46 protein-coding genes and 1 tRNA gene (1 of these 47 running past the window's edge) are annotated in these 57,671 nt (G+C 43.4%); 12 read left to right on the top strand and 35 right to left on the bottom strand.

Annotation, left to right across the window (positions count from 1 at the left end):
- Positions 1-744, bottom strand: partial view of an ATP-dependent nuclease gene (locus ASV53_RS02240; protein ID WP_094955924.1) — the 5' end (the start) only. 1,260 nt of this gene lie to the left of the window's left edge; only the first 744 of its 2,004 coding nucleotides appear in the window; its start codon is at positions 742-744; the stop codon falls past the left edge of the window.
- A gap of 1,863 nt (positions 745-2,607) precedes the next feature.
- Between ASV53_RS02240 and ASV53_RS02230 the strand changes: the two genes are divergently transcribed.
- Positions 2,608-3,135, top strand: a complete 528-nt coding sequence (locus ASV53_RS02230; RefSeq protein ID WP_094955922.1) for a hypothetical protein — start codon at positions 2,608-2,610, stop codon at positions 3,133-3,135.
- A gap of 259 nt (positions 3,136-3,394) precedes the next feature.
- Here the strand turns inward: ASV53_RS02230 and ASV53_RS02225 are convergent, their stop codons facing one another.
- On the bottom strand, positions 3,395-5,005 hold the full coding sequence (locus ASV53_RS02225) for an AAA family ATPase (protein WP_094955921.1): 1,611 nt from the start codon (positions 5,003-5,005) through the stop codon (positions 3,395-3,397).
- Between the two features lie 517 nt (positions 5,006-5,522).
- Between ASV53_RS02225 and ASV53_RS02220 the strand changes: the two genes are divergently transcribed.
- Positions 5,523-5,735 (top strand): DUF3892 domain-containing protein, encoded by a 213-nt coding sequence (locus tag ASV53_RS02220; protein ID WP_094955920.1) that lies wholly within the window; start codon positions 5,523-5,525, stop codon positions 5,733-5,735.
- A 342-nt stretch (positions 5,736-6,077) separates the two neighbouring features.
- Here the strand turns inward: ASV53_RS02220 and ASV53_RS02215 are convergent, their stop codons facing one another.
- A complete protein-coding gene (locus ASV53_RS02215; RefSeq protein ID WP_094955919.1) occupies positions 6,078-6,815 on the bottom strand; it encodes a phospholipase D-like domain-containing protein in 738 nt (245 codons plus the stop codon).
- A 470-nt stretch (positions 6,816-7,285) separates the two neighbouring features.
- On the opposite strand from ASV53_RS02215, the gene yfbR reads away from it, so the two are divergent.
- A complete protein-coding gene (gene yfbR, locus ASV53_RS02210) occupies positions 7,286-7,720 on the top strand; it encodes a 5'-deoxynucleotidase (protein ID WP_338091400.1) in 435 nt (144 codons plus the stop codon).
- Positions 7,720-9,087: an anti-phage deoxyguanosine triphosphatase gene (locus tag ASV53_RS02205; RefSeq protein ID WP_094955917.1), complete on the top strand. Its 1,368-nt coding sequence runs from the start codon at positions 7,720-7,722 to the stop codon at positions 9,085-9,087. Before yfbR ends, ASV53_RS02205 begins: the two co-directional genes overlap by 1 nt.
- A gap of 48 nt (positions 9,088-9,135) precedes the next feature.
- Here the strand turns inward: ASV53_RS02205 and ASV53_RS02200 are convergent, their stop codons facing one another.
- Positions 9,136-9,756 (bottom strand): tRNA-uridine aminocarboxypropyltransferase, encoded by a 621-nt coding sequence (locus ASV53_RS02200; protein ID WP_094955916.1) that lies wholly within the window; start codon positions 9,754-9,756, stop codon positions 9,136-9,138.
- Positions 9,757-9,765: 9 nt separating this feature from the next.
- On the opposite strand from ASV53_RS02200, the gene rrtA reads away from it, so the two are divergent.
- The 3 genes from rrtA (at position 9,766) to ASV53_RS02185 (ending at position 11,114) form a co-directional block, all read left to right on the top strand.
- On the top strand, positions 9,766-10,332 hold the full coding sequence (rrtA, locus tag ASV53_RS02195) for a rhombosortase (protein ID WP_094955915.1): 567 nt from the start codon (positions 9,766-9,768) through the stop codon (positions 10,330-10,332).
- Between the two features lie 111 nt (positions 10,333-10,443).
- The gene (locus ASV53_RS02190; protein ID WP_094955914.1) at positions 10,444-10,782 is read left to right on the top strand and encodes a TehB family protein; all 339 of its coding nucleotides are present in this window, start codon (positions 10,444-10,446) and stop codon (positions 10,780-10,782) included.
- Positions 10,783-10,868: 86 nt separating this feature from the next.
- Complete coding sequence (locus ASV53_RS02185; RefSeq protein ID WP_094955913.1) at positions 10,869-11,114, top strand: hypothetical protein; 246 nt, start codon at positions 10,869-10,871, stop codon at positions 11,112-11,114.
- A gap of 109 nt (positions 11,115-11,223) precedes the next feature.
- On the opposite strand, the gene ASV53_RS02180 is transcribed toward ASV53_RS02185, so the two are convergent.
- The 8 genes from ASV53_RS02180 to ASV53_RS02145 form a co-directional block, all read right to left on the bottom strand.
- A complete protein-coding gene (locus ASV53_RS02180; RefSeq protein WP_094955912.1) occupies positions 11,224-11,508 on the bottom strand; it encodes a ComEA family DNA-binding protein in 285 nt (94 codons plus the stop codon).
- A gap of 136 nt (positions 11,509-11,644) precedes the next feature.
- On the bottom strand, positions 11,645-13,537 hold the full coding sequence (ppiD, locus tag ASV53_RS02175; RefSeq protein ID WP_094955911.1) for a peptidylprolyl isomerase: 1,893 nt from the start codon (positions 13,535-13,537) through the stop codon (positions 11,645-11,647).
- A 193-nt stretch (positions 13,538-13,730) separates the two neighbouring features.
- Positions 13,731-14,003, bottom strand: a complete 273-nt coding sequence (hupB, locus tag ASV53_RS02170) for a nucleoid-associated protein HU-beta (RefSeq protein WP_048899106.1) — start codon at positions 14,001-14,003, stop codon at positions 13,731-13,733.
- A gap of 208 nt (positions 14,004-14,211) precedes the next feature.
- On the bottom strand, positions 14,212-16,584 hold the full coding sequence (lon, locus tag ASV53_RS02165; protein WP_094955910.1) for an endopeptidase La: 2,373 nt from the start codon (positions 16,582-16,584) through the stop codon (positions 14,212-14,214).
- A gap of 137 nt (positions 16,585-16,721) precedes the next feature.
- Positions 16,722-18,002 carry an ATP-dependent protease ATP-binding subunit ClpX gene (clpX, locus tag ASV53_RS02160; protein WP_062690955.1) on the bottom strand — a complete coding sequence of 427 codons (1,281 nt, stop codon included), beginning with the start codon at positions 18,000-18,002 and terminating at the stop codon, positions 16,722-16,724.
- Between the two features lie 113 nt (positions 18,003-18,115).
- Positions 18,116-18,739, bottom strand: coding sequence for an ATP-dependent Clp endopeptidase proteolytic subunit ClpP (gene clpP / locus ASV53_RS02155; protein WP_048899103.1), 624 nt, complete (start codon positions 18,737-18,739; stop codon positions 18,116-18,118).
- Between the two features lie 105 nt (positions 18,740-18,844).
- Entirely contained in the window at positions 18,845-20,146 is a 1,302-nt protein-coding gene (tig, locus tag ASV53_RS02150; RefSeq protein WP_062690954.1) for a trigger factor, read from the bottom strand.
- Between the two features lie 458 nt (positions 20,147-20,604).
- A tRNA-Arg gene (locus tag ASV53_RS02145) sits at positions 20,605-20,681 on the bottom strand.
- 396 nt (positions 20,682-21,077) lie between these two features.
- On the opposite strand from ASV53_RS02145, the gene folD reads away from it, so the two are divergent.
- On the top strand, positions 21,078-21,932 hold the full coding sequence (gene folD / locus ASV53_RS02140; RefSeq protein ID WP_094955909.1) for a bifunctional methylenetetrahydrofolate dehydrogenase/methenyltetrahydrofolate cyclohydrolase FolD: 855 nt from the start codon (positions 21,078-21,080) through the stop codon (positions 21,930-21,932).
- A 75-nt stretch (positions 21,933-22,007) separates the two neighbouring features.
- On the opposite strand, the gene galU is transcribed toward folD, so the two are convergent.
- Together galU and rfaH are read right to left on the bottom strand one after the other, a co-directional pair.
- The gene (gene galU, locus ASV53_RS02135) at positions 22,008-22,916 is read right to left on the bottom strand and encodes a UTP--glucose-1-phosphate uridylyltransferase GalU (RefSeq protein WP_094955908.1); all 909 of its coding nucleotides are present in this window, start codon (positions 22,914-22,916) and stop codon (positions 22,008-22,010) included.
- A 120-nt stretch (positions 22,917-23,036) separates the two neighbouring features.
- The gene (gene rfaH / locus ASV53_RS02130; protein WP_062690952.1) at positions 23,037-23,534 is read right to left on the bottom strand and encodes a transcription/translation regulatory transformer protein RfaH; all 498 of its coding nucleotides are present in this window, start codon (positions 23,532-23,534) and stop codon (positions 23,037-23,039) included.
- A gap of 400 nt (positions 23,535-23,934) precedes the next feature.
- On the opposite strand from rfaH, the gene ASV53_RS02125 reads away from it, so the two are divergent.
- Positions 23,935-25,329 carry a peptide MFS transporter gene (locus ASV53_RS02125; RefSeq protein WP_094955907.1) on the top strand — a complete coding sequence of 465 codons (1,395 nt, stop codon included), beginning with the start codon at positions 23,935-23,937 and terminating at the stop codon, positions 25,327-25,329.
- 89 nt (positions 25,330-25,418) lie between these two features.
- Here ASV53_RS02125 and ASV53_RS02120 read toward each other — a convergent pair whose 3' ends face one another.
- Entirely contained in the window at positions 25,419-26,465 is a 1,047-nt protein-coding gene (locus tag ASV53_RS02120) for a response regulator (protein ID WP_094955927.1), read from the bottom strand.
- Between the two features lie 352 nt (positions 26,466-26,817).
- Here ASV53_RS02120 and ASV53_RS02115 point away from each other — a divergent pair, with 352 nt between their 5' ends.
- Together ASV53_RS02115 and ASV53_RS02110 are read left to right on the top strand one after the other, a co-directional pair.
- A complete protein-coding gene (locus ASV53_RS02115; protein ID WP_062690950.1) occupies positions 26,818-27,696 on the top strand; it encodes a LysR family transcriptional regulator in 879 nt (292 codons plus the stop codon).
- Between the two features lie 411 nt (positions 27,697-28,107).
- Complete coding sequence (locus tag ASV53_RS02110) at positions 28,108-28,707, top strand: Yip1 family protein (RefSeq protein ID WP_094955906.1); 600 nt, start codon at positions 28,108-28,110, stop codon at positions 28,705-28,707.
- Positions 28,708-28,831: 124 nt separating this feature from the next.
- On the opposite strand, the gene purF is transcribed toward ASV53_RS02110, so the two are convergent.
- The 10 genes from purF to fabB form a co-directional block, all read right to left on the bottom strand.
- On the bottom strand, positions 28,832-30,349 hold the full coding sequence (gene purF / locus ASV53_RS02105) for an amidophosphoribosyltransferase (RefSeq protein ID WP_094955905.1): 1,518 nt from the start codon (positions 30,347-30,349) through the stop codon (positions 28,832-28,834).
- 34 nt (positions 30,350-30,383) lie between these two features.
- Positions 30,384-30,875: a colicin V production protein gene (gene cvpA, locus ASV53_RS02100; RefSeq protein WP_062691016.1), complete on the bottom strand. Its 492-nt coding sequence runs from the start codon at positions 30,873-30,875 to the stop codon at positions 30,384-30,386.
- Positions 30,876-30,939: 64 nt separating this feature from the next.
- Complete coding sequence (locus ASV53_RS02095; protein ID WP_094955904.1) at positions 30,940-31,545, bottom strand: SPOR domain-containing protein; 606 nt, start codon at positions 31,543-31,545, stop codon at positions 30,940-30,942.
- 2 nt (positions 31,546-31,547) lie between these two features.
- Positions 31,548-32,819 carry a bifunctional tetrahydrofolate synthase/dihydrofolate synthase gene (folC, locus tag ASV53_RS02090; protein WP_094955903.1) on the bottom strand — a complete coding sequence of 424 codons (1,272 nt, stop codon included), beginning with the start codon at positions 32,817-32,819 and terminating at the stop codon, positions 31,548-31,550.
- Between the two features lie 130 nt (positions 32,820-32,949).
- Positions 32,950-33,873 (bottom strand): acetyl-CoA carboxylase, carboxyltransferase subunit beta, encoded by a 924-nt coding sequence (gene accD, locus ASV53_RS02085; protein WP_062690947.1) that lies wholly within the window; start codon positions 33,871-33,873, stop codon positions 32,950-32,952.
- 192 nt (positions 33,874-34,065) lie between these two features.
- On the bottom strand, positions 34,066-34,851 hold the full coding sequence (truA, locus tag ASV53_RS02080) for a tRNA pseudouridine(38-40) synthase TruA (RefSeq protein WP_062690946.1): 786 nt from the start codon (positions 34,849-34,851) through the stop codon (positions 34,066-34,068).
- Positions 34,852-35,053: 202 nt separating this feature from the next.
- Positions 35,054-40,120 carry a FimV/HubP family polar landmark protein gene (locus ASV53_RS02075; RefSeq protein ID WP_094955902.1) on the bottom strand — a complete coding sequence of 1,689 codons (5,067 nt, stop codon included), beginning with the start codon at positions 40,118-40,120 and terminating at the stop codon, positions 35,054-35,056.
- Between the two features lie 217 nt (positions 40,121-40,337).
- Entirely contained in the window at positions 40,338-41,351 is a 1,014-nt protein-coding gene (locus tag ASV53_RS02070; RefSeq protein WP_094955901.1) for an aspartate-semialdehyde dehydrogenase, read from the bottom strand.
- Positions 41,348-42,535 (bottom strand): 4-phosphoerythronate dehydrogenase, encoded by a 1,188-nt coding sequence (locus ASV53_RS02065; protein WP_094955900.1) that lies wholly within the window; start codon positions 42,533-42,535, stop codon positions 41,348-41,350. The genes ASV53_RS02070 and ASV53_RS02065 overlap by 4 nt, the downstream gene beginning before the upstream one ends.
- A 470-nt stretch (positions 42,536-43,005) precedes the next feature.
- Entirely contained in the window at positions 43,006-44,220 is a 1,215-nt protein-coding gene (gene fabB, locus ASV53_RS02060; protein WP_062690941.1) for a beta-ketoacyl-ACP synthase I, read from the bottom strand.
- Between the two features lie 165 nt (positions 44,221-44,385).
- On the opposite strand from fabB, the gene mnmC reads away from it, so the two are divergent.
- Positions 44,386-46,449 carry a bifunctional tRNA (5-methylaminomethyl-2-thiouridine)(34)-methyltransferase MnmC2/FAD-dependent 5-carboxymethylaminomethyl-2-thiouridine(34) oxidoreductase MnmC1 gene (mnmC, locus tag ASV53_RS02055; protein ID WP_094955899.1) on the top strand — a complete coding sequence of 688 codons (2,064 nt, stop codon included), beginning with the start codon at positions 44,386-44,388 and terminating at the stop codon, positions 46,447-46,449.
- Between the two features lie 10 nt (positions 46,450-46,459).
- On the opposite strand, the gene ASV53_RS02050 is transcribed toward mnmC, so the two are convergent.
- The 10 genes from ASV53_RS02050 to ASV53_RS02005 all read right to left on the bottom strand — a co-directional run.
- Entirely contained in the window at positions 46,460-46,825 is a 366-nt protein-coding gene (locus ASV53_RS02050) for a hypothetical protein (RefSeq protein ID WP_094955898.1), read from the bottom strand.
- A 189-nt stretch (positions 46,826-47,014) separates the two neighbouring features.
- Positions 47,015-48,367, bottom strand: coding sequence for an MBL fold metallo-hydrolase (locus tag ASV53_RS02045; RefSeq protein WP_094955897.1), 1,353 nt, complete (start codon positions 48,365-48,367; stop codon positions 47,015-47,017).
- Between the two features lie 97 nt (positions 48,368-48,464).
- Entirely contained in the window at positions 48,465-49,187 is a 723-nt protein-coding gene (locus ASV53_RS02040; protein WP_094955896.1) for an acylneuraminate cytidylyltransferase family protein, read from the bottom strand.
- Complete coding sequence (locus ASV53_RS02035; RefSeq protein WP_094955895.1) at positions 49,187-50,257, bottom strand: nucleotidyltransferase family protein; 1,071 nt, start codon at positions 50,255-50,257, stop codon at positions 49,187-49,189. Before ASV53_RS02035 ends, ASV53_RS02040 begins: the two co-directional genes overlap by 1 nt.
- A complete protein-coding gene (locus tag ASV53_RS02030; RefSeq protein WP_205049173.1) occupies positions 50,254-50,916 on the bottom strand; it encodes an acetyltransferase in 663 nt (220 codons plus the stop codon). Before ASV53_RS02030 ends, ASV53_RS02035 begins: the two co-directional genes overlap by 4 nt.
- Entirely contained in the window at positions 50,897-51,982 is a 1,086-nt protein-coding gene (gene neuB, locus ASV53_RS02025) for an N-acetylneuraminate synthase (protein WP_094955893.1), read from the bottom strand. The genes ASV53_RS02030 and neuB overlap by 20 nt, the downstream gene beginning before the upstream one ends.
- 114 nt (positions 51,983-52,096) lie before the next feature.
- Entirely contained in the window at positions 52,097-53,266 is a 1,170-nt protein-coding gene (gene neuC, locus ASV53_RS02020; protein WP_094955892.1) for a UDP-N-acetylglucosamine 2-epimerase, read from the bottom strand.
- Between the two features lie 155 nt (positions 53,267-53,421).
- Positions 53,422-54,618 (bottom strand): LegC family aminotransferase, encoded by a 1,197-nt coding sequence (locus tag ASV53_RS02015; RefSeq protein ID WP_094955891.1) that lies wholly within the window; start codon positions 54,616-54,618, stop codon positions 53,422-53,424.
- 78 nt (positions 54,619-54,696) lie between these two features.
- On the bottom strand, positions 54,697-55,887 hold the full coding sequence (locus ASV53_RS02010; protein WP_094955890.1) for a UDP-N-acetylglucosamine 4,6-dehydratase: 1,191 nt from the start codon (positions 55,885-55,887) through the stop codon (positions 54,697-54,699).
- 130 nt (positions 55,888-56,017) lie between these two features.
- On the bottom strand, positions 56,018-57,671 hold a 1,654-nt coding region (locus ASV53_RS02005; RefSeq protein WP_141226219.1), incomplete at its 5' end, for a polysaccharide biosynthesis protein.

The following is a 57,671-nucleotide window of genomic DNA, read 5'->3' as shown; positions in this document are numbered from 1 at the left end:
AAAGAAGGCTTTGTAGTTACTGCTAAGTTGGCTATCTGCTTCAATAATTGATGAATTGATCCCGTCTAGCTCATCATGAGAAACCTTGACTTTGCTGTTGTAGAACTGTGTTGTTAGATATGAAAGAATCTTTCGATCTTGAGGCTTTGCATCCGAACTCGTTACATTTCTATTGGCTTGAATTATCTTCAAATTGATTAGGTTATTAACATCAGATGCATCTTTGGGGATTAGATTAGAACGATGTTTCGGCTCAAAATCACTAAAGTTATCAAAGATGTAGTATCTAACTTGAATGTAATCAGAAAGGTTCTTTTTGATGAACTCATCTTTTCTTTTGGTAACAGCATCAAGATCCTTTAGTAGTTTTGATTTGTTGATCGTTGCTTCAAAGGAAATTCGTGCTGTGTTGGATTTCGGGTCAAGATCTACAATGAATTCAGAAAGGTTCTGTAGATTATCTTCTTCGCCATACTTAATACTAAGGGATAGTCTTATTGCCAGTGAATACTCATCTGTCTTTTCACTGAGCTTAAGAATGTCTTCACGCAGACTCAATGGGAAGTCATCGTAGTAGAACTTCCTTGACTTCAGGAATTTTTCAAACACTACGATAAAAGATGTCTTGCCAGAATTATTTTTTCCTATCAGAAGAGATAGTTCGTTATTTAACTCATCTTCCAGATCTAATGTTGTATCTTTAAGTTGCCTGAAATTCTGTATTCGTACATTGCTTATGTGCATCTTTTTTCCTTGTGATAAAGGGACGCAGGAATTCCCTCTTCCAGAACGCATCAATCATTAATTTATCGCTAAAACTTACTTGTTAAATTAAATAATTTCAATGAATTAAGTCAAATTAAATAACAACAAATAAATCTCCGACTCGTTCACGATTCGAAATTCAGTGCAGTAAGTATGATTAAGCATATCGGCCCAACTAACTATACATACCGAGCCGCTTTTCAACAGAAAGGCTTTGCATTAGGTAGGTTAAGGGAAAAGTCGAGGCGCTGAAGCACATGAAGATGTGGCCCAAAACGATTTTGGTGCAAAAGTTAGTTACTCGACCAATAAGCAGACAGTGCCTCCCCCGACCACGCATAGAGATTACCCCAACGTGACCAAGAAGAACGGATTGCACCTAAATGCGCACCAAAGTGCTCATATGTTAAGATATGATCAATTAGAGCCTCTCCTCTAACTCATTACACCTAATATTCAGGGAAAGAGCTTTTATGGAATTGAAACATAACGACCGAACAAATACGGCCTAAAACGTTACATTGGGTCATCAATAGAGCAACAAATCAGAAAAGATGCAGGTTGTGGTTGCGTCATCTGTTGTTCACTTTTCTGTGACTACGATCAATAAAATGTGGCTACTAAAGAACGTAAGATACTACTTAATTACAGGAAACTTGGTCAAAAAACACTCATTCAGAAATTAAAACTAACTCATTTTATGTGCCGGTAGCATATTAGAGCTAGCGCAGTTAAAGAATTGACAGATTGCATGTCAACCAAGCCACATAATATTCCGAGCAATTAGTACCCGCCCTCCTCCTTCCACAAAAACAATCGTTACAAGCATATTTAAACTTAATCCTTGAAAATCAGTGCTATAGCTTCAGATTTTATTCATTTATTTACAGTCCCAAAGCCGAATCAAAACAAACAGTCAATCCATTAGTTATTTCACCTACCTATGTAGGAGGATATGCTAAAAGGCGAATAAAATAGAGCTCATTACGCATAAACAACAACAGTTGACTTGGCATAGCAACACCAACTAAAACGCTGATTTAAAAGGAGTTTAACTCACCCCACCCCTTGCTAAATCGTATCTCTTCCTTTATAAACATGCATAAATTCAGTCGTGGTAAGGAAGAGTGATGTGTTACAGGTGTTATGATCCTGAAGAAGTCAATTGGATTCTTCAGCTCTCAAAAAAACTAAATTCGGCGATGAGTATAAATTGCAATGAAGATTATTATCCAATACGGGGAGTTAGAGCCTACATAACATTAAATAAAAAATCCGGGTTACTTGATGTTTCTTATCACACGAGTCAACCACATGATTCAAACCTTTTATCATTTCCTGTTCGCGATATAGGGCACCTTAGAGATATTGTTTTTCAAATCATAAAACTGGGTTATCGAAGTCTTTACTGGACTAACTCAGAAGAAGTTGAAGAGGTGTGTCCACTACCACCACTAGGGCTTGCACGCTTAAATTATTATTTGGCTTCTATGAGCTATTGGGACGGAAAATGTTGCACTTATAGATATCTTCAATCTGAAATCAGCTCTCTCGCAGATCGGGGCACAACCTCAACTGATGCTAGTACGGCAATGCTATTGGCGAAAATTCCAGTAGCTGGCGATTAACTCTAAATAAGGAGATCATTAATGGAAAAGATATTACTTATTAATACTTATGTCGTTGTGCCTGTTTTGATAGGAATCATCATCGGTATATTTGTCGGTATGTTTGCTACAGTGAAATACATTAAGCGACGCAAATGATTATCACTCCGTCACTTTATCTATCACAGCTGAAGTGACGTTTTTGTTTTGTAATTGCTATAAGCGATTTAAGAAAATGAATAAACCGAAAAACTCAAAAAGTCACACCGGATTGCAGGTTCTATATTTTGATGTTGTGAGCTTACTTCTCTCTACAGATTACCTCAATAAACATCCCCAAATGCGCTCTGTAACAGAGATAGAAAATTATTTCTCCATGAACCATGCTTCATTTTTAGAACAAGTTACACTCGATCCTGAAGGGGCTAAGTTACTAAACGTCTTTTGTATGAACTCCAACGTGCTTTTATACCCTCTGAGCACTTTGTTTCCTAGGGAATTTTTGATAATACAAGGAATTAAACAAGAGTACATAGCTTCAGACGAGAGGTTAACGCTCAGATTAAATGACTCCAATCCTATTCGAAGAATGTTAGCCCATTCCTATAAAATGAGTGCTGATTGGCGGGTTGTAGGTAACCTAGACCTATATGATAGGCAGCTCTCCAGTTTTTCAGGTAGGTACATTAAAGTAAGCAGTGCTTCAGGAGTCACAGAGAATCTCATCCGAGAAATAGCAGATTCATTTCAAAATGAATTGTAGTGATTCGTACTCAAATGAATAAATAAGTAAATGGATCACTACCAAAATATACAGCCAATATTCTGGAAAATATCTTATATTTGGACAGAACAGGAATGAGTTAGAGTAATAGCTTTACTGGGCATCGTTCTGATGAAGTAAGGTATGGAAATATGCTTCGGGCTTGTCCAGCACCCAGAATAGGTGTCGGCTGAGCAACACCTATTCTGTTATTCATGTTCAAAGCAAATTGACAGCTCACATCCAACCTAATCCATTTTTAGTCACAATAAGCTACTGGTTCATTGTCAATTAATAACTCAAGCTCAACTACTTTTCTATCAAGCCATTCACTAACTTCCTGAATGTACTCTTGCCATTCCTCATTAGCTTGCAAAAACTCTAACACTCGCGCTCTAGCTTGTCGCTGACCAGAAATGCCTGTCATTTTGTCAAAGTAAATGTGCCAATCGTTAAGTCCTTGAATGGAACGAGATGTGGCTTGTAGCTCTCTGAGTCGAGGGTCATCAATATGCGCTTGCTCAAAGAGCTTCTTGATATTAAATTCAGGGCTCCCTTTCTGACCCTCCGGTGCAAAGTATTTAATTTTAAATTCTTTTATTTGACCAACAACTTCACACCTATCATTATAGCGGTCGTTACCATTCAAATGTCGCTGACACTCAGAGAGTTTTTCATCTTCCTGTCTACATACATCACCATCCAGCACACATACGGTATTCTGGATGTCTTGATTCATTAACTTTTTGCCTGCTAATAAAGCGAAAGCGTTTGACCATGCACCAAATTTAGTCACATCAACGTGAGCGTGCAGATGCTTGCTGTAAACAAGGTTAAGCACTATGTCTTCAGCTAATTCATCTTCGACGTATATGTGAAGAGGTTTCGTCATAACCCCAGTGAGTTGGCTCATAACTTGAGGGTTTGTGTGCGGCATTGGCAACACTCCATTGCCAGTATTGAAAACACCGATGATGTTAATCTGTTCACTGAATTCCGAAATTGTCTCGCGGTGTGTAGAAAACACCACTTCAATTCTATTCTCTTTAGAACGCTGAATGATCTTCTCAATTAAACGCTTGAAAGCTGCACCGTGAAGTAGAACATCTATCTCATCAACTAGCAGCAACCCTCCTTTAGCAAGCATTGGGCTGTGTAGCGTATAAAGAATATTGAGAACTCGCTTTTCACCCGCCCCCATAGAGTGTTCGCTGTAAGTTATACCGTTAAACTCTAGCCCGAACATTGTGTGAACTTTGTCGCCTTTCTTTATCGTACAGCTATTGAGTGACTCATATTCTCTACCAAGCACATAAATCATGTCTTGCTTTATTTTGTCTGCCGCAACGTGAGCTAATTCTTCAGTTTCGTATTCTTTATAGCGACTTGCGTTCTTATCTTCGTTTAACGTTGCAAGATCATGTAGTCCGATATAAGCGGACTCTCTCTCATGCCTACGACCATAGATTGGAAGCCATCGACTTTGTTTCTTTCCGGGCTTTTTGTAATAAACTTCATGATCATCTTTAGTGACTGGTTGAGGAGATTTGGCTGGGTTTAACTCGTCAAACTCAAAGTCGATTTTGAACTCGCTACCATCCCAACTTGCATCTTTGTTTGGAGTAAAGAAGTGAGAAAGACGGTTGAAATCTTTTGATGTCTGTTTGCCTTTGGGTTTAAACGCACAAGCTAAAGCATGTATGATAGTCGACTTACCTGATCCATTCACACCAACAACAGCTGTGATATTCTTGACAGAGTCAAAGGTCAAAGGAAAGTTTTTGATACCTTTCAAGTTTTTAATGTGAAGTTTTTTCAGACGATAGTTATATCGACTGATTTTGGATTTGCTACCCTTTGCTTTACCCATGTGAAGAACTCACTCCTAGCGACTAGGTCTTATGACATGCGCAAATAGTATCATGACTAGACTAACTGGAAGCAAGTTTTCATACAAAACAACCATATGGGCTTGTGAGTGTGACTGGATAGTCATGAGATTTTAGGACACATTAAGGCTAACAGAATATGTATGGGCCCTTGTTCCAAATGATTTGGGGCATTTTTGATTAATACTGATTTGTGCAGCAGCTGAACTTTTTCATCGCTCATGCAAATATTACAAATTATGCAACAGTTCAACTGTCGAGGAATACTCAGTAGTTGATGGACTAGAAAATCAAAAAAGGCGATACAAAAGCACTGAGAGTAAAAATTAGATACTGACTTCACGCCATTATATTTATCCATTTTTTAATTAGCATCTCTTGAATTAGACATTGTATACCTATACATAATAATTAGTGCTTTAGGAGGTGAAACAGCAAGTTGCATTGTTGTTCTTGAATGCACGACAAACGAAATTCATTTGACTATAGGAGTCATTTATGGCGAAAGGTTCGAGTATTAACGGTAACGGTGGTAATGGTAGTGGCAACGACAGCTATACGATTACTGGGCGCGGAGAGGTCAGTAGAGCGCAGCTAATCCGAGAGGTCAAGCAAGGTAAGCATCCTGATACCCACATCTACAAACGCAATGGTATTGAGTACGCTAGGAACAACCCTAATCACGATAGACCAGATAACATTAACGAATAACCACTCTCCAAAGGGCTATGCTCAGTATAGCCCTTTAATTCTATCACCAATCATTAATGAACAATTTTTCTGTTGACCATGATCCGCATGCAGCTATTGTATATGTAGTTAGTTGCAATATGTCTGCATAAGTATTATTTGTTCAAATGAGAGTGTTCAGAAATATTATGAGTAACAACTCTAGGCCGGAATGAGGCAAAGATGAGTCAGCATTCACTTTAATGACTCGATACTGGACATAAGCGAGTAAGTTATTTTACTAATTTAATAAATGACGAATTAAATCTCAGAAAGATCAATTAACTCTAAATGATAAAAGTATCTTGATGCCTTAAGTTCTTGTTATTCGAATTTACACTGGTGGACTAACCTGACAAATTCCTGTGAAAATTCTTCAGCTAACTTTGTGCTATACGAAACAGTTAGTGTCTCATTATTAATATTTGCCGCTTTATTTGTCCAATTGAAAGAACCATGTGCGACAACCTTAAAATCAAAGACACAGAACTTATGATGCATCAACTTTTTTAGTGGGTCAGCAGTAATCAGTTCCACTTTACCATCTAAGTAATGACCAATATTGTTATTGATATCATCTTTATTCATAACAACGCGAACACTAAGCCCCTGCTGAACTTTGTTAATCAAAGCGTCGGCAAGGTCTTTATCTGTGAACCATGCAACTGCAACCCAAATAGAAAAACGAGAAGAGTTTATTGTTTCTAATAACTTATCTTTTTGACTTTCGAAGTACTGCTCAAAAGTCGGCTCTTCACTACGATAAAATCCTGAGTCAGGATTTCCAGCCAACTCGTTCAAGTGATCGATTAACGTTAGTACCTGTGTTCTAAGTTCCTTAGCTTGCCACATATGGCGTACATTGGTATTTACCTTAGAAACATCACAGAGAAAAGACTCACTTTGAAGGCGCTTTGCGCTATTAACGAACCGATTAACAACTTGCACATACGACCTTACGTGATCTTCCTGTTTATCTAAAAAATCGTGTTCGCTACACTCATCAAACGGAAAATTAAGTACGTCATTTGCTAAATTAAACACTTGCTGATTTATTTTCATACTCACTGTTCTTATAGTCTTATAACACCAATTAATTAGCTAACAACGCATTGCCCCCAAGCCTCGGCAAACCACTTAAAAGAGCAAAACCAAATTGGGAGCTTCGAGCGCTATCTACCCACCGAATTACTCTTCGTAAAAATAGATCTATGCAGTCATGGTGGAGCGTCAGTCAACCTCGATTATGATAACGTCACCAAGCATTAAATTCGCCTACAGGGGCTTCTACATGATCAGCAGTAGGAGAATTAAATACGATTTGACCGACTCTCCTTTAACTTATGGCGTCTTAACTATACTAGAGCTAGTGTTCTAAGCCCAGATGCACTAGTTATGACTAGTGTTGATTTCTTGACTAGACACTAGTTTACATTTTCTCTGATTTTGTTAGATATTGATGTAGACATTGGTTTACGTTTTTGACACAGGTTACGCTTGTCAATTAATGTGCGATTCGGAGCGGTAGTAGTATGATACAATGCCAGATGTGGCAAGGGTTTGTTACCCACTCACTCATGCATGGGCAAATCAAAATCAAAAATAAAGAGGATATGCCAACCCCAATAAAATACTTCAATCCCGCTATCGCAGAAGAATATAAAAAAATCGAATTAGCAGCAGAAAAGAAATTGCTGTCGATGCTGCCTGAAGAATTTCACGATGATTACGCGCCACTGGTTGATAGTGAAAAAATCAACCAAGAAGAATACGCCATTGTTAAGCAAGCCGATTCATTGTGTGCGTATCTAAAATGCTTGGAAGAATTAAACGTTGGCAACCATGAATTTGCCAAGGCGAAATCTAATATCGAGCAAAATTTAGCAAATCGCTCAACACCAGAGATGGAATATTTTCTCGCCACGTTTGTCGACAGCTTTAACTTAACGTTGGATGAGATCAGTTAATGGATAACTTAACCCTTTCCCAAGAATGGGAAAACCGCACCAGCAACGAACAAAAAACACGTCGCAACGATCATCGCTCGGTTTACCAGCGAGATCGCGCACGCATCCTTCATTCAGCCGCATTTCGTCGCCTTCAAGCCAAAACACAAGTGCATGGCGCTGGGCATCATGACTTTTACCGTACTCGCCTTACCCACTCGCTTGAAGCCTCGCAAATCGGTACCGGCATTGTCGCGCAACTCAAAATCAAACAACCCGAATTTCGTACAATTTTGCCATCAACCAGTTTAATGGAGAGCATTTGTTTAGCTCACGACATTGGTCACCCGCCATATGGGCATGGTGGTGAAGTCGCTTTAAACTACATGATGCGCAATCACGGTGGCTTTGAAGGTAACGCACAAACGTTTCGTATCGTGACCTTATTAGAACCTTATACCGAGCATTTCGGTATGAACCTGTGCCGCCGAACACTATTAGGCTTGCTAAAGTATCCCGCTTTTATCAACCAAACTCGTGCTGCTATCATACCGCCAGATGTGACCAATTATCGCCACTTAAAAGCCAAAGACTGGCATCCAGCCAAAGGCATATACAGCGATGACCAAGCGACTTTTGATTGGGTACTCAATAGCCTAAGTGATAACGATCGCGCTTTATTCAGCGCAATGCGAGATGAAAAAACAAACGAGCACTCTCATCAAAAAACACGATTTAAATCATTAGACTGCTCCATCATGGAGCTCGCTGATGATATTGCTTATGGTGTTCACGATTTAGAAGATGCCATTGTGATGGGTATTGTCACGCGAGAGCAATGGCAGGAAGTCGCCGCTAGCCAGTTAGCGGAATGTGGCGAGCTCTGGCTAGAAGAGCGAATAAGCACCTTGAGTGAGCAGCTGTTTGATTCACACCACAAACGTAAAGATGCCATCGGTGCGATGGTGAATGCCCTACTCACGTCCATCCATATCGCCCCAAGTATTCAGGATGGCTTACATAGCTTTGACGAACCTTTGCTGCAATGGAATGCGTTTCTTTCTGAACCAATGGAGCGTGTTTTGAATATACTCAAACACTTCGTGAGTGAGTATGTGGTCAAGAAACCTGAGATTCAGCTATTGGAATACAAAGGACAGCAATTGGTCATGGAGTTGTTTGACGCTTTTGCCTCTGATCCTGAACGCCTGCTGCCTGAAAACACGCGAATTCGATGGCAACATGCTGTAGACAATAACGAAAATGAAATGCGGATAATCGCTGATTATATCTCAGGGATGACAGATGGGTTTGCGCAGCGTTTATATAGCACCCTGTTCCATCCAACAACAGCGATGAGTGTTGGTAGCGAAGGACACGGATTCTAAACAACCCTCCCCTCTTATCCCAATATCAATAAGAGGGGAGACATACTACTAGCCGTAATTTTTCTCAAATATGCCGACAGGCATTTGCTGTATTTGGAACTCAATCATGCGATTGAAAGTCGCTAATAACGGCGTAAAATCAGTTTTATTCCCCTCTAATGCGGTTAATGCTAAATAGCCCGCCTCAACCGTCGATACACCCGCTTCCCGTGGCGATTTACGAATTCTGTAATTACCGCTGCTCACATTATCTAAATTCACCGTCGGTAACGTATGTAAGTTGGTCGATAATTGCCACATCTTATAGGCTTTTTTCCACGTTCCATCGAGCAATATTAATGTCAGGGATTTCTCTGTTTGAGTGACATTTTGCTCACGCGCAGCAAGTTCAGTAATCGCTGTAGATGTATCACTTGGGTACACTAACCATACATCACGTGTAGGATCATCGAGCAATGCGTTAAGCGCCTCATGCTGACTAAAATCTTCTCCAACAAACATTGCACTATTTGCCAACGATAATGACAATATCCGCGCAGTACCAATTGCACGATTAACTTCAGAGGGGTGTTGTAAAATACACAATTGCGTTTTAGCATCAATCGTTTGTATCCATTTGCAGATACAAGCTTTCTTCGCTTTTCCACATTGTTCGCAATATCGACTCATGAGGTTGCCTTGTCTACTCGTCATTACTTAGTGTTTGCTGTTCTACTCGCGACCATTGCGCAGTTACCCTCAATTCAACCAATATTGGTATGGGATCGTAGCCTGATCATCAATGGTGAAGTGTGGCGCATACTAACAGGAAACCTCACGCATACCAATTGGCCTCACCTTTTGATGAATGCCTTTGCTTTTATCATTATTACTTTCATTTTTAGAAAACACATTGCGGTTAAGCAGTACACCCTGCTCATCATTTCAATATCGCTTGTTATTGGGATCGGTATTTTTGCCACAAACATGGGCTGGTACGCTGGCTTTTCTGGCGTATTGCATGGCCTATTTGGTTGGGGATCTGTACGGGATATTAAAACGAAAACGAAAGGCGGCTGGCTAATACTGCTCGGACTGATTGCTAAAATTAGCTGGGAGCAAATATTTGGCGGCTCTATGAGCTCAGAAGCTCTCATCGGTGCACGTGTAGCAACAGAAGCACACTTAATCGGCGCTATATCTGGGATAATCTGGGGGTTGTTGCCTTTATTTTCAACAACTAAAATATTGAATAAGAAAGAATAAATCTTACATTTGGCATTGTGACAAAGCTGTTAATGATAATTATTCTTGAAAATACAGCCATAAAGTTGCATTATAAATACCACTTTAAAGCAAGCAAAAAAGGTTGTGATTATGAGCCATCTCCGTATTCCAACACATTGGACAATTCAACGCTCTACCCCTTTCTTTACTAAAGAAACCGTGCCAGCCGCTCTCCTATCCCACCATAATACTGCAGAAGGTGTTTTTGGTCAGTTATGCGTCATGGAAGGCACTGTGACCTACTACGGCTTTGCCAATGAAGAAGCAAAAGATCCTGAAGCAAAAATTGTCATCCATGCTGGCCAGTTTGCCACAAGTCCACCGCAGTATTGGCACCGAATCGAGTTATCAGACAACGCGCAATTTAATATCAATTTCTGGTCAGAAAAAGATAAAACCAATCAACCTCTGTTTCACGCAAAAAAGTAACCCATGCTAATCGGTGTTAGTAGGCTGGAGTCTAGATCACGCAAGGACGCGCACTATTTTAACGACGGTATATTGGAGTCTTCACATTGAAGCTAAACATTAATGCAAACAAAGCAGAAGATGCATTCCTGCAATGTGACGTAAAACTCACAGAGCAACAACCTCTATACCGTATAAATATTGAGGTCGAGCAGCAAATTGTTCGCGTGGGATCTGGTGGTAGGTATAAATTCTTGTATCAAGATGCACGACGCATAATGCAAAACTATAAAGAGTTTGGTTATACAATGTTTCTTACTGAAGCGCGTAAACGTCAAAGGCATAAGTTATGAGCTAGGGGGCGATGGCAAATATAATAACTAGGAGTACTACTGGTTCTCCTGGTCGTATATCACTTTATCTCTCGGCTTGTAGCCGCTTTATGTAAAGCATCGCTAGCAACTACAGTTTTATTCGCTCACGATTTTTCTCAACAGTCGCTAAACCAATACCTTTCACGCCTGCCAGTTCATCTGCCGTTTGAAACTCACCATGCTCATTTCGGTAAAGGATTATACTCTCGGCTTTTTCAGGGCCGATACCAATCAATAACTTATCCAACTCTTCAGCATTTGCATCATTTATGTTGATGGTAATTTCGATGCCATCATGACTATCGTTAGCGCTTGCTGGTGATGCAACTAAAGCAGCACCGCAGAGAAATATACTTATCAGCAATCGTTTCATTCTTCATTCACTCCATATTAATTGAGTATCATATGGTAGTGGGAATTCACGATAGCGAAAGTAATACCCTCATTATTTTGCTGAAAAAACAACGGGCCGCACAATGGCGGCCCGCTAAGCAATCAATAAATTGCAATTAGTTTGTAGCTGTATCCAAAGCTGGGTAAGCAACTTCAGAGGTATCGCGTAACACTTGAAGTGTTGCCATTACATCTTGCTGAGCGTGCATTTGCTCAAGTTGTTGTGCCATTTGGCTATCAGTCGCAATAGCTTCAACGTCATTTTCTACAACCTTATCAAGCGCAACAATAACAACATTGCCAGATGCATCACGCGTCATACCGTACACAGCTTTACCGTCAACAGGTTTTGCTAATGTAAATACAACTCGCGCGATAGTTGGCTCACCGCCATTACGAGCGATAGTTTGAGCTTCACCAAAGCTCAAGCTTTCAGTTGCTAGAATAGCATAATTACCTTCACGCAACGCTGCAATTACTTCGTCAGCTTTTTGCTGTGCTTGTTGCTCACCTTTTTGTGCCGCTAATCTGCCTTTAACAGATGATGCAACTTCATCGAACGGTAATACCGACTCAGGGCGAGATTCTTCAACACGAACAACAATGACATGCTCAGGTGCAAGTTCAATCACATCTGAGTTAAGGCCATCCTCAAGCACTTCAGGGCTTAATAGCGCACGGAAAACAGCTGGATTCTTCAATATTTCAGGTGCATCCGCTTCTGAAATAAAGTCTGTTGTGTGTACATCAGCACTCACAGCAGCCGCTGCATCTTCTAGTGAATCTGGCATTTCATACGCCGTTTTCGCTAGTGTTTCTTGCATTTCGTAGAACACTTCAGCCGCTTTTTGATCGCGAAGGTCAGCAAGGATGCTGTCTTTAACGTCAGCTAAAGGTTTAACTACTGACGCTTTAACCGCATCAAGTTTAATGATGTGGAAACCAAACGCAGATTGAACAACACCTGAGATATCACCAGCATTTGCTAATGCAAAAGCAGCCTTATCGAATTCAGGGTCCATCACGCCAGCTTCCATCCAGTCAAGCTTACCGCCATCTTTCGCACTGAATGTATCATCAGAATCTGTTGCAGCGAGTGCACCAAAATCTGCACCTTCATTTAGCTTCACTAATACCGCTTCTGCTTTTGCTTTCGCTTCGTCGCTGTCACCTTGAATAAGGATATGGCTAACTTGGCGCTGCTCTGCACTGCTGTATTTCGCGTGATGATCGTCATAGTAGGCTTCTACTTCGCCATCAGAAATAGCGATAGTGTCTTTCAGGCCTTTACCTGAAAGCTCGATGTAAGCCACTTTAACTTGCTCTGGGCGTGTAAACTGCTGAGGATTTTGATCGTAATATGCTTGGATTTCTTCGTCAGTAATTTCCGCTTTCTGCGTAAATTCATCTAAAGAAAGTGTTAGCGTGCGTACTTCACGCTGCTGAACTTCTAACTTACGCAGTGCTACTAGCTCATTGCTTAATGCGAAGTCACTGCCCTGAATAGCAGCAAGGAACTGTTGACGAAGCATGTCGCCACGCATGTATTCAGCAAATTGATCTGGGGTGAAGTTAGAACGACGCAACAACATGTTGTATGTATCGTTATCAAACTTACCGTCACGTTGGAATTCAGGCATAATCACAATCGTTTGACGAACTTGCTCATCACTAATGCGTAAGCCTAGCGCATGAGCGCGTTGTTCGATCAGAACATCGTTAACCATACGATCAAGCACACTACGACGGAACTGTTTTACATACTCTGGATCGCCTAATAGCGTTGCAAAGTAATCACCCAGTTGTGACTGCATGCGGTTACGTTCGTTTTGGTAGGCTTGTTCAAATTGACGTTGACCAATTTCTTGATCACCTACTTTTGCAGCTGCTTGTTCACTGCCGCCTGCAAGGTAGCTACCTACACCTGCGAAGACAAAAGAGAAAATGATAAGGCTAAGAATAATCTTAACCCAAATGCTGCTAGCGCCTTCGCGCAATCGCTCCATCATAACTTGCCGTATCTCCTAATTGTTCGAGCTGGCAGGGTTGTGTTAGCTGCTTCATGGATGAAATTAAAGCTAACAAAGACACCGGTATAAAATGTAAAAAAGCGCATCTTGATGATGCGCCCTTTCTGTCGGTTATTTCACCAAGTTAGACTTAGTCAATGCGTAATGCAAATAACCTAAGGGCAAAGCCCTCTTAGTTTACAGAATCTTTTAAAGCTTTACCTGGTTTAAAACCTGGAACTTTAGCTGCTGCGATTTGGATCTCAGCACCAGTCTGTGGGTTACGACCCGTACGCGCTGCACGCTCACGTACAGAGAAGGTACCGAAACCGACAAGAGCAACTTGATCACCATCTTTTAGGGTGTCAGAAACAGCATCGATAAATGCATCAAGTGCACGACCTGCTGATGCTTTAGAAATATCTGCGCCTTCGGCAATCTTATCTACTAACTGAGTTTTGTTCACGATTTCATCCCCTCTATGAACATTGTCCGTAATATCCACAATGGCACGGACAATCAAATTAACTTAGACCTAATTATACCAGTACTATCAACCGATGAAGTGTGTAAGCCTTGATTTTGTTAGGCTTACAGCAAAATTAGACCTATCTTATAGCTAGAGGAAAAAACGCTGACAAGCCTTTTCGTGCTTGATAGCGTCTTTTCTTCACTTAACTTTGCTGCATGTCACTCTTTTGAGTTTCAACCAGCTCAATACCTGATGGGTTGTTTTGCAGTGCAATTGTAAGCACTTCATCAATCCACTGGACTGGGCAGACTTTAAGATCAGCAATTACGTTGTCTGGAATCTCTTCCAAATCACGCTCATTCTCTTTCGGAATCAGTACTGTCTTAATGCCACCACGGTGCGCGGCAAGCAATTTCTCTTTCAAGCCACCAATCGGTAATACTTCACCACGTAGCGTAATTTCGCCCGTCATTGCAACATCAGCACGTACCGGGTTACCCGTTAAGCTAGAGACCAATGCTGTGCACATTGCGATACCGGCGCTTGGGCCATCTTTCGGTGTTGCACCTTCAGGCACGTGAACGTGAATATCACGTTTCTCGTAAAAATCAGGGTTCACACCAAGATGTTCAGCACGGCTACGTACAACCGTCATTGCTGCTTGAATCGACTCTTGCATCACATCGCCAAGTGAACCTGTGTAGGTTAGTTTACCTTTACCAGGCATAGATTCAGTTTCAATCGTTAATAGATCGCCACCTACTTCTGTCCACGCAAGGCCTGTCACTTGTCCAATGCTATTGCTTTCGTCTGCTTTACCGTAATCAAAGCGTTGAACACCAAGGTAATCTTTCAGATTTTCCATGGAAATAGACACTTGCTTAATGTCTTTGTTCAATAAGATTTCTTTCACCGCTTTACGGCACAATTTAGAAATTTCACGCTCAAGGCTACGTACACCCGCTTCACGCGTGTAGTAACGAATGATACCCGTTAGTGCAGAGTCGTCGACGTTAATCTCAGCAGGCTTCAAACCATTGCGCTGAATTTGCTTATCTAACAGGTGACGCTTAGCAATGTTAAGCTTCTCATCTTCGGTATAACCCGACAGACGAATCACTTCCATACGGTCAAGTAGCGGTCCTGGAATATTCATAGAGTTAGACGTTGCCACAAACATAACGTCTGACAAGTCGTAGTCTACTTCAAGGTAATGATCGTTAAACGCGCTGTTTTGCTCTGGGTCTAGCACTTCTAGTAATGCCGATGATGGGTCACCACGCATATCAGAAGACATCTTGTCGATTTCATCCAGTAGGAATAGTGGGTTTTTCACTTCCACTTTTGCCATTTTCTGAATTAACTTGCCCGGCATTGAGCCAATATAGGTACGACGGTGTCCACGGATTTCCGCTTCATCACGTACGCCACCTAGCGCCATACGGGTGTACTTACGACCCGTCGCAGCTGCAATCGACTGACCCAGCGACGTTTTACCGACGCCAGGAGGACCAACCAAACATAGGATTGGGCCTTTTAGTTTGTTGACACGGCTTTGTACTGCGAGATATTCAAGAATACGCTCTTTAACGCGCTCTAGACCATAGTGGTCAGCGTTAAGGACTTCTTCGGCTTTAGCCAAGTTCTTCTTCACTTTTGAACGCTTGTACCATGGAACACTCAGCATCCAATCAATGTAGCCACGAACAACCGTTGCTTCGGCTGACATTGGCGACATCATTTTGAGTTTTTGAAGCTCTTGCTCTGTTTTTTCTTTTGCTTCAGCAGGCATTTTCGACTCTTCGATTTTAAGCTTCAAAGATTCGAACTCATCTGGCGCATCATCAAGCTCACCCAATTCTTTTTGGATCGCTTTCATTTGCTCGTTGAGGTAATACTCACGCTGGCTTTTTTCCATCTGCTTCTTCACGCGACCGCGAATACGTTTTTCAACTTGAAGCAAATCGATTTCAGATTCCATCATTGCCATCAAGAACTCAAGGCGTTCTACGATATCAATGATCTCTAGTACTTTTTGCTTATCGGCCAATTTAAGCGGCATATGCGCGGCAATCGTATCGGCAAGGCGTGCAGCCTCATCGATGCCATTAAGCGATGTCAGTACTTCAGGTGGGATCTTTTTATTCAGCTTGATAAAGCCTTCAAACTGACTGATCGCAGTACGTACAAGTACTTCCTGCTCACGCTCGTCCATTTCTGGCGTAACCAGAAACTCAGCTTGCGCTGTAAAGAAATCATCGTCAGAGAGGTTTTCAACTTTGGCACGCTGCTGACCTTCGACAAGTACTTTAACCGTACCGTCTGGTAGTTTCAGCAATTGGAGAATCGTAGCGACAGTACCAACATCGTACATGTCCTCGATAGAAGGCTCATCCGTGGCCGCTTCTTTCTGAGCCACCAACAGAATTTGTTTGTTGTTATCCATAGCCGATTCAAGGCAACGAATAGATTTTTCCCGGCCCACAAACAATGGAATAACCATATGAGGGTAAACCACTACATCACGTAATGGCAGAACGGGGATATCAAGGCGTTCAGAACGCTCCAAGTTCATATTTTTCTCACTTCCGTTCAGTTGTATATCTGAGTATATGGGGGTAAAGCCTCAAGATTCAACGGCAGAAACAAGAGAAAATAAAAAAGGAGGCATTAGCCTCCTTTTTTTAGTCATTCTGGGCGGTAATTAAGCAATTACTCAGCACCAGCAGCTTGATTTTCATTATTTTCGTAAATCAGTAGAGGCTCAGATTCGCCTTTAATTACTGACTCATCGATAACAACTTTACTGACGCCTTCCGCTGAAGGAAGTTCGTACATAGTATCAAGCAATACAGCTTCTACGATTGAACGTAGACCACGTGCACCAGTTTTACGCTCCATTGCTTTACGAGCAATAGCAACAAGCGCATCATCACGGAACTCAAGCTCAACATTTTCAAGCTCAAGCAGTGCTGCATACTGCTTTGTTAGTGCGTTCTTAGGTTCACGTAAGATCTGTACTAGTGCATCTTCATCTAGCTCACTAAGAATAGCAGCTACAGGTAGACGACCAATAAACTCAGGGATCAAACCGTATTTAACCAGATCTTCTGGTTCAACTTTTTGGAATAAATCACTCAATGTACGTGAATCTTCTTTAGAGCGAACATCCGCACCAAAGCCAATACCCGTACCTGTTGCAACACGCTGCTCAACGACTTTATCAAGCCCAGCAAACGCACCGCCACAAATGAATAATATTTTCGATGTATCCACTTGCAGGAATTCCTGCTGTGGGTGCTTACGACCACCTTGTGGTGGAACTGACGCAACAGTACCTTCGATCAGTTTCAACAATGCTTGCTGAACACCTTCACCCGATACATCACGTGTGATCGATGGATTGTCTGACTTACGAGAAATCTTATCGATTTCATCGATGTAAACAATACCACGTTCCGCTTTAGCGACGTCGTAATCACATTTTTGCAGTAGCTTCTGGATGATGTTTTCTACATCTTCACCAACGTAACCCGCTTCAGTCAGCGTTGTTGCATCAGCCATTGTAAAAGGAACATCCAGCATACGCGCAAGAGTCTCAGCCAGTAATGTTTTACCACTACCCGTAGGGCCGATTAGCAAGATATTACTCTTACCAAGCTCTACGCCTTCGCTTGTTGTATCGCCATTACGTAAACGTTTGTAATGGTTGTATACAGCAACAGCCAGCACTTTTTTCGCATGATTTTGACCGATTACATAATCGTCAAGATTGGTGCGAATTTCTTGCGGTGTTGGAAGCTCATTGCCATCACGCTTTGGCATCACTTCTTTGATTTCTTCGCGAATAATGTCGTTACAAAGATCGACACACTCATCGCAAATATAAACAGAAGGGCCAGCAATCAGCTTACGAACTTCATGTTGGCTTTTGCCGCAGAAAGAGCAATAAAGCAGTTTCCCACTACCATTCTCTTTTCGCTTATCTGTCATCCGCTAACCTCTTTTCGGGTTTAACCCCATCATTGCCTTGTTTTGAGTGTATAACAACTCTGGTTATTTTGCTCCGTGCCAACTGTTAGCGAGCTCGAAGAAAACCACCAAATTTAGTCACGTTTATTCAAAACAGCATCAACTAAGCCGTATTCAACAGCTTGATCTGCAGACATAAAATTATCACGATCAGTATCGCGCTCAACCACTTCAAGCGGTTGGCCAGTATGCTCTGCTAACAAGTTATTCAGTTTTTGCTTGATGGTCAGAATTTCTTGAGCATGGATCTGAATATCAGAAGCCTGCCCTTGGAACCCACCCAATGGCTGGTGAATCATTACGCGAGAATTAGGTAATACAAAACGCTTACCTTTCGCGCCACCAGCAAGTAAGAATGCGCCCATTGAACATGCTTGGCCCATACATACTGTGCTTACATTTGGTTTAATAAACTGCATGGTGTCGTAAATCGACATACCTGCAGTTACGCTACCGCCTGGCGAGTTAATGTATAGGAAGATGTCTTTGTCTGGGTTTTCAGACTCAAGAAATAGCAACTGTGCAACTACTAAGTTTGCCATATGATCTTCAACCTGACCGGTTAAGAAAATCACACGCTCTTTTAATAGTCGGGAATAAATGTCGTAGGAACGTTCACCACGAGAAGTCTGCTCGACCACCATAGGAACCAGCGCATCCATAATTGGCGACATGGCGTTTTTTTCTTGGTAGCTCATAACGTTATTTCCCTAAAATAAATGGCCCGAATGAAATGACTCACACGGACCATTGTTAGCAGAAGATTCGAAGCAAAGTCAAATCTCTACAGTAATTTCAGTAAATTAAGCAGCAGGTTGGTTCATTAGCTCGTTAAAGCCAACTTCTGTTTCTGTAACCTGTGCTTTAGCAATTAGCGCATCGATTGCTTGCTCTTCTAGAGCAACGTTACGCATATTGTTCATCATTTGCTCGTTTTGCTCGTAGTAAGCAACAACTTCTGTTGGATCTTCGTAAGCTGAAGCCATTTCGTTGATTAACGCTTTAACACGCTCGTCATCCGCTTTTAGCTCTTCAGACTTGATTACAGCACCAAGAAGAAGACCAACAACTACGCGACGCTTAGCTTGTTCTTCGAACAATTCACGTGGTAGCTCAGGCATGTTTTTAGCGTCGCCGCCAAAACGTTGTGCCGCTTGTTGACGAAGAACATTGATTTCTTGGTCGATAAGCGCAGCTGGAACAGCGATGTCGTTTTGCTCGATTAGGCCGTTAAGTACTTGGTCTTTAATGCGACCTTTAACAGCTTGCTTCATTTCGCGTTCCATGTTCTTACGAACTTCAGCTTTTAGGCCGTCTACAGAACCGTCGTTCACACCGAACTTAGCAACGAACTCTTCAGTAAGCTCAGGTAGTTCTTGCGCTTCTACTTTGTGTAGTTTGATAGCGAAAGATGCTGCTTTACCTTTTAGGTTTTCAGCATGGTAATCTTCAGGGAAAGCTACTTCTACAGTGAACTCTTCGCCCGCTTTCTTACCAACGATGCCGTCTTCAAAACCAGGGATCATACGACCTTGGCCCATAGCAAGTGCGAAACCTTCAGCTTTGCCGCCGTCGAATTCTTCACCGTCGATAGAACCGTTGAAGTCGATAGTTACACGGCTGTCAGCAACAGCAGCAACATCAGCTTCAGACCACGTAGCTTGTTGCTTACGTAGTGTTTCGATCATTGTATCAACGTCTTCAGCTTTAACTTCTACTGCTGGTTTTTCAACTGCAATTTTGTCTAGGCCTTGAAGTTCGATTTCTGGGAAGATTTCGAAAGACGCTTTGAATACTAGGTCTTTACCTTCAGCGAACTCAACTGGAGTAAAAGTAGGCGCGCCAGCTGGGTTGATTTTTTCTTTAACGATCGCTTCAATGAAGTGACGTTGCATTACTTCGCCCATTACTTCTTGACGAACAGATGCACCAAACATGCGAGCAACCATTTTGATTGGCGCTTTACCTGGACGGAAACCATCGAAACGACGATTTTTAGCGATTTTTTGCAGTTCAACTTTTACTGCATCTTCGATGTTTGCAGCAGGAACTGTGATAGTTAGATGGCGCTCTAGGCCTTCAGTGGTTTCAACGGTAACTTGCATTTTATTTAACCTCAAAACTTACTCAGATCACTGAGTGATGTTGCCGATCAGTTCAATCTGACGGTGGCATCCTTTCGTGTTATGGCGATTTAGATAAACCTACCACAACGCCTTAATTCTGATAATTTCTAACGCTGCTGATAAAAGCAGTCTCTAGGATAGAAATTAAAACGCGGCATTATAACGGTCTGATACTCTCAGGTCGAGACTACAGCCCACAAACCATGACTTCTCAACAAAATAGGGGCTAAAAATCGATTTTCAAGGGAAATATGAAAAAAAAACGGTTTAGATGCCGATTTTGTGCACAGGCAGGCAATTGGTAACAAATGATTGTTTGAAGTATGAACAGGAAGTTCGTGTAAATGATGTAATAAAACAAGACCGAAACGGGAAATTATTCGCTTAAACGAAAAAAACCGTACTTAGTTTTCACTAAATACGGTTTCTCGAAATAATGGTACGCCCTGCAGGATTCGAACCTGCGACCACATCCTTAGAAGGGACGTGCTCTATCCAGCTGAGCTAAGGGCGCACTACAACGCATGCTGCGTTATGGGTCAGAATTATACGTTGCTACTCACTAAGGTCAACGGTTTTTCCCTTTTTTTAATGGCCTACACTTCAAACGGTTAAACTTAAACCAATCTAACGCGATAGCGGCTGATTATGGTGAATCCCCCAGCAATCCATTGCCGTTTTTTCGCTCAAATCACATCCACTCAGATCAGCAAGTGACAATGTGAAAAATACTATTTTATTGTCCCAATACAACGCAAACGTTTGCGTTATGGATATTGCTCACAGTATCTGCGACAATATCTCATCAATAATGATTGATGAAAATAACAGTCAATGCGCATTAATCATTATTATTTTATCGTTGATATGCTACGGCTTTGTTCGCTAGCAATAAGTCATAAGGAAAACCATGAGCGCTCAAATTATTGATGGCAAAATCATTTCACAAACAGTTCGTCAAGAAGTCGCAGCACGCGTAAAAGCACGGGTTGATGCAGGCCTTCGCGCGCCAGGGCTTGCTGTTGTTCTGGTTGGCCAAGATCCAGCCTCTCAGGTTTACGTGGGTAGTAAGCGTAAAGCCTGTGAAGAGGTGGGGTTTATCTCTAAATCTTTTGACTTACCAACAACAACCAACGAAACAGAACTCCTGGCGTTAATTGCAGAGCTGAACGCCGATAAAGAAATCGATGGTATTTTGGTTCAGCTTCCCCTACCCGCGGGCATGGATAGTACTATTATTCTCGAGAGTATTGCACCAGAGAAAGATGTGGATGGTTTCCACCCCTACAATGTCGGTCGTTTGTGCCAACGTATGCCTAAGCTACGCTCATGTACGCCAAAAGGTATTATTACCCTGCTGGAACGTTACAACATCCCAACACGCGGCAAGCACGCTGTTGTTGTTGGTGCATCAAACATTGTTGGGCGTCCGATGACCATGGAATTATTACTGGCAGGTGCAACGACAACAACATGTCACCGCTTCACTCAAGATTTAGAAGGCCATGTTCGCCAAGCAGACATCGTGGTGGTAGCTGTCGGTAAACCAAACTTCATTCCGGGCGATTGGATTAAAGAAGGTGCGACAGTGATCGATGTGGGTATCAACCGCTTAAGTACAGGGAAGCTTGTCGGTGATGTGGAATTTGATGTCGCGAAAACAAAAGCAAAACACATTACACCCGTTCCTGGCGGTGTTGGCCCAATGACAGTGGCAACACTTATAGAAAACACCCTATTAGCATGTGAACAATTCCACAGTTAGTTTTGGGTGCTCTGTCGAAAACAAAAAAGCAGCTTGAATAAGCTGCTTTTTTATTAACTGGATACCAATGTAAAGCTATAGCGTTTTCGCTAACTCTTTAATGTAAGCAGTGAAATCATCACCCAGCACATCATGACGCATGCCATATTCGACAAATGCCTGCATGTAACCTAGCTTACTGCCACAGTCATGGCTAACACCTGACATATGAAAAGCATTCACTTGCTGCTTTTCCATTAGCATATCAATCGCATCAGTCAGCTGGATTTCATCACCTGCGCCTACTGGCGTTTTTTCAAGTAAACCCCAAATTTCAGCAGGTAAAACATAACGGCCAACAATCGCTAAATTTGACGGCGCGACCTCGACACTTGGCTTTTCAACCACTTTGGTCATCGCAGCCGTTTCGCCCGCTTTAAGGTCTGTACCATTGACATCAGCCACACCGTAATTAGACACTTCACTCATTGGCACAGGCTCAACCAAAACTTGGCTAATACCGGTCGCATTAAACTCCGCAACCATGGCTGCCATGTTTTCACTGCGTAAATCACTTGCCACATCATCTAAAATAACATCGGGCAATACCACAGCAAATGGGGCATCACCAATCAATGGGTGCGCGCACAATACCGCGTGACCAAGACCTTTCGCTTGCCCTTGACGAACATGCATAATCGTAACGTCTTTAGGACAAATCTTTTGTACTTCATCAAGCAACTGGCGCTTAACACGCTTTTCTAGCGTCGCCTCTAATTCAAATGAAGTATCAAAGTGGTTTTCAATTGAGTTTTTTGATGAATGCGTCACCAAAATAATCTCTTTGATGCCCGCAGCCACACACTCATTCACCACATACTGTATAAGCGGTTTATCAACGATCGGTAGCATTTCTTTGGGAATGGCTTTCGTCGCAGGTAGCATGCGAGTACCAAGACCAGCAACAGGGATCACGGCCTTACGGACAGGGGAAGGTTGTGTCATGTTCAATTCCATGAATATAAATAAACTGATGCTACTATAACAAATTGGCTATAGCTGAGTAAGCACCTAATACGTTGAATCTTTTATTCGATAAGTTGATCGAATAAACGAGGTTACAGACTATTTTTTAATAATCTCATTATTATCCACGCTAACCTTCACTTCTTTACCAAGCAAGTTAATCAGCATGAAAGATCGTTTTTCACCATCAGGTTCATGGTACATCGCTTCAATGCCTTTGAACTGACCTTTTTCAAGTACTAACTTATCACCCGGTTGTGGCAACATAGACAACTTGGATTGTTGCTCTGGCGTATTCTCATTAAGCATTAAGCCATACAGTAATTCGGGCCTGATCGGTTGAGGCATTCTTCCCTGCCTAATAAAATCTGCAACACCGCGTGTTGAACGTATTGTTGTGTAGCTGATCTCTTCAGGATCAAAATATACAAACATATAACTAGGGAAGAGTGGCTCTTCTGCTTCGATACGCTTTCCTCTTACGACTTTATTGATAAGTACTTGAGGGTAATAGCATTCTACACCTTGGCGATCGAGGTTAAGAACAGCACGCTCTTGTTCGCTGCGTTTACAATAAAGAAGAAACCATTCTTTCATTACATATCCATCTATCGTTCTGATTACTTACTAAGGTTATCAGTTTCACGCTTTTTTGCACAATTGCTTCTACATCAATAAGTTATTTTTACATTGAAACATTTGGAAACATTTGTAACAAACCTGAATATATCACATAGACGAGATATAAAACCAAACAAAAACAAAAAAACGAAAGATAAAACCACCCAGAACAACCAATCAAGCACATGCGTCCAAATGTGACATCGAAAGATTAGATTTCAAATTTGCACAGTAAACAACCAAAAGCTTATATTTCAATGCCTTATGATTTTAACGATTTGTTTTGCAAATGTGAAAACTTGCAGATGATTATTTTGTCCTTTATAAAAAGGGGCAAATAAGCAAACACATAACAAACCTTATAAAGAGAATAATTATGAGCAATCGAAGTAGCGGTACCCTTTTAGGGCACCCAAAAGGCTTGTTCTTGCTGTTCAGTACTGAGCTGTGGGAACGTTTCTCTTATTATGCGATGCGAGCAATTTTAGTCTTGTACCTCACTGATAAGACCATGGATGGTGGCTTAGGTTGGTCTACCCAAAGTGCACTTGAGTTATACGGTATCTACACCGGTCTCGTTTATATCACTCCCCTTATTGGTGGATGGATTGCCGATAACTTCTTGGGTCAACGTCGCTCTATCATTATTGGTGGTATTTTAATGGCGCTAGGGCAATTTACTCTAGCCCTACCACATAGCATGATTGACCCGTACTCAATCAATGCATTTTATCTTGGTTTAGCATTACTGATTATTGGTAATGGTTTATTTAAACCAAACATTTCAACCATGGTCGGTGATCTGTACACCGATGGCGATAACCGCCGTGATGGTGCTTTCACTATCTTTTACATGGGTATTAATCTTGGTTCTCTACTTGCTGGTCTTATTGCAGGTTCAGCTTCTGCGATTTACGGTTGGAAAGCAGGCTTCTTAACTGCTGGTATCGGTATGATCATCAGCCTGATTACCCAGTTAATTTTTGCTGAACGCCTACTCGGTAATATTGGTAAAGAACCCGCGGCAAAACGTGCTGCAGCCATGAATAAATCAGGCAAGCAAGAGCCGTTAACTCGCCAAGAACGTGATCGCTTAAAAGTTATTATGATCATGGGTATGTTTGTGGTGATCTTCTGGGCTGGCTTTGAGCAAGCTGGCGGCCTGATGAATATCTTCTCACAGCAATACACAGATCGTATGATTGGTAGCTTTGAAGTACCTGCGGCATGGTTCCAATCACTGAATCCATTTTTTGTGATTACTCTCGCACCGGTTATTGCCGCAATTTGGGTGAAATTAGGTCCAAAAGAGCCAAGTTCTCCAGCTAAATTTGCTATGGGTCTATTCTTCCTTGCAATTGGTTTTGTGTGCATGATGGGTGCTGTTATGCAGCAAGGTGGTGATCTAACAGTTAAGACATCCATGTTCTGGCTGGTTGGCGCCTACTTCTTCCACACGCTTGGTGAGCTTTGCTTATCACCAATTGGTTTATCTATGGTCACTAAGCTCGCACCACTTCGCCTTGCTTCTTTGATGATGGGTGCATGGTTTGGTTTCAATGCGATTGCTAACTACGTTGCTGGCATCATAGGTGCTAACGTTGGTGAAGCGGGTCCAATGGCTATCTTTAGTGGTATTGCTATTGCAGCAACAGTTGCAGGCGTTCTGCTACTGCTTTGCTCTAATCAACTGATTCGCTGGATGCACGGTGCAGAAGGTCAAGTTATTGAAGATGAAGAAGCCGTTGAATCGGTGGTAGCAAAAGCGTAATTCTTTCGCTGAATAACACGATTCAAAATTACAAAGGTTGCTCTGTGAGCAACCTTTTTTATTGGGGTATAGTCTATGGCTTACAGAGATTACAAATCACAGCGTTTAATGGTGACACTAAAGCTCGCTGAACCAATTTCACTCAATGACAAACGGCCACCCGACTCAGGTAAAAACATCTTACTTACGCTGTTTTTACTCGCATGATCACCCAACCATGCTTGTGCCGATACAAACTGCGAATTATCACTGGTTTGCAACTGCGCCCCTAACCCTGACGGTAATACTTGAATACTCCGATCACACGCATCAAAGATCCCAAAAACACCACGTATTGGTGACGCGTAGCCTGAATGATGCATCCCTTTTTCGATGAGCTTAACTAAATGATTCAAATCACTTTCATCAGCCATACGGCTACGAAGGTAGTCATTAAAAAAAGCCCGAATAAGCAGTGTCGTTGCAGTGCTGTTCTGGCCACTTGCTGAGTCAACCAAATAAAAAGCCAATCGACCATCCATCAGCCAAGTATAATCAAGCAATACTGGCTGAACATCTGCAGGTTGCAACACACAATAATTCAGTTGCCAATCCCCTTGGCGGGACTGTGTCTCAGGCATTAACCCCATCAACAATTCACGGGCTGCGGTGGGGTTATCTTGTAACTCTTTAATGTGCCACTCAAGCTCTTCATCAATAGCACCACCATCATCAGCAATATTAAACCAAGTGTTCGAAAAATCTTGTTCAGCAACACATGAGTCTTGAGACTTGAGTACCGATAACATTGCAGATTTTAATACCATAATGTTGTCTAATGGCTTAATTAAAAAATCTTTCACACCATGGCGTAAAGCCGTCGCAACATCCGCCATATCACCCGTACCGGAAATAACAATCACAGGTAGCATTGGGTATTGTGCGGCGATTTCTTCGACAAATTCCATCCCCGTCATTACGGGCATAGATAAGTCACACAACAATATATCTGGGATTGCCTCTCGCAATGCACGCAACCCCTCAAGACCATCTTCAGCTTCACGCACCTGACTACCTTGGCTCTTTAAAAAGCCAACGATCATATTTCTGAAGATAGGATCATCCTCAACGACAAGTACGTCTTTTCCTTCAAGCAACGATTGTGTCCTCCATGATTGAGCAGGAGTTTCAACTCCATTCTTGCGGTCTAATACCAATTTTGGCCTATCAAGTTCACTGTGCATAAGCGTACCAGATTGTCTATCAACCTAATAAAAAGCATAGGTGCTAATTGGTGTTTCGTCAGGATTGATAGCGATTCCGTTACAGCAAAGTCCAATAATAGAATCTAGTTCAAAAAAAACAGTGCTCGGTTAGAAAACACACCGTCAAAATGACCCAATTCGACAAACTAATTTGATTCACAGCAAATCAATCTCGTTTTACAGACACTACATCACAATTTTGTTATACAATTCACCATTATCAGTTTTCAGTAATGATGTTTATATGAAACTTGACGACTTGAATTTATTCCGCGTAGTAGTAGAACAAGGTAGCTATACGGCTGCTTCACGAAAGACCCAAGTACCGGTGGCTACACTAACCCGTCGCATTCAGGCGCTTGAAGAATGTTTGAGTATCCGCTTACTCAATCGTCATGCGCGTAAACTATCGCTCACTGAAGCTGGTCAGCGTTTTTATGATGACTGCAGCCCTCTTTTGGCACAGCTGGTTACAACCACTCAGCACATCAGTGAAGAATGCAAAGGAGCAGCAGGTAAGCTTCGCATTGCGGCGCCGTCCAACCTCACCAAAGTGATGTTACAGCCGTTGCTGAATGCTTTTATGAAAGAGCACCCGGCTATTAATCTTGAATTGCATATGAGCAGCGAGCCAGAACAGCTCGATCCTACGGATTGGGATGCGATCTTCCGTGTAGGTCCTCAGCGTGATTCAACCCTTATCGCACGCAAAATTAGCTCTGTAAAAGATATCTTAGTCGCGAGTCCGCTTTACTTAAAAGGACACCCAGCCCCTAAGCACGCTCAAGAGTTACATGAACACACCTTATTGAAAGGTAATCCGCTGTTACGTTGGCGATTAATCGACAATCAAGGTGAAGCGATCACAATAAACGACCCAGGCCGTTTTGAAGCGAATCAACTCAATGTGGTCCGTAAAGCATGTTGTGCCGGATTGGGCATCACCTTGATGCCTGATGTGATGCTTGAGCAATACATCGAATCTGGCGAGCTTGTACAAATATTGAAAAACTGGTCTGCAAATCCTCGGGAGGTTTTTTTACTGTATAACCACCGTGATTACCAACCTGAAAAACTACGTTTATTCATTGAATTTTCAAGCCATTACTTTGAATTAAGCTAAATAAACGCATACCTTCAGCCAGCATTCTTGATGCTGGCTGTTTCATTTCTAGCACGTATTACCTTCCTCATAACCTTGCGTCCCGCGTAAACACTGACTAAATGTTAATAAAGCGTAGGTTCACTGTGTGTCGTTTTTTGGTGCTCGGTTTGCTTCTGCTCTTCAATATTTTCAGCCCACATTTTGAAAAGAAGAGACGCTATTGTAATAACCAAGCAAAATGGATGTGAGTGCTCATACCTGTGCTGGATATACCAATTGAGATAAATCGTTGTTCTCATTTTACATTAAGTTGGTATTCGCCTGTCGACATTAAGTAAAGCAATCACAACAGTTTCAACCGTATCGCGATGCACCATGGCTTAACTTGCAGTCACGCTGGCATGAGCACGGTAATAACGAGGACACGTTATGATTTTGGGACATTTATTTGGGCTTTACGCTCATCCTAAACAAGAATGGAAAACCATAGATAGAGAGCATGAAGGCATCGGCAGTAGTGTTAGTCACATTCTTTTAATTGCCTTACTGCCTTCCGCTTTTGCCTATATTTCGAGTGTATTTATTGGCTGGAAAATTGGTGTTGGAGAGCCTCTTTTTCTAACACCCAGCAGCGCAATGGGTATGTCTGTTGCCATGTATTTTGCATTAGTCGCTGGGGTATTTGCGCTCGCTTACCTCAGCTACTGGATGAGCCATACCTTTGGCTCCACGCCTACCTACACCCAAGCCCTTGAGCTTGCAGCCTATACAGCAACCCCATTATTTATGGTTAGCATCGCGGCCATCTATCCGCATGTGTGGTTTTTAATGGTGGCGGGGCTGATAGGTATCGCGTATTCGGTGTATCTGTTGTACACCGGCGTACCTATTTTGATGCACATACCAGAAGAGCGTGGGTTCATTTATGCCAGTTCGATAGTGACGTGCGGTTTGGTGCTACTGGTATCCATTATTGCTTCAACGGTGATCCTATGGAATGTGGGACTTGGCCCTATTTTTAGTCACTGATCTTTTTTTGGAAGATACTGGTAGTCCAAAACAAGATCATGTTACAAACACCATAAAAAAACGGAAGCACTGTGTGCTCCCGTTTTTTATTCACATAACATCCATTAGGCTAGTTGAACGAGGTTTATACCCCTTCGTTATGTAGCTCTAAATTCGCAAGATCTTGCTGAATTTCACGTTGCGTTTTGGAGTCATCACTACGAAGTGATTCTAAGAAATCAAGATAAGCTTGATCGATATCACCAGTAACATAACTGCCGTTAAATACCGATGTTTCAAACAACTTAACATCTGGATTCCCTTCCGCAACCGCCGCAACAAGATCGTTTAAGTCTTGGAATATCAAACCATCAGCGCCAATCAGCTTACTGATTTCATCCACTTCACGGCCATGCGCAATCAGTTCATTGGCTGTTGGCATATCAATACCATAAACGTTAGGGAAGCGAACTTCTGGCGCCGCTGACGCTAGGTAAACTTTGTTTGCACCTGCTTCACGGGCCATTTCGATAATTTGCTCTGAAGTAGTACCACGAACGATTGAATCATCAACCAGTAGAACATTCTTATCTTTGAATTCTGAGCGGATCGCATTCAATTTACGACGCACTGACTTGCGGCGCATTTGCTGACCCGGCATGATAAAAGTACGACCAACATAACGATTTTTCACAAAACCTTGGCGGTATGGTTTATCTAACGTACGAGCGATTTCTAACGCACTATCACAAGACGTTTCTGGAATTGGGATAACAACATCGATATCCATGTCATCCCATTCACGTTTGATTTTTTCGCCAAGCTTAGTACCCATGCGAACACGCGCACCGTATACCGAGATTTTATCCATGAAAGAATCTGGACGCGCAAAGTACACAAACTCAAAGATACATGGGTTCAGCACTGGGTTATCCGCACATTGTTCAGTGAACAACTGTCCATCAAGAGTAATGTAAACGGCTTCGCCCGGTGCCACATCACGTACAAAATCAAAACCTACGGCATCAAGTGCCACAGACTCTGAAGCGACCATGTATTCTGTGTTGCCGTTTGCTTCGCGTTTACCTAAGCAAAGAGGACGAATACCATTAGGATCACGAAACGCAATCAAGCCATGACTAATCAACATCGCGACAACAGCGTATGCCCCTTTCACCTGACGATGAACAGCACGAATCGCACCAAAAATATCACTAGATGAAATTGGCGATGATTCTGTTTTCTCAAGGTGATGAGCAAGAACGTTCAATAATACTTCTGAATCAGATGTTGTATTCACATGCCGACGAGCTTCGCTAAACAATGAATCACGTACTTCCACGGCATTGGTTAGGTTACCGTTATGCGCGAGTGAGATGCCGTATGGAGAGTTTACATAAAATGGCTGAGCTTCTGATGCGCTAGAGCTACCAGCCGTTGGATAACGAACATGACCAATACCAACATTACCTTGCAAGCGCTGCATGTGCTTAGCTTCAAACACATCACGCACTAAACCGTTAGCCTTACGCAGACGAAAACGATTGCTTTCCAAGGTAACAATACCAGCTGCATCTTGGCCGCGATGCTGTAGCACGGTTAATGCATCATAGATAGATTGATTTACCGGGGTTGAACCCACGATTCCGACAATACCACACATGTCCTAAATCCTCGTCACGCATATAAAGCCGGCGCTATAGCGCGCCGGGTAAAAAGCTTGATGTGTCTTTGATATAGGTGAAGAACCATTCAATCACAACGCCGAACTGTGGGATAAGTTGCGACTGCTTCCACCAGTCAGCACTTGAAAATCCCGTAAAGGCATCAATGAAGAATAGTACCGCAGAGACGATTAACACCCCTCTCACGCCACCAAAAACAATCCCCAAAACACGGTCTGTTCCTGACAACCCCGTCTTTTGTACTAGATGTCCAATCACATAGTTCACTACCGCGCCGACAATCAGCGTGGCAATAAATAAAACGGCGATGGCACTGCCATTGCGTACCATTTCGTCCTTGATATTAGTGAAATAAGCAGCTAACTGCGTATAAAAATTGCTAGCAATAAAAAATGCAGCAAACCAGATCACTAACGATAGTGCTTCTTTAACAAAACCGCGGATTACACTAACCAGCGCTGAGAAGCCAATTACGCCTAAAATTACGTAATCAATCCAAATCATCATTTGTTGTTTTCGCCTTGATGGTGCGTATTCTAACAGAAAAAATGAGAACGCAAACGTTTACCTAAGGGTTTAGTGGGTTAAATCTAAGCAATTGACCTTTCAAACCCGTTATTTTTTCTAATTCTTTGAGCTCAGCTGATAGCGCGGCTTTTGAAACATTTGGCCCGACAACGACGCGAGCATAATCTCCCTTTTTCGGCTGTTTAGGAAAAACATGTGCTTGATAGCCAGATTTTCGTAACTTTGCCACCAGCTTATTGGCATTATCAAAGTTACCAAAGACCCCTAACTGAATCACCCAACCACTTTCTTTGTAACCTTCTTTTACTGGTTTAACAGCTGGCTTTTCAATCTTAACCGGCGCAACATTCACCTCAGACTTAGAGGTTGATGCTGATGTTGATGCTGATGTTGATGCTGTAGACATCTCCTGTTTTTCATCGATAACGACAGTAACAGGCTCATCCGGTAGATCGACTTCAACAAATTCAGGCTCAGGAATCGTCTCGTATGCCTCGCCAGCTTCAAACTCAGGCTGCAGAGGGATACTGGCAAATTGCTCTTGGTAATGCTGCTTTTTTCCATCAAAAAGATCAGGTAAAAAGATCACCCCCAGTGCCACTAATAAAATGGTGCCAACTAATCGGCTTTGAAATTTACTTGCCACAGTTACTCCTGTTTCGCTGCAATATAGCTCGCGATTTGGCCTACAGTGTAAAACGAGCCAAACACGATTACCATGTCCTGCTCTGTTGCTTGTGCTAATGCCTGCTCATATGCCACGTCTGGTGATACAAAGCCGTCAACAACCTGATCTAAATTAGCGATGATCTCATCCGCTTTCGCAGCGCGGGGGCCTTCAAGCGAAGCGGGGTACCACACATCAACCACATTTTTCATTTCAGCAATCGTTGCCGTAATATCTTTATCGTGCAACATAGCAACAACCGCATGAATACGGTGCTTACCTTCAGAGGCTTTGATTTTTTCTAGCTGCTGAGCAAAATACTGCGCTGAATGAGGGTTATGCGCAACATCCATAATCACTAATGGTGATGTACTAACCCGCTGCATTCGCCCAGGTAAAGCCGCATTTTTCAAGCCATTAACGATATTACAATCGCTGATTTCCAGCTCTGCTGTACCCAGTGCCATTAATGCCGTTGCCGCATTGGGCAGAGGCAGTGACGGAATAGGAAGATCACTAAGATCAAAGCAACCGCAGTGCCATTGCCACTGGTCGCCTGTCACTTGGTAATCAAACTGATAACCCACTTGGTACAATTTGGCATTAATATCGTCAGCATGCGCCGCGACACTAGCTGGCGGCTGAGGCTGACCACAGATTGCAGGCTTCTCACTACGGAAGATACCCGCCTTCTCAAAACCAATCACTTCAATATCATCGCCTAACCAATCAACATGATCGACCGCTAAACTCGTGATGACAGATACATCGTGATCAACAATATTGGTTGCATCTAAACGACCACCAAGGCCGACTTCTAAAATCACCACATCAACTTGGTGTGTCTTAAATAACTCAAGTGCAGCTAACGTACCAAACTCAAACAAGCTCAAACTGATCTCACCGCGATATTGCTCAATGGCAGCGAAAGCTTGGCTATGTTTTTCATCCGCGAGATCTTCACCATTAATCCGTACGCGCTCGTTATAACGCACTAAATGAGGTGAGCTATATACCCCGACCTTATAACCAGCATCTAATAGAATGGCCTCTAGGATCGCACAGGTTGAACCTTTGCCATTGGTACCAGCAACCGTTATCACTTTTGGCGCAGGCTTGATCAAATTTCCACGCTCAGCAACAGCTTGAGCACGATCAAGCCCTAAGTCGATGGCACTGGTATGAAGCTGCTCTAGATAAGTCAGCCATGAGGGTAGCGAGGCTGTCGCTGAAGGTGCTATCAGATCTGTCATGGAAAATTGTTCACTTAATCACTAACTTGTTGGTACGCACTATACCAAACTGACCGTTATTCCGAAAAACAAAAACGCCGACGAAAGTCACTTCCGTCGGCGTTTTAACAATTTTTTACAAAGCGAAGGCTTAGTCGGCTTTATCAGCCTCGTCTTCTACTTCGACAACCTTAGGTGCGCTATCAACCGAAACCACTAAAGGTGATGTTTGGTTAGTCAGCTTAGCGATCAAGCCACCAATACGCTGACGCATTTCACGACGATCAACAATCATATCGATAGCACCATGTTCCAATAAGAACTCACTACGCTGGAAGCCTTCTGGCAGCTTCTCACGCACTGTTTGCTCGATAACACGTTGACCCGCGAAACCGATCAATGCTTTTGGCTCACCGATATTGATATCACCTAACATCGCCAAACTTGCCGATACACCGCCCATTGTAGGGTCAGTCAGTACCGAGAAGAACGGTAATCCTTTTGCAGACAAACGCTCAAGTGCCGCACTTGTTTTCGCCATTTGCATTAGCGACATTAGCGCTTCTTGCATACGTGCACCGCCACTTGCAGAGAAACACACAAGTGCACAGTTGTTTTCCATTGCTGCTTCTACCGCTTTCACGAATTTAGCACCCACAACAGAACCCATTGAGCCGCCCATAAAGGAGAACTCAAACGCACAAGCAATCACATCTTGACCAAGCAAGGTGCCCTGCATAACAACCAATGCGTCTTTCTCACCACTGTTCTTTTGAGCAGTAGAGATACGATCTTTATATTTCTTCGAATCACGGAACTTCAATTTATCTTTCGGTTCCATATCCGCCGCTAGTTCTACTTGATTTTCTTGGTCAAGGAACGTTTCAAGACGGCGACGCGCTTTCATACGCATGTGATGATCGCACTTTGGGCACACTTCTAGGTTAGACTCTAGATCAGCGTGATAAAGCACTTGTTCGCAAGAAGTACACTTCGTCCATACACCTTCAGGGATTGATGCTTTGCGAGAAGAAACAATGTTGCTCTTCGTTAGGATCTTTTCAAGCCAGCTCATGAATGACCTTTTTTATCTAGAAATTCCCCGCCAAAAAGCAGAGAAAGCAAATTCGTTTAATTATTAAGAGAGGAATTAAAGCACAAAGTTGCCAATCTGTAGATAAAAAACTGGTTGTACCTTGTGATCCCCACATAAATATAACGAAGAAATGTACCGCTAGGTACATGACTTCATTACTATTTAATCACATTAATCTTCAATAAACAGTGGACCAGCAGGAACATGCGGTAGACCGTGTTCAGCAGGATAATCGACCTCAATCAGATATAAGCCTTCAGCTTTCGCCGTTACGCCCGCAATTTGACGGTTCTTTTGTTGTAATAACCATTGAATCCATTCTGGTTTTTCTTCACCGCGCCCTACTTTGATCAAGCTTCCGGTAATATTACGTACCATGTGATGCAAAAATGCATTCGCTTTAATATCAATCACAATGTACTGGCCATGACGCGTGATATTGATGTGATGCATATTACGACATGGCGTATTCGCCTGACAATGCGTCGCACGAAAAGAGGTAAAGTCATGCTCGCCCAGTAAAAACTGCGCCGCTTCATGCATCAGCTTTTCATCGAGATCGCCATGATAGTGGCTTACACCACGCGCCAGAATCGCAGGACGAAAAGCGTGGTTAGAGATAATGTAACGATAACGACGCGCTGTTGCAGAAAAGCGAGCATGGAAGTCTTCCGTCACTTCATGTGCCCAACGCACAGCAATATCTTTCGGTAAATGGGTATTAACCCCCATCGTCCATGCGGCCAGCTTACGATTTGAATCGACATCAAAGTGAACCACTTGCCCTGTGCCATGTACCCCTGCATCTGTACGGCCAGCACACAGTACTTCTATCGGCTGATTGGCAATTTTAGACAAGGCTTTTTCTAATTCACCTTGCACACTCACAACATCTAGCTGGCGCTGCCAACCGTGATAATTTGCACCGTCGTATTCGATACCTAAAGCTATTCGCATAATCTACTTCGTCTTGCCTAGGCCCACAGAGCCCTATTAGTGTGTATATTGTGGTGATTATAAGGGATGGTAGAGCCAGATGCGATAGCTGCACGAAATACACCCATGCGCTTAACAGGTAAACAGTCGTTTTTCAGACAATAAAAAACGCGATGCTCTGTGAACATCGCGCTTTCATATCAATAAGCCAATTTTCTTCGACTTATGATTTAGTGGATACTTTCAGTAAATGCGTCGCTTCTTGTGCACTTTGTGCATCGCCGTTTTGGGCAATATCACGTAACAAATCAGCGGCACCTTCAGCATCGTTCATTTCAAGGTAAGCTTTGGCTAAATCTAACTTGCTCGCGTACTCACCTTGGCTATCAACATCATACTCTGGCACTCCCGCTAAAATATCAGGGAACTCATCAAGCCCGACATCAAGATTCAACGGGGCGTTATCAAGATCGATATCCACATTCAAATCATCCTCAAACTCGGACTCTTTCAAGAGCTCATCAATACTGATGTAAGATGCTGGTGATGGCTTCGTTTCGTCTAATAGCTCGCTATCGGCTTCTAGATAGCTATTATCTTGGTATCCAGAGGCAGATGCATCGCTACTCTTATGACTCTGCTGATGGCTCTGCGAGTTCGCAGGTTCATCGCCCGAGCGGCTATCAGTACGGTATGATGCGGTATCGCTGTTCACAACGTCATCGCTGTCATCTAACAGCAGATCTTGCTCGTCAACTTCATCCAGTAAAGACTCAGCGTCAAATCGATCAACCTCTTCAACTTGCATCTGAGGTTGCTCTGACCAATCTTCACTCGCTAGACGCGGCTCTTCAGAAATGGAGGCCCATACAGCAGCATCATCTTCTGACATTTCAAGCGATTGATCATCCAACAATGGGTCTTCATTAAACAGCAACTGATCACGTTCTTGGCTTTCAATATCATCTAAGCCAAACGGGATCTCATCAGAGAGCATTTCACTTTTCGCTAATGCATCAGACGATTCATCAAACGCGGTTAAATCTATATCCGAGGCTGTTGAATGTGCTGGCGTATTACTGCTGATGTCACCATCATCCACCCACGCATCAGGATCTGTCAGTAACGCATCCATATCTAAGCCAGCACTGTCTACAAGCTGCTGATCAATTGCATTATTAACTGGTGACGCCATAACAGGGTCGCCGGTCTCTGAAGCATCTGAAGTCTCTGGCGTCTTTTGAGTCTCAGGCTGAAGCGTATTTTTCGGCGCATCAGGTGCTTCAACTGTCGTTTCTAGTGGCTCAGCGCCATCATCATCAATAAATGAGTCTGATGTTAACCCTTGCTCAATATCGTACTGTTCAAGCTCATGCTGCTCATCATACGAAGCTTGACGGGCATCATCTTCACTGAATTCAGGTACGGTATTCAGATCAATAGTTTCAAATTCAAAATCGGATTCCGCTTTTGCAACGTTGAAGCTGTCACTCTCCGGAATGTGAGCCGTTTGCTCTGCTTCTTGCTGTGTATCAGCTTCCACTTCAACTGGCGATGGTTCAACGCTAGCTTCAACTGCAGCTTCAACCACAGTTTCATCACTTGGTATTGACGGTGTTATTGATGGTGCTATAGGCGTCGATTCCGAAGCTTCAACAGCCTGCTGTAGTTGCTTAACCACATTGTCTAACGCTGATTGTTGCTCATCATCTGCAATATCAGCCAACTCAGGTTCTAAAACTTCAGCTTCTGGATCAAACATCGCTGCGTTTTCATCAAACTCAGGCAATTCATCATCACGGATCTTATCCGACGCTTGATACTCTGCAGCTTGAGGCTCAGCAGATTCCGTAAACTCAGAGGCTTCCGGATCATTTAGCGCGTCTTCTTCTGTAAACTCCGGGAAATCGTCAAGACTAAATGGCTCTGGCTCTGGCTCTGGCTCTGGCTCTGGCTCTGGCTCTGGCTCTGGCTCTGGCTCTGGCTCTGGCATAGCAAGTTCAGGCTCAGCTACGTTGGCTTCAACTTGTGCTGATGTTAACGCTTCATTTGCTACATCAACATTGGCCAGTGCTTCAGCATGCTCGATTTCTTCAAGTAACTCATCAACACGTCGACCAACAGGTGAACTGTCTTCTGCCGTGTCATTCAGTAGACCTTCAACTTCCGCCACGAGATCATCATAGTTATGATCGTCTGCTGCTGTAGCGTCATCAACTTCAGTCGGCTCTATTTCAGTCGGCTCTATCGAGTTATCAGTAACATCTTGCTTAGTTTCAACGCCTGAGCTTTCATTAGCCGCTAGATTTTCATTAGCATCTAGCGCCTCATCAAACGTTAAATCACCATCAGCTGCCGTTGTCGCTGTTTCATCATTCTCAAATGGGTCAGGCTCTAACGCTTCTTTGGGTGCTAACGCATCATTCAGAATGTCATTAAAATCTGATGCAAAATCAGCATCACCGCTATCATCTAACGTTGGCGACTCAAGTTCATTTGTATCAAGTTCATTTATATCAAATGTCGGTGCTTCAAATTCAGGTTCGTCATAAACCGATTGGCTAGGTGCTAACTCTTCAGCATCTGGCGTGTGTTCTTGGCTTGGTTCAGTCGCACCAGATTGCGTGCCGTAGGCTGCCAATAATGCATCAAGGTCATCTTCTGCAACCTCACGATCATCAGCAATGCTTTCATCTGCAAGACTATCATCAGCAACGCTTTCAACAGGCTCTGCTAATTTAGCCTCTTCTTGTTCTTCAATCGCACTTTCAATAGGTCCAATACTATCGAACTGAATATCATCGATATTTTGGTTATCGATTTCAGCACCTACTTCCACCGAGGCGTTAGCGACAGGTTCTTGAATCGCACTTTGTTGCGCAAATATGTCATCAATGTCGGTTGGCGACATATCAGGCAATGACATATCAGGCAATGACATATCAGGCGATGGCATATCCAGTGACGACGGATCTGATGATTCCATCGTTTCGCCTAATAGCTCATCGAGTAAATCCGTGCTGTTTTCATCAATGATCAGTTCGTCGATATTAATGTCGTCATCCGACATATCATCTACATCAAAGTCGCCCTCAATACTGTTGGTATCTGGGTCGAGTGACTCATCATCACCAAGCAGTTCATCCAGCAACGCCGTACTATTTTCATCAATTTCAATATCACTGTTAAACAATGACGTCTCTTGCTCATCGTCGCCCAGTAATTCATCCAATAATGCGGTGCTGTTTTCATCAAGCGTTATATTTGATGCATCGCCTAAATCAATATCATCATCGTCTAGAAGCTCATCTAACAATGCGGTACTGCTTTCATCTAGAATGCGTTCATTATCATCTGCATTGTCATTTGCATCGTTATCACTCGCAAAGCTCGTTGCGAAAATATCATCAATAAGATCTTGTTCTGACTGAGATGAACTTGATTCAGGTTCCCCTCGCTGGGTGTCCGCTTCGCTAAAAAGCGACGCTGCATTCGCCTCTTTTGTTAATGATGCTTCAGGATTTGCCATCGCGCTGGCTTCGGCTAAAGCCGCATCAATCGCAGCTTGCTCTGCCAGTTCATCACTCACATCTTGTTCAGGAGAATCAAAACTGTCTGCTGAGTCAAAACTATCAAATAATGCATCCAGTTCACTTTGTGCAACGACATCATTGCTATCATTTGGCTTTGACGATGAGCTTGAATCAGCCTGCTCAGCTTCAAGCAGTAACTCATCCAATAACGATTGATCAAGCATGCCATTATCAAGGTTATTGCCACTTAGCAATTCATCATTGCTATCGCCATCGTCGTCTGACAGATCAAAGTTTGGCTGTTCATCATCTTCTTTTAGCGATTGCTCCCACATTGCAGCGAGTGCTTCATCAGAACTTAGTTCAGAAGACTGTTCCATTTCATCAAGTGCGCGCTCCATATCTTCAAGGCCGAGCGCTTGCTCATCACCTGTGACAGAGATACTACTTGCGCCACCAAGTGGGCTATCGATGTCAAAATCATCACTCGATGATAAATCTAAGGTATCGTCATCATCACGCAGTTGTGGTGCGAATAAGCTGTCTTCAGGATCATCAAATAACGCATCATCTTGTGCAAAGAGATCATCGATATCGTCACTGCCACTTAATGCTAGATCGGCAGTTGGATCATCAGCACCAGCCAATAAGCTATCATTCGGTGGTATAACCGCAGGATCAATCGCGTTAGGGCTATCTAACGACTTCACATCGTCAGCATCTTCTTCTTTACGACGACCAAATAGAAGGTATGAAGCAATACCTGCAATCAAGGCACCCGGAATAAACGCAGCCGCGGCCAGTGCCCATGGGTTCGCAATCAACTGATCCAGTAACGAAGGCTCTTGCACCACAGGTTGCATTTCAATGTTCTTTTGCTGTGCTAAGAAATCTTTAATTTCATCACGTAATATACCGTCACTGGTTTGCTGATCTTGCAATGCGGCAACTTCATGCTGCATTTCAGATAAACGCACTCGTAGCAAATGGTTGCTTTCAAGCAATTTAGTAATTTGGATATCTGAAGCATCAAGCTGATTTTGCAGCTCTGTCGGCGGCGCTTTCTTGGGCTTTGGTGGAATGAGTGCACTTTCAGTCTGGGCAACAGTCGCAGCACTGGTTTGCTCAACGGTGGCAGTTTCTACTGTGCTCGATGCTGCGCGCGTGGCATTTGTAGTCCGTGTAGATGCCGCTGTTGTGCTTGGCGCTGTTGATTCTGTCGTTACAGAGCGCGGCGCCGTTGCAGGGGCCGTACGAGAGGTTGATGCCGTGTTTGCCCGTGAAGCGGTAGATGTTGTTCTACGCGAAGGTTGTGCGGCTTTATCTTGCTCTAAACGCAACTTAACCGCATCGGTATTTTCACGACGGATCTGAGTTAACGTTGGCATGTTTAGGCGGCTGCCAGGGACTAAGCCATGAATATTATTCGATTCAAATGCATCTGGATTCGCACGATAAATAGCGCCGATCACTTGGTAGACAGAAACAGAGCTAGAAGGGCGATACTTTGACGATATCCCCCACAGTGTTTCATTGGCACGCGTCGGCCCGTACTGATAACTGCCTTGATAGCGGTTATCAACCTGTGCTGCATTTTGGCTGACTTCGCGGTAACGTTCAGTTACAACAGATGTGGGTTGGTCTTCCTCTGGCCCAAGAATGCGTACGGTATTCGCTTGTACCGAAAAATGAATGGCTGTCGTTGCAATGAATGCAGGAAGAATAAAGCGTTTGATCAGGTTAGATACGTCAGGCACGGCCTGCAGTCCTCTCTGGCGGAAACTAAAAAGTCGATTAGATAAATACAGTCTACGACAACATTTATCGAACCCACCTACTATGCGGTATTACTATATCGGACAGGCAACCTGAAACTGTAGTGTTCATACTAAAAATGTGGGGTTGCTGGAAAATTTACTAAAAGGAGCAGCAATCATGCCGCTCCTTGTCTATAGCCTCGGCTGATTTTCGTGATTATAAGTAATCAGAAATCAACTTCTCGGCAATTTGTACGCTGTTCGTCGCGGCACCTTTACGCACGTTATCAGCAACAACCCACATGTTTAAACCATGAGAGTGGCTAATATCTTCACGTACACGCGCAACCATGACATGGTCTTTACCTGTTGCGTCAGATACTTGTGTTGGGTATTCATTGCCTTGGAAAAGCTCAATACCTTCCGCGTTCTCTAGTAGTTGTAGCGCTTCTTCAAGGTTCACTTCTTGACGCGTTTCAACATGAACGGCTTCTGCATGACCATAGAATACAGGTACGCGAACACAAGTCGGGTTCACGCGAATAGTGTCATCTGCAAAAATCTTTTGCGTTTCCCACACCATTTTCATTTCTTCTTTGGTGTAGCCGTTATCCATAAAATCATCGATATGCGGCAAACAGTTAAATGCAATTTGCTTATCATAAACGCTATTTTCTGCTGATAGACCATTCAATAATTTAACGGTTTGGCCCGCTAATTCATCAACGCCTTTTTTACCGCTGCCTGATACCGACTGGTAAGTTGAAACGTTAATGCGTTCGATACCGTAAGCATCATGGATAGGCTTTAATGCCACCAGCATTTGGATAGTCGAACAGTTAGGGTTCGCGATGATGTTACGGTTACGGTATTCCGCAATCGCATCAGGGTTCACCTCAGGCACAACTAGCGGTACATCGTAGTCGTAACGGAAGCGTGATGTGTTATCAATCACGATAACGCCTTCATCTGCGGCGATAGGAGCCCAACGGTCTGAGGCTTCAGAACCTGCAGAGAACAAAGCAATATGGACCTGTGACCAATCAAAATCTTCAACGTTGGTAACACGTACTGATTTATTTTTAAAACGCAGTGTTTGACCCGCACCACGCTCAGAGGCTAGCAAGTATAAATTGCGAACAGGAAAATTGCGTTCCTCTAATACCTCAACCATAGCTTGACCTACAGCGCCAGTAGCGCCGAGTACGGCAATATCAAATTCCTGACTCATTGCGTTTCCTCAATTGTAAAACCTAATTTAGCCAGCGACTCTACCCCAAAACTGGCCTCTCCTGCTACCGTAATCGCACTATATTCACGTCGATCCCAGTAATTTTTACGCATCAAATCAAATGCAGTTGCCATCTCGGCCTCATCGCCTTGAGTTTGCTGCATAGAACGGCGAAATAACGCATCGTCCTTACGTACATCATAAACCAATTGGATCAGTGAAAATAAGTCAGATTCTGACCACGTTCGGCTCAAGGTGACATGTGGGATCGGCGCTTGCGGTAATAAACTCGCAGCTTCAACATGCGGTCGAGCAGAATCATCAATACTCGCCAGAAAGTCGCAGTATTGGTTATACACCATAGTGGTGCCACGCGCTTTGCCTTCTAAACCGTAGCCTGCAACATGGGGGGTCGCAAACGCTAACAGTGGTAAAAGTTCGAGATCAACCAGAGGCTCATGTTCAAATACATCCAACACTGCCGTTACTGTTTTACCTTGCCCACTGACACTTTGCTGTAATGCCCTTTTTAACGCCTGATTATCAACCACAGGACCGCGCGCAGCATTGATAAGAATGGTGTCATCTTTTAAATCGCCCAAGAATGCTTCATCAACCAGATGATAAGTTGAGTATTCACCCTCTCGGGTAATAGGCGTGTGTAGTGTAATGACATCACACTGCTCACGAAGCGTTGCTAGTGATGAAAACTCACGGCTATCACCTTCCGCTTGCTTGATAGGGTCATTCAGTAAGTACCGAATACCAAGGGCATCCAAGCAACCCGCAAGGTACGTACCGACATTGCCAGCACCAACAATACCGACGGTTTTATCAAAGATTGAAAAACCGTGTTGTTGGCCCAGCACCATCAGGCTGCTTAGTACATACTCAGCAACCCCTACTTTGTTACAACCAGGTGCTGCAGTAAATCTGATATTTTTCTCGGCAAGTAACGCTTGGTCAACATGGTCTTGCCCTGCTGTTGCGGTTCCGACAAATTTAAGGCGGTTGGCTTTTGCTAGCAATCGGCTATCCACCTTGGTTACCGAACGGATCATCAAAGCATCAATGTCGACCAAATCATCACAGCTCAGTGTGCGCCCAGGTTTTGCTATTACATGCCCTAATTGACTGAAGAGGTCTAGTGCATAAGGCATGTTTTCATCGATAAGGATGTTCATTAATTCTCCGAAAGCGAACAACTGCAAGCGAATATAATACCTCAGCCTCACCGAGAACAACCAGCGCTGTTTATCCTTCAATGTTTTACAACTGCAACTGCAACTGCAACTGCAACTCAAAGATAAACTCAAGAATCTAGATCCGCTAGACATACAGCGGGAGTTCAGCCGCGCTATGCTATTAAGGCTAACACTGTCATTACCAAATGGCAGGCACAAAAAAACCCAGCATTGCTGGGTCAAAAATCCGAGAAAAAGCATCAGATACGCAGCGTAATTTTTACACTGTATACCTAATGTGCGTCTGTTCATCGGTACTGGCTAAAATATTGGGAAAGTAGAGTTCTCTGGACAAGTCATCTACTTTCTCACTTTAGCCGGTGCCACCTCGGAAAATATGTTTAAGATGCAAAACAGGTAAACGCGTAATTCGCTATTATTTTGTCTACCTGCTGTTTTTGCGCCTTAAATTACGCTTCGTATTTTTTGATGACTAACGTTGCGTTAGTACCACCAAAACCGAAACTGTTAGACATTACCGTCTTCAGCTCAACATCGCGCTTTTCAGTCACAATATCTAAGCCTTCTGCCGCAGCGTCTAGGTTTTCAATATTAATGCTTGGGGCAACAAAGCTGTGCTCTAGCATCAAGGTTGAATAAATCGCTTCGTGAACACCTGCCGCACCCAATGCATGACCAGTCATCGCTTTGGTTGCTGAAATTGCAGGGCAGTTTTCACTGAACAATTCTTGGATTGCACCCAGTTCTTTTACATCACCTACTGGTGTTGAAGTACCGTGGGTATTGATGTAATCCACTGGCGCATCAAGATCTTGCATTGCCATCTTCATACAACGCACCGCGCCTTCACCTGATGGTGCTACCATGTCGTAGCCATCTGATGTCGCGCCGTAACCCACGATTTCACCGTAGATCTTCGCGCCACGTGCCAATGCATGCTCAAGCTCTTCAACAACCATCATGCCGCCGCCACCAGAGATAACAAAACCGTCGCGGTCTGCATCATAGGTACGAGACGCTTTTGATGGGTCATCGTTGTATTTAGTTGATAGTGCGCCCATTGCATCGAACATCATGGTCAAAGACCAATCTAATTCTTCACCGCCACCTGCAAACACAACATCTTGTTTGCCTAGCTGGATAAGTTCTAATGCGTGACCAATACAGTGTGCAGATGTCGCACATGCAGAGCTCATAGTGTAGTTAACACCACGGATTTTAAACGGTGTTGCCAAACATGCAGACACGGTTGACGACATAGTACGAGGTACCATGTATGGACCAACACGTTTCACGCCTTTTTCACGAATGATATCGACAGCCGCGACTTGATTTAATGATGATGCGCCACCAGAACCCGCCACTAGGCCAGTTCGGTCATTAGAAACTTGATCTTCAGTTAGGCCGGCATCTGCAATTGCCTGCTCCATAGACAAATATGCAAAACCTGCTGCATCGCCCATGAAACGCATCTTCTTACGATCGATATGCTCAGAAGGCTTTAATTTAAGATCGCCCCAAACATTGCTGCGTAATTTCATTTCAGCAAATTGTTCAGAGAAATTAATGCCAGATTTACCTTCTTTTAGCGATTCCAGCACTTCGTTTACGTTGTTACCAATGCTGGATACGATACCCATGCCTGTAATTACGGCTCGTTTCATGATGAATTCCTACTGATATTTAACGCAGAGATAATAACGGCTTTCTCACTCAAAAGTGGTCAGCTTTCCTATAGTTCGGGTACAATCGCGGTTAATTTCCAACTTTTTACTATGTTCGCACCTTAATTTTAGCGCCATATTTAAGTCTTAAATACGGATTTTGTAATGTGCAGCAGTCCCATTAAAAGAGGTTTCCCCTTGTCTGATAAGCCCAATAAGCGCATTGAGCACGCTGTTCTTGACTGGAACGAAGCGGGCACGCCAGTTTCTAACGATTTTGACGATGTGTATTTCTCTAATACCAATGGCTTAGAAGAAACACGCTACGTATTCCTACAACAAAATGGCTTACCCCAGCGTTGGGAACACTTCGATCGTCGTCGTTTTGTTGTGGCTGAAACCGGTTTTGGCACTGGGTTAAACTTCCTTGCACTGTGGCAATGGTTCAAAGCATTTCGTGCCGCACACCCTGATGCTACCACTAAAGAGCTGCATTTCATCAGTTTTGAAAAATTTCCGGTCACTAAGGCAGATTTAATCAAAGCGCACCAGTCATGGCCTGAACTCGCCGATGTGGCGAAGCAACTTCATGCCCACTACCCTGCAGCCGTTGCTGGCTGTCAACGGGTCGTACTTGAAGATGGCATGATCACACTGGATTTATGGTTTGGTGATATCAAAGACTGTATGCCACAGGTGTGGTGTGGTGAAGATGGTATTGTTGATGCGTGGTTCTTAGATGGTTTTGCTCCTAGCAAGAACCCCGAAATGTGGAACCAAAACCTGTTTAATAACATGGCAAAATTAGCACGAACAGGCTGTACCACTGCCACGTTCACCGCGGCGGGTTTTGTTCGCCGCGGCTTAATCGAAGCGGGTTTTAGCATGTCTAAAGCCAAAGGTTTTGGTACTAAGCGCGACATGTTAATTGGCCATATTGAAGCACGCCAATTTGGGTCAAATGTGAAACCTTGGTATCAGCGTAACGCGGCAAAAGACACGGATAATGTGGCGATCATTGGCGGCGGTATTGCGTCAGCCAGTGCGGCTATCGCTTTCATTCGCAGAGGGGTTAACGTCACGCTTTATTGTGCCGATGCCAAGCCAGCAGAAGGGGCATCTGGCAATCGTCAAGGCGCTGTTTATCCGCTGTTAAGTGGCGGCCATGATGCGATCCCAGACTTTTTTGCTCCTGCCTTTCTGTATGCACGACAGTTTGTAGAACAAGCAACACAATATGGTGAATTTGAACACCAATGGTGTGGTGTCACTCAGTTAGCTTGGAGTGACGAGGCGAAAAGAAAACTCAGTAATATCTTAGCAAATCAATACCCTGAAGATCTTATTAAAGCTTACGACCAAGCCCAAACAGAAGAGATTACAGGCGTAGTCTCAGGGCATAGCAGCGTTCATTACCCGCTAGGCGGATGGTTGTGTCCACAAGCACTCACACGCGTTCTTATTGAACACGGTCAACAAACAGGCCTGCTGACTTGCCACTATAATACCGACGTGCAAACACTGACGCAGCAAGACGGTCTTTGGTCTATTAGCACACAAGATGGGCAGCACTTTCAGCATGGCACCGTTATTGTGGCCAATGGACACCGTTTTACGACATTTGAACAAACCACCCAGCTGCCACTCTATCCTGTACGCGGCCAAGTAAGCCATATCCCGACCAACGAGACCTTGGCGCAATTAAAAACAGTATTGTGTTATGACGGTTACCTAACACCTAAAAATACCACTGCAGACACCCATTGCATCGGAGCGAGTTATGGTCGCAATAGTACCAATACCGATTTCAATGATGATGAACATGCTTCAAATAAAGCACGTCTGATTAAGAGCCTGCCTGATGCAACATGGCCAAAAGATGTAGAGATGGGCGACAACCAAGCACGTGTTGGGGTGCGTAGTGCCAGTCGTGATCATTTACCTATCGTGGGGGATGTTTGCCGTATTGATGATTTAATTTCGCAATATAGCGATCTTAGAGATAACAAAGACACAGCCGAAGCCGTGCCTTGTTATAACAATCTCTATAGCTTCCTTGGCTTAGGATCACGAGGATTAAGCTCTGCGCCCCTGCTTGGCGAATTAATTGCCTCACAGATTTGTGGTGATCCACTACCACTTCCAAACGATGTCCTTGAGGCTCTGCATCCTGGCCGTTCTTGGGTACGACGTTTAGTCCGTGGAAAGCAGCTTAATCAAGATAAATAAATCATTCTTTTTATTCTGCATTTACCGTTGCTGGCGGACCTGAATCTTCACCGCCAGTATCGGCTAATGCCACAGCAACCACGACAGCTGCCACACCGACGGCGATCGCCGTCGCTGTTAACCCACCAGCAGATGCTGCCAATGCAGTATTTGCCCCCGCCGCCTCTCCTGTTGTCGATGCAGCACTGGCTTTTGTCGCAGATTGAGCCGCACTCGATGTCGTTTGCGACGTTGTTTGCGACGTTGTTTGCGTTGAGGTTGTTTGTGCAGATGACGGTGATGTTGCAGATTGCGACGCTGTTACCGCTTCATCCGCAGCCCAAGCCGTAGACGAAAAAATCCCATAAAAAATAAGCGCAATTACAAATTTATTCATACCATTCCTACTCATTAGGTGAGTTATTGATATGAATATAAGTATAGCTAGGCTTGCACTTTTCGCCTTACCGTCGAAGCGCAAATCATAAGATCAGCATTAAACATACGGCTTTTTATTCACTTAGCTGGAATAACTAAAATAAAAAATACATTCGCAAGACGAGTGAAAGAAGAGCCAGTTCTAGCACTAACTGGCATGGTGAATCCTGACATTTTCAATCACAGAATACAGCTTGTCAGCCAAAGCTCGCAGCGTTGCAATCTCGCCATGCACCAAGTAAATCTCCCTCGGTCCATGAGCAATATTACGAACAAACTCTATTAAATCAGACTGATCAGCATGTGCCGAATAACCCGACAGTTGATGTATTTGAGCATTTACGGTTATTAATGCTTGGTTAACTTCAACGTCTGTTTTGCCGTCGATTAACGCTTTACCAAGCGTTCCTTTGGCTTGATAACCCGAAAAAACAATGTCTGTTCGCTTATCTGGTAATAATGCTTCAAGGTAACCAACAACCCGCCCCCCGGTACACATCCCACTTGCGGCTACAATAATCGCAGGCTCTGCAGAAGCTTGAAGTCGGTTAATCAGTGCGACATGTTCAGCATGCGATTTAATCACAATACATTGTTGAAAAGAGAGAGGATGACGCCCTGTGCTATAGCGTGATTTAGCCTCATTTGCCCATAATTGTTTATAGGTGTTGTACTGCTCGGTGATCTTGGCTGCCAGAGGGGAATCTAAAATAACGGGTAGACTTTGCCACTTTACTTTTGACGAATGGATATCGGCTTGCGCAATAATATTTTCAAGATCAAACAGGAGTTCTTGCGTTCGACCGACACTAAACGCCGGAATAATAATCGCACCACCATCTTGTAATGAACGCTCTACAATCTCTTTTAACCGCCTCTGACGATCACCGATAGATTGATGTTGGCGATCACCATAAGTACTTTCCAGTACTAAAATATCAGCCCGTTCAGGCGAGAAAGGATCAACTAATAACGGCGTATTGCATGGGCCTAAGTCACCAGAAAAGACCACTACACGATCATCTGGCAACTTAATTTCAACATAAGCAGAGCCCAATATATGGCCAGCTTGACGAAAGCGGACATTGATCAGCTCACCGCTTGGAAAAGTGAGCTGAACCCAGCAATCATAAGGAATTGGCTTTAAAAGCGAACGCACCCGATTAGTGATTTGTTCACATTGCTGAGAATCAAGACCCAGTTGAATTTTAAGCCCATCTTCAAGCATCAGAGGCAGCAAAGCCGATGTTGCTTGAGTCGCATAAATTGGCGAATGAAAGCCCGCTGCGAGTAACCAAGGAATACGACCAACATGGTCAATATGGCAATGAGTAAGAAAGAGTGCACGCACACAATCTAATGGGAAATCAATATTCAATGATGACTTTGATTCAGCACCTTGGAAAAGGCCACAATCAATCAATAAACTATTGCTTCCTAAAAACAACTCATGGCAAGAGCCTGTTACACCATCTTTGGCCCCATGATGTTCTATGCGCACCGCACTGCTCCAACATATTAGTATTAAGCGAGCATGATGACAGAGATTGAACGTAGTAAATTGTTATTAGTCGTAAGGTTTAGATCAATCTCGCAAATTAATCCGTATATTTTGAATAATGCGTCAGAACCGATTGAGCAATAACAAAATCCAATTCTTCATCAATATCAAGGGCACGATTTGCGGGCATTTTATAACCCATATTGGACAAAGGATGAATCAAAATATCATGCTCTAATATATTGAAACTAGATGTAATGTAGATTGCACCATTAAGACGATAATGTTGTTCACAATCTTGACTACGTTTTACATTGTCATCAAACAAAGGGCTCAGTTTCGCATTATCATCCGCTTTAAACGTCCATTGAATGGGATGCTCGACAGGTGTTACCGAAACAACGCTTTCTATCGTATGATCACAATACAGCTCCCAAGCATTACGGATATCTTGAGCTGTTCGTAACGGCGAGGTGGGCTGTAAAAGAACAAGCTGATCAAACACTTCATCGTGTGATAAATAGTACTCAAGCTGATGCTTTAATACTGAGATCGTAGTGGCAGTATCCGTCGCCAGTTCACTTGGTCGAAGATAAGGTACTTCGGCACCATACTGTATTGCAATATCCGCTATTTCTTGATCGTCGGTATTTACAATAACACGGTCAAAAATACCACTCTCTAATGCTGCTTCTATGGTCCAAGCGATTAACGGTTTACCCGCTAACGGTAATACATTTTTCCGAGGCAAACGCTTACTACCACCGCGCGCTGGAATAATTGCGATCGGCTTTTTAAGACTTTCTCCATGAGATGACATTAAAAAATACCCAAATCTAACATATCGGCTTGGGCACGGCGGTAATCGTCAATTCGACCGATATCGAGCCAATACTCGCTGATTTCGTATGGAACGGCTTTACCACCGCGAGCAATCACTTGCTCAAACACAGTTGTGATGTCAATCCGTTGGTTCTTCGCTACCTGACGGACCACATCGTGATTAAGCACATAAATCCCGGTATTCACTTTCACTTTATGAGCAGGTTTTTCACTTAACGCGGTGATCACATTACTGTTGCCATCAACCTTATGACAATCAATGACCCCAAACGGAATTTGATATTCATAATCACGGACGCACATAGTGACATCTGCCGCTTGCGATTGGTGGTATGCGAGCAACTTTTCAAAATCTAAATTGGTCATGATATCGCCATTCATCATGATCAACGGCAATGGGCTAGCACTCTCGGGTAATAATCCAAGCGCGCCGCCTGTACCCAGCGGCTGATCTTCATGAATATAGGTGATACTCACGCCCCACTTTTCACCATCGCCAAAATGCGCACGGATCATTTCAGGTAGGTAATGGGTTGAAATGTAAAAATGGCGGAAACCTGCCCGAATAAAGCTCAACAATATGCTTTCGAGGATAGGCTTATCACCCACCTTCAACAAAGGCTTAGGGCATTCATTGGTTAGTGGCTGTAGCCTGGTACCAAAGCCCCCCGCCATTAAAAAGACTGGGTTATCATAACGAACAGGATGCAGTGCTTGGTTTAATGTTTTTAAACCACAAAGAATGCCATTATCAACCAAGGGTATCGCGAGGATATCTTTCGCTTCCATCAAGCAAACCAGATCCTGATTAGACAAATCAGCACCCGCTGTTGTTGGCTGCTGGTTCATCACCAACTCAACACTTGATGACATATCCAAGCCACGCAACAAACCTCGGCGTAAATCACCGTCGGTGACAGTGCCTAACAGACGTAGCTCATCATCGGCAATAAGCACAATGCGCAGCGCTTGTTCATCAATCACTGCAAGTACTTCACGCAATGTGGCACTCAGTGGCAACACCGCCTTGGTCCAATTTTTGATCATATAACCGTTTCACCTGCTTGAACGTGTTTGTGAACTCTTGCCCCTGCGGCAATCACTGCTTCTCGGCCAATGTTAATATTCTGGATAACCACAGCGTTAGCACCAATAAAGGCACCTTGCCCTACATGCACTTGACCGCAAAGTGTCGCACGCGGAGCTATATGACTATGGGCATCAATAACACTATCATGCTCGACGATAGCACCCGTATTGATAATACAGTTATCGCCAATAATGGCGCCAGCTTGAATAATGGCGCCTGGCATCACTTGCACCCCTTCACCAAGACTCGCAAAAGGTGAAATGATCGCTTGCTGGGAAATCACCGAAGCAAAGCGATAGCCTTGGGCTTTAAAGTTGTTAAATAGTTTTATACGCGTAAGACGCTTAGGGATAGCGCCAATACCATTAACAAGGCAGACTGAATCGGCAGGAAATGCCAAAACATCGTCATCAGAAAAATACTGGGGTAAGTCTTCCAGCACGCTTCGTAGCTCGTTATCTTCTAAAGCTAAATCAGCACTGACAAGGCCTGTAATCGTTTGATCTTGTTGGCGTAACATATCCACTAATACACTCGTATGACCACCAGCACCTAAAACGATCACGTCAGCTGTTCGCTTGTTACTACTCACTAAGCTACTCATTAAACGACTCACTAATGAAGTCTCCTTCGTGATAATCACACCGCGCCGCTTTACCGATGAGATCCCAGTAACGATAAGGGCTCATTCCACTCCCTGGTCGCTTAATGGCGATGTTATGCACGCTAAACATTTCGCCTTTAGCAATAGTGCCATTGGCGACCAAGCTCTTGCGTGCAACCGTCATATTCTTCATCTCAGAAGCCTGTGGCGCTTTTTCGCCAGAGCCGAGAGCAAGCTCTACCCCACGGATCGCCGCTACCATCTGGCTCAACTCTTCGGGGTTAAGTGACGCCTTGTGATCAGGTCCTGACATAGTTTTATCGAGCGTAAAGTGCTTTTCAATCATGCTCGCACCACGAGCAACAGCAGCAATAGGCACAGTAATGCCTTCACTGTGATCGGAATAACCCGCAGGCAATTGAAACTGCTTGCTGAGTGTATCCATCGCGCGCAAATTAATTTCCGCTAAAGGTGCTGGGTATTCGGTGGTGCAATGCAACAAGGTAACCTTTTCTCTTAACGCTGCTTGGCCTTGTTCTGAGCGGTAAGCTTGCTTAAACGCCGCCACCGATGGACTCACCTGAATTTCAGCCGTATAACCAAAAGCAATCACACCTAAAGCGGCTTCAACCTCAGCCAACGTCGCCATTCCCGTTGAGACAATCAGATCACACCCCGTACGGGCATGCTCAAGAATAAGCGGCGCATTGGTTAACTCACCAGAAGGCAGCTTTAAGCGCTTCAACCCAAGATCATTGACGAGAAATGCCAAGCTTTCGCTATCAAATGCCGTCGATAAAAATTCAATACCCCGCTGTTCACATTGCTGCTTAAGCGCAAAATGAGCCTCGAAACTCAACTCTAGGCGACTCAACATATCAAGCTGAGACTCTTGCTGTTGGGTATTGGCGACTTGATAGTCTGCCTGTTTAGCATCAGCCGTTACTAAATGCTTCGCTTTAAATGTCTGGAACTTAACAACATCAGCCCCAGCTTGGTAAGCGGCATCCACCAACTTATGAGCAAGTCCAATATCACCATTATGGTTGACGCCCGCTTCGGCAATAATCAGAGTCATGATAAGTACCTGTAGTTAAGTCTCTGGGGTTAAGTACCTGTAATTAAGTCTCTGTAATTAACTATCAGGATTAATTAGCGATAGAAGTAGACCATTATGCTTGGCCTGAAGTGGTCAAGTAACACTGTGTGGCAAATCATAAAATGTCTTCATTACCTTTAACGGCAGCGTTCGCAAAAGCTGAATGATTTGCTCGCTACTATTACCATCGCCATAAGGATTGATAATCACTTCACCGTCTTGCTTGTAGTCTTGGCTAAGCGCACGAGTAATACAATCTTTAATCGCATAGGTATTTGGCGCGCAATGGAGCACACTTTTTGCTGCAATTCGCCCTTGCTGACGCGCACCAATATTAACCGTCGGCACATCAAACGAAGGCACTTCAATAATACCGCTAGAAGAGTTACCAATCACCGCCGCCGCATGCTTTACCGCACTTAAATAGCGCTGCTGACCCAAAGACGGAATAACCAAGACACGCTCAGGTTGCGCGGCGGCATAAGCTTCAAGCATGGGAATGATCTGTCTACCGCCATCATCGGCATTAGGATAAGTCAGAATAATTTGATGTTGCGGGAACGCATCTAGAGCATCTAATAATGCTTGGAAGCTTGCGACAGCCTGTTCATCCGCTAAAGTGACAGGATGATAGGTCACAACGAAGAAAGGAGAATGAAGCGAAAAGTTCAGCGAAGTACTTAGCGCATCCAATGATAACATCTGGCTACGATTCAAATGATCGAGCCCTAATGCGCCAACATTAAAAACACGCTCAGGCGCTTCACCGAGTTGGATAACACGCTGGCGATACGCGTCCATCGATGTGCAGTGGTAGTGACTGAGTTTAGTGATAGCATGACGAATAGCATCATCATAAGCGCCTTCACTGATCTCTCCACCATGCAGATGGATAACGGGAATACGTAATATCATTGCGGTTTGCGCCGCTGCTAGCGCTTCGAAGCGATCCCCCAAAATCACTAAAGCATCAGGCGCTAATCGTGACAAGGCATCAGTAAAGCCTATGACACCTAGGCCGATACTTTTTGCAACACCCGCTGGCGAATTTGATGACAGTAAGGTTTCAACTTTTTCATCAATCGTGAACCCATCGGCTTCAATTTGTTGATAGGTAAAACCAAATTCAGGTGAAAAGTGAGCGCCAGAGACCAAAAGCTGTAAGTGAAGATCTTCTGCTGCTTGAATATCTTTCATCAACCAATACAGCAAGCCATATTCTGCACGAGTACCTGTAAATACTGCGATTTTACGTGATGTCATCTAGCGTCCTACCTTTGTCGCCTAAGGCTTAGACTCTCAACGTCTTTAGCGGCTTAGATTGTTCTAATGTCGCCATTGTAACAAAGGCAAAGCAAAGGCCATAGAAAGGTAATACGATATTAGCTCGTCGTTATGACCACCGCTATAAATAGGCGCTAGTTATCAGTACTCGACATAAGGATCGGTGACGAAGGTAAATTCACAATGCGAGCAGCAAGCCATTCTGATGTGAATAAATCCCCTCGTAAACAATGCTGATACATAGGCAAAGTATGCATAAGTTGCCACACAGGGCGGGTCATCACACCTTGTTGATTGGTCTCTTCTAGCAGTTGTTGGCGAGCAACGCTGTTCGGACAAATGACCGCATTGAGCCAGTAGTTAGACTGAGCATACTCAGGCTCGACCACAAACTGATAATCCGCAAAACCAGCATCACTCAAAAAGAACGCTTGGTAATCCATCGCTAACTGACGCTTAGCGGCAAGGTACGCAGGCAATTGCTCTAGCTGCGCACACCCCAAGGCGGCGTTTAAGTTTGGCATTCGATAGTTAAAGCCAGCTTCATCGTAATAGAACTCATAAGGATGCGCGACCTTAGCGGTTGTCGTTACGTGCTTAACGCCTTGTCCTGCTTGGGCATCACGGCATAGCACCATACCACCGCCACCCGTGGTAATGATCTTATTGCCATTGAAACTCAGCGCACCAAAATCACCGAGTGTCCCGGTATGCTTACCTTTGTAAAACGAACCTAAACTTTCAGCGGCATCTTCCACCAATACCAAATTCCATTGCAGGCACACTAACAACAGCTCATCTAATAACCCAGGATGACCAAAAGTATGCATCGGCAATATAGCGCGGATCACCTTACCCGTTGCTTGATGAATACACAGACCACTGGCATCGAAGACCGCGTTATCCGTTAGGTATTCGGATAAAGCTCGCGGACACAACGAGAGGCTTTGGCGGTTAACATCGACAAACAGAGGCTCAGCCCCCATGTGATGCAAGGTATTACAGGTCGCCACAAACGTCAGTGCTTGGGTTATCACCAAATCACCTTGTCGTACCCCCGCTTGGTGTAATGCCGCATGCAAGGCTGCGGTGCCATTAACGGTCGCAACCGCTTTTGTAGAACCTGTATACAGTTCGATTTGCTGTTCAAATTTATCGACATAACGACCGACACTCGAAACAAAAGTGCTATCAATCGTATCAAGCAGGTAGTTCTTCTCATTTCCAGTAAAGCTAGGAGCATGAAGAGGAACAAACTCATTGGTTTGATAAGTATCGCGGACAAATTCAACCAGTCGCTGGCTTACAGCGTTTTTTGATATAGCGTTCATCTAAATACCGCTTTTATCAATAGCACTGTTATAACTAGCACCGTTATAAATAGCTTTCATCGTTCTTTATCACCGCCATTACATCTTGCTGTCGAGGTACTTGCCCGTTTCTTTATGACCAAAATCAGGGATCATGTGATGAAAGAGCGCAACTAACTCATCTTTAGTCCAACACTGGCTGTCTTTCATTTCAGCGATAGCTTGCTCAAAGTGAGTAAGTAATCCAAGGTTAAACTCAGGTTCATTTTTAATCACACCTAAATTAGCAAAGCGTGCCATATCAAGCACTTCTTCACCTGTATAGAACTCCTCAAAGTCTTTTTCACCCGTGGTATCACTTGAGGTAAACAAACACGGCCATTTTCCTTGCTCAGGTAGTGTTTTCGCTAACTCTCGGGCTTGTTGCTCAGATTCACACAAGTAAGGTTCAAAGCCACGCTGTTTAAGGTACTTAACCGCAATATCAGCAAAAGAGATAAGGTGAAGGGCTTCGCTCAGTTTTGGAAAGAAGATATCTCGGTTTTCGCCAAAGATACAAGACATCAAACACAGCTCGCCTGATTCCTGTGGCGTCACAAAATAACGCTTAATATCATTAGGCGCAACGAGAGGCTGTTGCTTCAAAATCCGCTGATTAAAACCATGAAGCAAAGAACCATCGGAAAAAGCCACATTGGCAAAACGCGCCGTTGAAATGGCAATATCTTGGCTTCGGCGCATCAAGAACATTTCCATAATGCGCTTAGACGCCCCCATCATGTTAACCGGGTTGGCGGCTTTATCGGTCGAGACACAAAAGTACTTTTTAGCACCGAGTTCTATCGCTTGCTGTACGGTTTTATCGGTATTAAACACATTCACATTGACCATGCGCATCAGAGTAAATGGGTCTTTCTCGCTACGCACATGCTTGAGTGCCGATAGATTCAAGACATAATCATAGCCAGCAGCTTTTACTTGCTGCGAGATAAACGCATCAAACTCTACCGAGCCTATATCGAGTGCAAAGGTTTGAAAATCACCATTGATGTAACCAAACGAACTGCGAATATCACGCACCAACTCAACCAAGTTATTCTCGCTGAGATCCACAACATGCAACGCCTTTGGTTGACGCTTAAAAATCTCTTTAACAACCGCCTGACCAATCGAACCTGCACCACCTAGTACCAAAAAGCGCGATCGCGAAACCTCAGCGGCTAATGCTTGCTGATGAGAAAGTAAATCAGAAAAAAAAAGTGGCGATGAACGACCAATGAGGGAGAGCATGTGAAGAGTACCCAATTAAGCTAGAGGTGGGTATTCTAGCTTAATTGGATAGAGAGGAGGAATTATTTGGTAGTCTAGTAAATTGCCCTTAAACAAATATCAAATTATTCCCCTGCCTTCCACGGTATTATTATATTGTTCTTGTTGAACGATTATATGTATTCCAGACAATATCATTAATACCATCTGTTGGTTTAAAACCAGTAGGAGCACTCAAGAGTAGCTCACGAATATCTTCATGCTTCATACCATGGCATGCTTGATCTAATGTATCTAGCATCTGGTTATATTCATCTAATGGCAAATGTATCTCATTAGCTGTCATTATTCGAGAATGTGCTGTCTTCTCTACATTGTCACCAATAAGAAGCTCTTCGTATAGCTTCTCACCAGGTCTAAGCCCTGAAAATTGAATTTCAATGTCACCATGAGGATTAGAATCATTTCTAACCTCTAAACCCGATAACTTAATTAAATTTTCAGCAAGAGCGGTAATTTTAACAGACTCGCCCATATCTAAAACAAATACATCACCACCTTTCCCCATAGCGCCAGCTTGAATGACCAATTGTGCCGCTTCAGGTATTGTCATGAAATATCGAGTAATATCTGGATGAGTAACAGTTAATGGACCACCTGCAGCGATTTGTTTTTTAAACAAAGGAATAACTGAACCAGAAGATCCTAATACATTACCGAAACGAACCATACAGAAACGAGTCCCACCTTCACGCCCGTTTTCTTGTTCAGCAAGTGCCTGTAAACCTAATTCAGCCATCCGCTTAGTTGCTCCCATAACATTAGTGGGACGTACTGCTTTATCAGTTGAAATTAGAACAAACGATTCAACACCAGCCTCGATAGCAGCTTTAGCCGTATAGTAAGTACCATAAATATTATTACGAATACCCTCAATAACATTGTACTCAACCAAAGGTACATGCTTATATGCAGCAGCATGATACACCGTATCCACTTGAAATGATTTCATCACGGATTCTAAGCGATGTACCCGTTGTACAGAGCCTAATAATGGATAAATAGGCACATCCAACTTCAACCCTGCTAATTCACGATCAATTTGATAAAGTGCAAATTCTGACAGCTCAAATAAGACTAAACCTTTAGGCTGCTGTTTGATTATTTGACGACAAAGTTCAGAACCAATTGAGCCACCGGCACCAGTAACCATGACGACTTTATTTTTTATATTCGCCTCAAGTAAAGATTGTTGAGGCATGACAGCATCACGCCCAAGTAAATCATCAACAGAAACATCTTGCAGTTCAGAAATTTTTGCCTTACCGCTCACAATATCAGCAAAGCTCGGAACACTTAAAATTTCTACACTATAGGGGGCTAGCTGATCAATAATTAGCTTTCGTTCATTAGCAGAAGCTCTTGGTACAGCAAGAAGCACTTTTTTTACATCTCGTTTGGTAATGAGGCAATCTATTGCTTCAGGAAGCAATACTCGCAAACCAAGAACTGAAGTTTTTAGATACGAACGGTCTCGATCAATAAAAGCAATTGCACGATATTCATGGCTATGTTTAAGAGCAATACTTAATTGCCGCCCAGCAGAGCCAGCTCCATATATCAAGATGTTAATTTTCGTTCGTCCTGATAACGACTGATATAGTGCTCGAACAATCAACCTAATGCTAATTATAAAGATGACAAGAAATGATGAATATATAATAGGTACTGTTCGAGGAATAAATGCATTTGAAAAAAAACCGATCCCTGCTAATGTTAAGCCTGATAAAAAAGAACCTATAAAT

Origin of the sequence: Photobacterium sanguinicancri (genome assembly GCF_002265265.1) — a bacterium.
Lineage (GTDB): Bacteria > Pseudomonadota > Gammaproteobacteria > Enterobacterales > Vibrionaceae > Photobacterium > Photobacterium sanguinicancri.
This window is presented reverse-complemented; position numbering and strand designations above follow the sequence as displayed.

Bases quoted from the DNA above. Each gene is read 5' to 3' on its own strand.
- ASV53_RS02230 (WP_094955922.1), top strand. From the start codon at position 2,608: ATGAATAAACCGAAAAACTCAAAAAGTCACACCGGATTGCAGGTTCTA.
- ASV53_RS02225 (WP_094955921.1), bottom strand. From the start codon at position 5,005: ATGGGTAAAGCAAAGGGTAGCAAATCCAAAATCAGTCGATATAACTAT.
- ASV53_RS02220 (WP_094955920.1), top strand. From the start codon at position 5,523: ATGGCGAAAGGTTCGAGTATTAACGGTAACGGTGGTAATGGTAGTGGC.
- ASV53_RS02215 (WP_094955919.1), bottom strand. From the start codon at position 6,815: ATGAAAATAAATCAGCAAGTGTTTAATTTAGCAAATGACGTACTTAAT.
- yfbR (WP_338091400.1), top strand. From the start codon at position 7,286: ATGATACAATGCCAGATGTGGCAAGGGTTTGTTACCCACTCACTCATG.
- ASV53_RS02205 (WP_094955917.1), top strand. From the start codon at position 7,720: ATGGATAACTTAACCCTTTCCCAAGAATGGGAAAACCGCACCAGCAAC.
- ASV53_RS02200 (WP_094955916.1), bottom strand. From the start codon at position 9,756: ATGAGTCGATATTGCGAACAATGTGGAAAAGCGAAGAAAGCTTGTATC.
- ASV53_RS02190 (WP_094955914.1), top strand. From the start codon at position 10,444: ATGAGCCATCTCCGTATTCCAACACATTGGACAATTCAACGCTCTACC.
- ASV53_RS02180 (WP_094955912.1), bottom strand. From the start codon at position 11,508: ATGAAACGATTGCTGATAAGTATATTTCTCTGCGGTGCTGCTTTAGTT.
- ppiD (WP_094955911.1), bottom strand. From the start codon at position 13,537: ATGATGGAGCGATTGCGCGAAGGCGCTAGCAGCATTTGGGTTAAGATT.
- lon (WP_094955910.1), bottom strand. From the start codon at position 16,584: ATGAACTTGGAGCGTTCTGAACGCCTTGATATCCCCGTTCTGCCATTA.
- clpX (WP_062690955.1), bottom strand. From the start codon at position 18,002: ATGACAGATAAGCGAAAAGAGAATGGTAGTGGGAAACTGCTTTATTGC.
- clpP (WP_048899103.1), bottom strand. From the start codon at position 18,739: ATGAGCTACCAAGAAAAAAACGCCATGTCGCCAATTATGGATGCGCTG.
- tig (WP_062690954.1), bottom strand. From the start codon at position 20,146: ATGCAAGTTACCGTTGAAACCACTGAAGGCCTAGAGCGCCATCTAACT.
- folD (WP_094955909.1), top strand. From the start codon at position 21,078: ATGAGCGCTCAAATTATTGATGGCAAAATCATTTCACAAACAGTTCGT.
- galU (WP_094955908.1), bottom strand. From the start codon at position 22,916: ATGACACAACCTTCCCCTGTCCGTAAGGCCGTGATCCCTGTTGCTGGT.
- rfaH (WP_062690952.1), bottom strand. From the start codon at position 23,534: ATGAAAGAATGGTTTCTTCTTTATTGTAAACGCAGCGAACAAGAGCGT.
- ASV53_RS02125 (WP_094955907.1), top strand. From the start codon at position 23,935: ATGAGCAATCGAAGTAGCGGTACCCTTTTAGGGCACCCAAAAGGCTTG.
- ASV53_RS02115 (WP_062690950.1), top strand. From the start codon at position 26,818: ATGAAACTTGACGACTTGAATTTATTCCGCGTAGTAGTAGAACAAGGT.
- ASV53_RS02110 (WP_094955906.1), top strand. From the start codon at position 28,108: ATGATTTTGGGACATTTATTTGGGCTTTACGCTCATCCTAAACAAGAA.
- purF (WP_094955905.1), bottom strand. From the start codon at position 30,349: ATGTGTGGTATTGTCGGAATCGTGGGTTCAACCCCGGTAAATCAATCT.
- cvpA (WP_062691016.1), bottom strand. From the start codon at position 30,875: ATGATTTGGATTGATTACGTAATTTTAGGCGTAATTGGCTTCTCAGCG.
- folC (WP_094955903.1), bottom strand. From the start codon at position 32,819: ATGACAGATCTGATAGCACCTTCAGCGACAGCCTCGCTACCCTCATGG.
- accD (WP_062690947.1), bottom strand. From the start codon at position 33,873: ATGAGCTGGCTTGAAAAGATCCTAACGAAGAGCAACATTGTTTCTTCT.
- truA (WP_062690946.1), bottom strand. From the start codon at position 34,851: ATGCGAATAGCTTTAGGTATCGAATACGACGGTGCAAATTATCACGGT.
- ASV53_RS02070 (WP_094955901.1), bottom strand. From the start codon at position 41,351: ATGAGTCAGGAATTTGATATTGCCGTACTCGGCGCTACTGGCGCTGTA.
- ASV53_RS02065 (WP_094955900.1), bottom strand. From the start codon at position 42,535: ATGAACATCCTTATCGATGAAAACATGCCTTATGCACTAGACCTCTTC.
- fabB (WP_062690941.1), bottom strand. From the start codon at position 44,220: ATGAAACGAGCCGTAATTACAGGCATGGGTATCGTATCCAGCATTGGT.
- mnmC (WP_094955899.1), top strand. From the start codon at position 44,386: ATGTGCAGCAGTCCCATTAAAAGAGGTTTCCCCTTGTCTGATAAGCCC.
- ASV53_RS02050 (WP_094955898.1), bottom strand. From the start codon at position 46,825: ATGAATAAATTTGTAATTGCGCTTATTTTTTATGGGATTTTTTCGTCT.
- ASV53_RS02040 (WP_094955896.1), bottom strand. From the start codon at position 49,187: ATGTCATCTCATGGAGAAAGTCTTAAAAAGCCGATCGCAATTATTCCA.
- ASV53_RS02035 (WP_094955895.1), bottom strand. From the start codon at position 50,257: ATGATCAAAAATTGGACCAAGGCGGTGTTGCCACTGAGTGCCACATTG.
- neuB (WP_094955893.1), bottom strand. From the start codon at position 51,982: ATGACTCTGATTATTGCCGAAGCGGGCGTCAACCATAATGGTGATATT.
- neuC (WP_094955892.1), bottom strand. From the start codon at position 53,266: ATGACATCACGTAAAATCGCAGTATTTACAGGTACTCGTGCAGAATAT.
- ASV53_RS02015 (WP_094955891.1), bottom strand. From the start codon at position 54,618: ATGAACGCTATATCAAAAAACGCTGTAAGCCAGCGACTGGTTGAATTT.
- ASV53_RS02010 (WP_094955890.1), bottom strand. From the start codon at position 55,887: ATGCTCTCCCTCATTGGTCGTTCATCGCCACTTTTTTTTTCTGATTTA.